Genomic DNA, 55,985 nt, shown 5'->3' on the forward strand with positions numbered 1-55,985 from the left:
AGGAGAACTCGTCCGGCACCGAGAACGCCTTCACCTACCCGCACGGGTTGTCGACACCGGCCGCGTTCGTCGCGATGATCGCGCAGCGCTACATGCACGACTTCGGCGCCACCAGTGAGGATTTCGGGCGGATCGCCGTCGTCGACCGCAAACACGCGGCGGTGAACCCGGACGCGTTCTTCTACGACAAGCCGATCACCCTGGAAGACCACCAGAACTCGCGGTACATCGCCGAGCCGTTGCACCTCCTCGACTGCTGCCAGGAATCCGACGGCGGTGTCGCGCTGGTGATCGTGTCCCCGGAACGCGCGAAAGACCTGCCGCACAAGCCCGCCGTGATCGCGGCCGCCGCGGCCGGCAGTGCTGCCGACCAGTACATCATGACCAGCTATTACCGGGACGAGCTCGCCGGTCTGCCGGAGATGGGGCTCGTCGGCCGGCAGTTGTGGGCGCAGTCGGGACTGCGCCCCGACGACATGGACATGGCGATCCTCTACGACCACTTCACCCCGTACACGCTCTTGCAACTGGAGGAGCTGGGGTTCTGTGGTCGGGGCGAGGCCAAGGACTTCGTCCGGGAACCGGGTGCCCTCGAGGTGGGTGGCCGGTTGCCGCTGAACACGCACGGCGGTCAGCTGGGCGAGGCCTACATCCACGGCATGAACGGGATCGCCGAGGGTGTCCGGCAGATCCGCGGGACCTCGGTCAACCAGGTCGAAGCGGCCGAGAAGGTCGTCGTGACCGCCGGAACCGGCGTTCCCACAAGCGGATTGGTGCTTACCGCATGACAGCTGACTATCCGATGCACTTTTTCTCCACCAATTCACTCCGTAGAACCAAGGAGCGCGCACGATGAAGTTCAACCTCGCCGATGTCTTCGAGACCGTCGCCGACTCGGTGCCCGAGCGGATCGCGCTCAGCTACCAGGGTCGCCAGATCAGCTACGCCGAACTCGACAACCTCTCCAATCAGGTGGCACATCTGTTCGCCGGCGCGGGGATCGGTGCGTTCGACAATGTCGCGCTGTTCCTGAAGAACAGCATCGAACACGTGACGAGTCTGCTGGGGCTGTTGAAGGTGCGCGCGGTCCCGGTCAACGTGAACTACCGCTACACCAACGCCGAACTGCAGTACATCTTCGACAACTCCGACTCCCGCGCGATCATCGTCGAACTGCCCGAGCACCAGCGCAGCGTCGCCGCGCTGCTCGCCGAGACCCCCACCGTGCGAACGGTGTTCGTCATCGGGGACATCGTCGAGGAACTCCGCGCGGCGGTCGCCGACCTGCCCGACGGGCGCGTCGTCGAGATCGTGTCGTTCGCCGACGCGGAGTCCAAGCCCGACGGCCGGGACTTCGAGCCGCGCACCGGCGAAGAGCTCTACCTGCTCTACACCGGCGGCACCACCGGGTACCCGAAGGGCGTCATGTGGCAGCACGACGACTTCTTCCGCAAGCCGCTGTCGGGGGGCAACCCGTACGGCGAGGCCCGCAAGGATCTCGCGGAGATCGGCACGGCGGTCAAGGACTTCCCGCCGATCGCGTTCCTGCTCGCGGCTCCGCTCATGCACGGCGCGGCGTCGTACTCGTTGTTCACGTTCTTCACCCTCGGTGGCCGGCTGGTCATCCAGCGCGACTTCGACCCCGAGGCGATCGTGACCGAGATCGAGAAGGAGAAGGTCAACATCGTCCTCATCGTCGGCGACGCCATGGGCATGCCGCTCGTCGAGGAGCTCGAGAAGCGCAAGGACTCCGTCGATCTGTCGTCGATGTTCTCGATCACCTCCGGCGGCGCGATCTGGTCCCAGCACGTGCGTGACCGGATGCTCGCGGTGAAGCCGGATCTGGTGCTGCGCGACAACTTCGGCGCCTCGGAGTCGGGTAACGACGGCGAGATCATGATGGACGAGAACGGGAACCTGAAGGTCCCGCCGACGGACCGGATGATGGTCGTCGACGAGCGGCACAACAAGATCGAGCCCGGCTCGGGCGAAGTCGGTTACATCGCGCGCATCGGCAACGTCCCGCTCGGCTACTACAAGGACAAGGAGAAGACGGCGAAGACCTTCCCGACGCTGGCCGACGGCACCCGGATCTCGATCCTGGGCGACATGGGCACCGTGGAGGCCGACGGTTCGATCGTGTTCCTCGGACGCGGTTCGCAGTGCATCAACACCGGCGGCGAGAAGGTCTACGCCGAGGAGGTCGAGGCGGTGCTGCACGCGCATCCGGCGATCGCCGACGCACTCGTCGTCCCGGTTCCCGACGAGAAGTACGGCCAGCGGGTCGCGGCGGTGGTCAACGTCGCCGACGGGGCCGACGAGCCGTCGCTGGAGGAGATCCAGGACCACTGCCGGGAGACCCTCGCCCGCTACAAGGTGCCCCGCACGGTCGTCTTCGTCGACGAGGTCAAGCGGACCCCGGCCGGCAAGGCCGACTACCGCTGGGCCAAGGCCGCGGCCGCGGCAAACGAGGCCGCCCCGGTCTGATCAGCCCTCGAGTGCCAGGCGCACTCCGAGCCCGATCAACGCGACTCCGCCGATCGCTTCGACGCGACGGCGGATTCGTGCGCTCTGCAGCCATCCGGCGATTCGGCCCGCGGCGCCCACCAGCACGGTGAAGTACGCGGCGGTCAGCGCGATGTAGATCGCCCCCAACCCGAGGGTCGTCCATCCCGTCGAGTAGCCGTCCGGCACGAAGCCGGGCAAGAGACTGATGAACAGGATGCCGATCTTCGGGTTGAGGATGTTGGTGAGCAGGCCGGCGGTGAAACCGGAGAACAGCACTCCCGCCTTCCGGCCCGCGGGCGGCTCGACCACGTCCTGCGATGCCGCGAGATCAGGTGCGGCGCGCAGCAGCGCGCGGACCGAGCTGATACCCATCCACACGAGGTAGCAGGCCCCGACGATTTTGAGCATCTCGTAACCGGTCTCGCTGGCCTGCAGCAATGCCGACAGGCCCAGGACGGCGGCGGTGACCCAGACCATCAGTCCGCACACGATGCCCGCGGCGGTCCGGAAGGCTTCGCCGCGTCCACCGCGGACCACTCCGCGCAGGACCACCAGGGTGTCCGGACCCGGCAGCAGCACGATCAGCGTCGCGGTGACGATGAAGGACAAGAGGGCGGCGAGCATGAAGGTCATGGTAGGAACCGGGGCGCGGGCGAGCGCGCCGGGGCCGGTGGCCCCCACTGCTGGCCGAGCAGCGTCGACCGAGCGTTGCGAGGACGCCGCGTCCGTCGAGGTCACCTGCGTCAAGCCACAGACGTCAGCCGCAGCACGCCCCACAGCGCGACCACCGCGACGACGAGCGTGGCGGGAACGGTGAGTGCGCCGAGGCGTAGGTACTCGCGGGAGGTCGGGGCGCCCCTGCCCCCGCCGGAGCCGTCGCGGTGCATGATGTCGCGCCACAGCAGATTGGCCAGCGACCCGAAGTAGGCGAGGTTGGGTCCGAGGTTGACGCCGAGGAGCATCGCCAGGACCAGGCCGGGTTCGTGGGCGACGAGCGGGATGAGCAGCAGGGTGGCGGGCAGGTTGTTCACCAGGTTGGCGAGGACCGCGGCCAGCGCGGCGACCGCGAGCAGCGCGAGGAGTGATGAGTCATCCGGGATCAGGTTGCCGATCCAGTCGCCGATCGGGCCGGTTCGCACCGGGAGGATGACGACACCGAGCACGGCGACGAATCCGAGGAACGGGATGTTCAGGGCTTGCACCGTCTCCCGCACAGTGGGCAGCGGTGCGTCGAGCAGCCGCGGCACCGTGAAGGCGACCGCGCCCACGCCGGCCACCGCGCCCAATGGGACGCCCAGCGGTTCGGTCACGACGAAGGCGAGCAGCAGCAGGCCGAGCATCACCAGCATGAGGGTGGGGCGGGGCGGCGCATCCACCGGAGCCGGATCGCCGGCGATCGAATCGGCTGCTGGGGCAGCGCGCGCGAGGGAGTCGGCGAAGTACATCCGGAAGATGAGGTATTCGACGACGATCGCGGCGATCCAGGGCGCCAGCATGACGCCGGTGAAGCCGAGGAAGGTCAGCCCGGACGCGGCGAACGCCAGGAGGTTGGTCAGGTTCGACACCGGCATGAGGGTCGACGCGGTGTTGGCCAGGTGGGCGTTCGCGAACGCCACCGGGGTCACCGGCGCGCCGATCCGCCTCGCGGTGGCGACGGCGACCGGCGTCAGCAGGACGATCGTGGTGTCGAGACTGAGGACCGCGGTCGTCGTCGCCGCGGCCAGGAAGACGATGCGCAACAACCGATGTGGCGAGGCCCGACTCCACCGGGCCAGGAGGGCGCCGATCCAGGTGAAGACCCCGGCGCGGGCACAGGCGTCGGCGATCACCAGCATCGCGGCCAGGAAGCCGATGGTCGGCGCCATCGTGGCGATCTCGTCGGCGGCCTGCTCGACGTCGGCCAGGCCGAGCGCGAGGAGCAGCGCGGCGACCGGTGCGGCCACCACAACGGCCGGAACACGCTGGGCGACAACGGTCGCGACGATCACCACGAGCAGGGCGGCGACTCCGACCAGAGTGCCGGCGATGCTGTCCGCGGTGAGTACCACCGGGACAGGCTACTCAGTCGCGGGCGTAGGTGTCGTCGCGGTCCTGGTCGGGGTCGGACTCGATGGTCGGCGGCACCTCGACGACGCGTCGCGGCGTGAGCCACAGCAGCGCGACCGAACTGACGAGCATGATCCCGCCCAGGACGAGGCAGGCGTACTCGAACGGCACGTAGAACGCCTCTTGACTGCCGTCGGCGATCTTCTCCGCGAGCGATGCGGCCTGACCGGACAACCGGTCCACGACGACCGTCGCCTCGGCGAGGGATCGCTCGATCAGCGTCCCGGCCTGGTCGGCCTGGGCGACCATGGCCTGGCCGCCGGCGGTGTCGCCGGCGGCGATGCGCTGCTCACCGGCGGCGGTCAGTTGATCGCGGGCCAGTTGTGCGGTCTCGCCGATGCGCGACTGGTATCCCGCGGCGACGATGCTGCCCGCGATCGCGATACCGATCGCCGCGCCGATCTCCCGGGCGGTGTCGTTCACGGCCGAGCCGACGCCCTGGTTGTCGAGCGGGGTGTTGGACATGATGGCCGTCGTGGCGGGCGCCGACGCCAGACCGATCCCGACCGCTATCAATGCGACCACGCCGGCGAGCGTCCAATACGTCTCGTACTTGAACGATCCGAGGAGGATCAGCCCGACGCCGGACAGCAGGGCGCCGGCGGCGATGACGAACTTGAGCGAATCCAGTCGTACGGCAAGCCAGTTCGCGATGAGCGTGGTGAGGCCGACGCCGGCCACGAACGGCATCAGCGCGACCGCCGACTGCAGCGGGGTGTAATCGAAGACCAGCTGCAGCAACTGCAGGAGCAGGTAGAACATGCCGAACGAGGCGAGGAACTGGACCGCGACCGACAGCGCCCCGGACCCGAAGGCGCGGTTGCCGAGCAACCGGACGTCGAACAGCGGCGACGTCGAACGCAGTTCCACGGCGACGAACCCGCCCGCGAGCAGGACGCCGCCCACGATGCAGATCAGGACAACGGGATCCGCCCAGCCCCGGTGAGGTGCCTCGAGCAGACCGAGGACGACGCCGGTGATGGCCAGGACCGAACAGACGGTCCCCGGGATGTCGAAGCGACCGGGGTCGCTGTCCTTGGAGGTGCCGATCGTCAGGCACAGCGCGGCCGCGACGGCTGACGCCGCGGCGAAGGTGATGAAGATCGAGTGCCAGGAGAAGAACTCCAGGAGGAGCCCGGTGACCAGGAAGCCGGCGATGGCGCCGCCGCCGGCGATCGCCGACCAAATGCTGATCCCGACCGCGCGTTGACCTTCCGGCATCCCGGACGTGATGAGCGACAGGGTGGTGGGCATGATCAGCGCCGCGGCGGCACCGGCGAAGCACCGGGCCAGGATCAGCTGGGTCGGGCCGTCCACCCAGATCGCCACCAGTGAGGCGATGCCGAAGAGGAGAAGGCCGGCGATCAGTACCTCACGGCGCCCCAGCCGATCGCCGATCGCGCCCGCCGGGAGCAGGAGCGCCGCGAGCGCCAGGGTGTAACCGTCGACGATCCAGGTCATCTGACCGGCGTCGGCGCCGGTGTCGATCGCGATGTCGGGCAGGGCCGTGTTGAGGGCGGCCATGGCGGCCACGACCATGCTGACCGACAGGCAGGCGACGAGGACAAGCCAGGCGGACCGGGCGTCGAGGCGGATGGCGGACGGTAATCTCATTCGGCGTCCTGCGCTTTCGGGGTCGGCATGCGGAACCGGTTCGGTCGGCACGTTCGCCGCCACCGCGGTGTTGCGGTTTCGTTATCGCGACACGCTATGTGAGCGCCGACGCTACTCGAGCAACTTGTGACACATTTATCACTGCAGTATCGATACCGGGCGAACGCGAGACCGCGCCGGTCCCCGTTGGCCCCGGACAACCGAAAGTGGTGACAGGTCATGGCCTCACCCCGAATCGCACGAACCCCCGCCGCTGCAACTCCCGCTGCCGCGACCGCGGCCGCATCGCCCGACGTCGCCCCGAACGGGACCGAGATCTCGCCCGCCCGCGTCCATGTGTGGCGTGTGCTGTCGATGCTCGCCGCACTCATCGGCGTCGTCGTGGCACTCGTGGCCATCGCGTCGTCAGCGGTCTGACCCGACCCTCTGGGGAGGTCGGTGCGACCGCCGACGACGCGCGCGCCGACTCCTAGGCGGCGTGCCGCTCGATGGCGGCACCCAGACGCGGCAGTGCCGCGATCACGTACTTCTTCCCCTTGCCGCGCAGCGAGTTGTACGCCTTCGCGAGTGCGGGCTTGGCGGTCTCGGCCTGCTGGTCGGTCACCGACAGCAGGGCCTCGGCCGCGGCATCTCCGTTTGCTGATAGGTGGTCGCCGAAGGCGACACCGGCGGGCTTGGAATCCCAGAAGGGCGCCAGCGCCTTCAGGAAGTCCTCGGCCATCTGATCGGTGGCGCTGCGCACGACACCGGGCTTCACCTTCTGCACCGCGGAGTAGGCGGTCTTCACAGCAGCGCCGCTCAGACCCGACTGGTCGGCCACCTCGGCGTCGATGACACCGACGAGGTCGGTCACCAATGCACTGCGGTTGTCGGCGAGTAGGGGCGTCAGCGAATCGCTCATGGGCGTCTCCTCGGGGATATGCGACGTGGAACCTGCGGGCCGCCTCGCGGTCCGCGTGTGTAGCGTACTGGCCCCACGCGACAGCGTCTCCGGGCTGCGGCCCCGCCGTCGCGACGGCGGTTCTACTGGCGACGTTCGCAGACCACATTGCCGAGGGCCTTCGCGCCGTCGCGTTCGACGACGGTCGCGGTGGCCAGCAACCGGGAGCCGTCCTCCCAGACCTCGACCGCGAGGGACTCGCCCGGGAACACCACGCCCGCGAACGACGCCGAGTAGTCGGCGACGGCGGTCACGTCGCCGCCGAGGACCTCGTCGACGATCACGCGGCAGACCGTGCCGTACGTGCACAGGCCGTGCAGGATCGGCCGGGGAAAGCCCGCGCGGGAAGCGAATCCGGGGTCGGAGTGCAGCGGGTTGCGGTCTCCGCACAAGCGGTAGAGCAATGCCTGCTGGGGGAGCGTCGCAACGGTGAGGCGATGATCCGGCGCACGGTCGGGATAGTCGACCTTGGCCGACGAACCGCGTTCGCCGCCGAATCCGCCCTCGCCCTTCGCGAAGATCGATGAGCGGGACGTCCAGAGGGTCTGCCCGCCGTCGTCGGTGGTCACCGACTCCTGCACGATCACCGCGGCCGAACCCTTGTCCTGGATCTCGGCGATCCGGGTGCGGGTGGTCGCCTTGCCGGCAGCAGGCAGCGGCCGGTAGGCGGTCACCTGCTGGCTGCCGTGGACGACCTTCGCGAGGTCGATGTCGATGCCGGGGAACGAGACCTTCGGGGGCTCGGTGGTGTGGAACCCGGCGGCCACGGTGGCGAAGGTGGGCAGCACCTTCGGCGTCGCGTCGTGGATGTACTCGAGCCCGGTGGTGTCCATCGGGTCTGCTGAGGCACCCACCGCGAGGTTGTAGAGGGCGGCGTCGGACGCCGACCATTCGAAGCTCACCTCGGGCAGTTCGGCACCGAGGGCGACGGAGAGGTCGATGGGCATCGGGTCAGGCTCCTGTGGATGTCGGGGTGGCGGCCTTGGCGGCGATGTCGGTGGCGGCCAGGTATCCGAAGACCATGGCCGGACCGATCGTCGCGCCCGGGCCGGCGTAGGTGTGCCCCATGACCGGCGCGCTGGTGTTGCCCGCCGCGTACAGGCCTTCGATGACCGAGCCGTCGGCCCGCAGGGCGCGGCCCGAGGCGTCGGCGTTGATCCCGCCCTTGGTGCCGAGATCGCCCGGGACCATCTTGACCGCGTAGAACGGGCCCTTGCTGACCTCGCCTAGGCTCGGGTTGGGCTTGTTGGTGATGTCGCCGTAGTAGTGGTCGTAACCGCTTGTGCCGCGGCCGAAGTCCTCGTCGACACCCTTGCGGGCGAACCCGTTGAACCGCTCGGTGGTCGCGGTGAGCGCGTCGGCCGGTACCCCGATCTTCTCGGCGAGTTCGCTGATGCTGTCGGCCTTCACGACGACGCCCGACTCGAACCACTTCTTGGGCAACGGCTGTCGCGCGTTGATCCCGGCGAAGAGGTAGCGGTTGCGACAGCGCTGGTCGAAGATCAGCCACGACGGCACGTTCTCGCCGGGGCCCTCGCCCTGGCCGAACTCGCCGCCGTACATCTGGTGCACCGCTTCCACATACGGCAGGGACTCGTTCATGTAGCGCTGTCCGCGCGTGTTCACCATGAAGGTGCCCGGTACCGCCCGCTCCGACAGCGCGAACCACGGACCGCGCGGCAGCGGGATGGTCGGCCCCCACCAGGCGTCGTCCATGAGCGACACCGCGGCGCCGATCTTGAGGCCGGCGTTGATGCCGTCGCCGGTGTTGCTGGGGGCACCGGTGGTCCACTCGGAGCCGATCGGGTCGCGCTGGTACTTCTTGCGCATCTCGTCGTTGTGCTCGAATCCGCCGCAGGCGAGGATCACGCCGTGGCGGGCCCGGATCTCGACCCGCTTGCCGTCGGATTCGGCGATCACGCCGACCACGCGGCCGTCTTCGGTGATGAGGTCGGCGAGTCCGGTGTTCAGCCGGACCGGGACGCCCGCCTCGCGGACGCCGAGAAGGAGCTCGGCCGCGAGTGCTGCGCCCATGGCGATCAGCTTCTTGCCGCGGCTGCGCGCCCAGAAGAACCGGCTGCCGACCTTCGCCATGCGCAGCGGACCGCGCCAGTGACGCAGGCCGGTGTTGAGCCAGCGGTAGTCCGACTGCAGGACGACCATGTTCAGCGGCGCCTTGGTGTACTGCGGGTGCAGGGTCTCCAGGTCATCCCCGAGGCGGCGTGCGTCGAACGGCCGCGGCTCGATCGACCGTCCGGCGAGCCGTCCGCCGGGTGCCTCCGGGTAGTAGTCCGAGTAGTTCTTGACCCACTCGAGGTCGAGGGGGGCGTGCGCCATCAGGAAGTCCAGCGCCTCGGGTCCGCGGTCGATGTAGGCGTCGATGCGGTCGGCGGGCGCGTGTTCGCCGATGATCGCGTGCACGTACTCGCGCGCCTTGTCCGGGGTGTCGGTCACGCCGTCGCGGCGGAGGACCGAGTTGTTCGGGATCCAGACCCCGCCCCCCGAGCGCGACGTCGAGCCGCCCCAGTACGGCGATTTCTCGATCAGGACCGTCGACAAGCCCTTCTGAGCTGCGGTGATCGCCGCGCTCAGGCCCGCAGCGCCGGCCCCGACGACGACGACGTCGAAGGTCTCGGGTCCAGGGGTCTCGGGTTGGGTACTGGTCTGTTCTGGTTCGGTCGAGCCGGCCATGGGGTCCCCTTCGTGCGCGCAGCTGGAACGTGTTCTACCTGAATTAGAACACGTTACAGAAATGCCACGCCAGGGGTGCTCCCGTTCCCGTCGGCTGTGCGCCCGAATCTGTCGACTGTGCGTCTGAACTCGTTCACTGTGCGGCTGTTCTCGTCGACTGTGCGACGGGATCGGACGCGCCGGTGATGACGTGCCAGGGGTCGAGGCCGTCGTCGAGGATGCGCGCCGCCAACTGCTCCGACCATTCGTGCTCGGTCCCGTACCGGTCGCGCCAGGTCCACAACGCCGTGGTGAACCGGCCGAGGGAATGTTCGGCGGTGAACCCGATAGCCCCGTGGATCTGATGGGCCGCGGCCGCGACGTCGTGCGCGGACCGCGACGTGACGATCTTCGCGGCGGCGATCGCGTCGCGGGCCGTAACGATATCTTCCGACGCCGCGTCGGTCGCTGCTCGTGCGGCGGTCTCCATCATCGTGCTCTGCGCGGCCATGTGCGCGAGCCTCTGTTGGATGGCCTGGAACTTCGTCAACGGCCGGCCGAACTGGACCCGCTCGGTGGCATACCGGACCGTGCGTTCGCGGACTGCCCGCGCTGCGGCTGCCAAGGCGACCGCGTAGACGAGCGCCCCACGCGTGCGGAGATCGTCGACCGTGACCGGCGACGAGGCGGAGAACGTGACCTCGGCGTCGTCGAAGACGATGTCGCTGTACTCCGACCCGATCAGGTCAGTGCCGGGCTCGATGCGTGCCCCCGGTCCGCGGCCGTCGACCACCGCGATCACCGCGTCGTCGACGGTCGCGGCCAGGATCACGATGATGTCGGCCGACGCCGCGTACGGGACTCCGATCGCGGTGCCGCTGAGTCGGATTCGCTCGTCATCTCCTCGGACGGTTGGCTCGTCGACGACCGCGACGGTCGCGCTCAGCCCGTCGAGTACGTGATCGACGCGTCCCGCGAGCCACGCAGCCAGCAATGCGTGTTCGACATACGGGGTGATCGCGCCGGCCTCGGTGAGGGTGTCGAGGACGGCGAGAGCGTCGGCGAGGTCGGCGCCCTGACCTCCTGCCCCCTCGGCGACGTCGAGCGCGGTGAACCCGGCGTCGACCAGGGCCTTCCACAGCGCGGGGTCGGGTTCGGTGGCCGGGGTCCGCAGGTCGACGGGAAACCGTGCGACCATGGCGGCCGTCGCGGCGGCGAGTTCTGCTGCCAGTTCGGTCATCGCATCCCCAGTCCGCGCGCGACGATGCCGCGCAGGATCTCATTGGTACCCCCACGCAGGGTGAAAGCCGGTGTGTGCAGAACTGATTGAGCCAGCAGGCGGTCGAAGTCCGACCCGCCGGTGCACCGCGGGATCGCGCCGGACGCATCCCGGATGGCGGTGACGAGGTCCCCTTCGAAGGTCGAACCGAGGTCCTTGACCATCGCCGCCAGTACGTCGGGTTTGCCGCCGGATTGAAGTTCGCGCGCCACTTGCATCGACATCTGGCGCAGCGCCCAGGCCTGTGCGGTCAGCTCGCCCAGCGTTTTTCGCTGCTGCGGCGTCGCACCGTGCTGTCGAAGCAGGTCGGCCCAGGCGCGGAGCAGTGGCAATGTGCTGAGGTAGCGCTCCGGCCCCGAGCGTTCGAAGGCCAACTCGCTCATCACCTGTCGCCATCCCTGTCCGCGCGCACCGAGCAGGGCCGAGGAGTCGACGACGGCGTCGTGGAAGATCACCTCGTTGAAGTGCGCGTCGCCGTCGATGCTCGCGAGTGGACGGATCTCGATGTCCGGGTGGGGGAGGTCGACGACGAACTGCGACAGTCCCTGCTGGCGGTCCTCGGTGGTGCCGTCGGTGCGTGCGAGGAGCACCATGGCGTGCGCGATGTGAGCACCGGTGGTCCAGACCTTGGTACCGCTGATCGTCCAGGAGTCCCCGTTGTCGGTGGCTCGGGTGCGCACGGCGGCCAGGTCCGAGCCGGCGTCGGGTTCGCTCATCCCGATCGCGAAGAACATCGTCCCCGCCGAGATCCGCGGGATGTAGTGCTGCCTTTGCGCCTGCGTCCCGTTGGCGAGGATTCCCGGAGCCATCTGCCGATCTGCGATCCAGTGCGCGGCGACCGGTGCGCCGTGCGCGAGGAGTTCCTCGGTGATCACGAAACGCTCGACCGGCGTACGACCCTGCCCTCCGTACTCGACGGGCATGGTCATACCCAGCCAGCCCCGATCGCCGAGTCGTCGACTGAAGTCGGGATCGAAGCCCGTCATCCAGCTGTCGACGTCGGGACGGAAAGCGCCCTCGGTGAGTTCGGTTCGCAGGAAGTCGCGCACCTCGGACCGCAGGGCGCGCAGGACGTCGTCCCGGCTCATCACCGGCCGGGACCGCGCGACGACCAGTTCTGCCCCTTGCGGGCCATCGACCACATCTGCACGCCACGCTCGATCTCGATCGCCGAATCCCAGGTCACCGCCGGCGGGCCCAGTTCGAGTCGGACACTGGCCATCACCCGGCGCGTCAGTTCGGGGTCGCGCGCGGCTGGTCCGGTCAGATCGGCGACGATCGCCGGGATGTCTGGAACCGGTGCGGCCGCGTACGCGAGGCCACGTTCGACCGCCTGCGCACCGGACAGCGACTGACCGCAGACGGCGAGCGCGATCGTGTCGGCCCGGCCTACCGCACGGTTCAGCAGGGTGAGGTGCCCGCCCCCGGGATGGATGCCGCGGGCGAGGAATCCGCTGTCGAGGACGGCGTCGGGTGTGGTGACGAGCAGGTCGACGGCGAGCGCGAGGTTGAGGCCCGCCCCTACGGCCCCGCCGACGACCACCCCGACCGTGGGGACCGGCAGGGACCCGACCCGGACGAACGCGCGGTAGACCGCGGACAGCTGCGCCACGGATTCCGGTGCCGCTGGATCGGCCGACGCGCCGGCCAGGATCCGCGTGTCGGCCCCGCTGCAGAAGTACGAACCGGCTGCGTCGACGACGACCGCGCCGATGTTGCCGTCCGCGGTCACCCGGTCGCAGAACTCCTCGATCGCCGCGGCCATCTCGAGGGTGATGGCGTTCTTCCGGCGTGGGTTGTTGAGCGTCAGCCGTCCTACGCCATCGTCGAAGGAGGTCAGAACGGCCTCGCCGGTGTCGTCGATGTCCGGCGAGACGGGATTCGGGGACTCGGAACTCATGACGAGAACCGTAGTCGCCCGGTGCTCGCGTCATCACCGATCTCGGCCACGCCTCGAAATGCACGACGATCGGACCGAGGACTGCCCGGAGACTGCAACGTGTTCTAAACTAGAACACGTTCACATGCGGAAGGTGAGGGCACGATGACGGTTGAGCAGGGGATTCGCGAGCAGATCGCAGCCGATCTGGCGCGGGCGGAGGCGTCGGCGGTCGCGATCGACCGGCCCACCGACGCCCACCCCGACCTCGATGTGGTGGACGCGTACGAGATCCAGCTGATCAACATCCGCAAGCGGCTCGATGCCGGGGCGAAGGTCGCCGGCCACAAGGTCGGCCTGGCCTCCGAGGCCATGCAGAAGATGATGGGCGTCGACGAACCGGATTACGGCCATCTGCTCGACGAGATGCAGTACTTCGAGCACACCCCGATCGATGCCGAGAAGCTCTGCTTCCCGCGCGTCGAGGTCGAGATCGGCTTCATCCTGGGCGAGGACCTGCCGGGCGAGGGCTGCACCAACGAGGATGTCATCGACGCGGTGGCCTGGGTGGTGCCCTCGATCGAGTTGATCGACTCCCGGATCAAGGACTGGAAGATCACGCTCTGCGACACGATCGCCGACAACGCGTCGTCGTGTGGCTGGATTCTCGGTCAGCAACGCGTCCCGATCTCTGAGATCGACACCGGTGACATCGAGGCGACGCTGACGCGCAACGGCGAGATCGTCGCGAAGGGCAACTCGTCTGCGGTACTGGGGCATCCGCTGAATGCCGTGAGTTGGCTCGCGCGCAAGGTCGAGGGCTTCGGCGTGCGCCTGCGCAAGGGCGACGTGATCCTGCCGGGCACCGCGACGCGGGCCATCGACATCTCGTCGGGCGATCACTTCGTGGCCGACTTCGCCGGACTGGGCAGCGTCACCCTCGACTTCACCTGACACGAAGAGTCCCTCGATTCACCGAGACAACAACAGCTTTCACCAAGCAAGAGGAGGAACCCGTGGCAGCCAAGCTGACCGCAGCGATCATCGGGTCGGGCAACATCGGCACCGACCTGATGTACAAGCTGGAGCGCTCCGAGGTGATCGAGCCGCGCTGGATGGTTGGCATCGATGCCGCCTCCGAGGGTATTAAGCGCGCGGCCGATCATGGCCTCATCACGATGAGTGGTGGTGCCGACGAACTGCTGGCGTCCTCGGAACGCCCGGATCTGATCTTCGAGGCGACCTCGGCCTATGTGCACCGCGAGTACGCGCCGAAGTACGAAGAGGCGGGCATCATCGCCGTCGATCTCACCCCGGCCGCCGTCGGCCCCGCGGTGGTGCCGCCGGCCAATCTCCGCGAGCATCTCGATGCGCCGAACACCAACATGATCACGTGCGGCGGTCAGGCGACCATCCCGATGGTGCATGCGGTGAGTTCGGTTGTGCCGGTGCCGTATGCCGAGATCGTCGCGTCGGTCGCCTCGGTGTCGGCCGGGCCTGGAACCCGCGCGAACATCGACGAGTTCACCGCGACGACGTCGGCAGGTGTGGAGACGATCGGCGGCGCGCAGCGCGGCAAGGCGATCATCATCCTGAATCCGGCCGACCCGCCGATGATCATGCGCGACACCATCTTCTGTGCCATCCCCGAGGATGCGGACACCGATGCGATCGCCGAGTCGATCCACCGCCGGGAGAAGGAGATCCAGGCCTATGTGCCGGGATACCGGTTGCTGCAGGATCCCCAGTTCGACCCGCCGAGCGTCCTGAACGGCGGGCACGCCCGGGTGTCGATCTTCGTCGAGGTCGAGGGTGCGGGGGACTTCCTCCCGCCGTACGCCGGGAACCTGGACATCATGACCGCTGCCGCCACGAAGGTCGGCGAAGAGATCGCGAAAACCAAGTTGGGAGTCCCCGCATGAGCACCAATGTGGTTCTGACACCGCGCGACCCGAAGCTGATGGCGAACGCGCGCAAGTACTCTGACACCCTCGACATCCGCATCACGGACTCGTCGCTGCGTGACGGCAGCCACCACAAACGTCACCAGTTCACCGAGGACGAGGTGCGTGCGATCGTCGGCGCGCTCGACGAGGCCGGTGTGCCGGTCATCGAGGTGACCCACGGTGACGGTCTGGGCGGGTCGTCGTTCAACTACGGTTTCTCCAAAACCCCTGAGCAGCAGCTGATCAAGGCCGCCGCGGAGACGGCGAAGCGAGCCAAGATCGCCTTCCTGATGCTGCCGGGGCTGGGCACCAAGGACGACATCCGCGCGGCGCAGGACAACGGCGGTCAGATCTGCCGCATCGCGACGCATTGCACCGAGGCCGATGTCTCGATCCAGCACTTCGGGCTCGCGCGCGATCTCGGTCTGGAGACCGTCGGGTTCCTGATGATGAGCCACAGCCAGCCGCCGGAGGTCATCGCCAAGCAGGCCCGCATCATGGCCGATGCCGGGTGTCAGTGTGTGTACGTCGTCGACTCCGCCGGTGCGCTCGTCCTCGAGGACGTGACCGTTCGGGTCCAGGCCCTGGTGGCCGAACTCGGCAACGACGCGCAGGTCGGGTTCCACGGGCACGAGAACCTCGACATCGCGGTTGCCAACTCGGTCAACGCGATTCGAGCGGGTGCCCAGCAGATCGACGGCTCGATCCGGCGTTTCGGCGCGGGGGCCGGCAACACGCCCACCGAGGCCTTCGTGGGTGTGTGCGACAAGCTCGGCATCACCACGGGCGTCGATTTCATGAAGATCGCCGACGCCGCACAGGATGTCGTCCGACCGGCGATGCCGTCGGAGTGCCTCGTCGACCGCTCGGCCATGATGATGGGCTACGCCGGCTGTTACAGCTCGTTCCTCAAGCACGCCGAGGGCCACGCCGAACGCTACGGCGTCTCGGCCGCGGAGATCCTCCTCGAGGCGGGTAGCCGCAAGCTGGTCGGCGGCCAGGAGGACCAGCTCATCGACATCGCCCTCGAGCTCAAGAAGAAGCAGGACGCGAACGCCGGGGTCTGAGCAGCGATCCGCTGGGCCGCTTGCCGGTTGCCGCTCAGCTTCGGCTGATATGCGCGAGGAAGTCGCGCGCGGCGCCGGCACTCGGTTGCGGGCCCGACAACCAGACCGCGCGTAGCGGCCGGGCGAGGTCGAGGTCGGCTATCGGGACGTGGGTGAGCCGGTGACCGAGGTCGTCGGCGACCGAGAGGTCACTGAGGACCGCCGGACCGGCTCCTGCGATGACCGCCGCCCGCACCGACGCCGTCGTGGACAGTTCCAGGACGGGTGGCGCGGCCTCGCGTCCGGGGCCGAGGGTCCTGGTCAGGGCGCGCTCGAGAAACTCCCGGGTGCCCGAGCCCTCCTCGCGCGTCACCAATGGAGTGCGGGCGAGATCGGCGGCCGTGACCGGCCGCCGCAGCCTCGTCCACGGATGACCCGGCGGTACGACGAGGATCAGCTCGTCGCGCGCGACGGTCCGGCTGCGCAGACCGGTCTGGACGCGGGACCCCTCCACGAAGCCGAGTTCGACGTCGCCGGCACGGACGAGGTCGTACACGTGATCGGAGTTGGTCGCGGTGAACGACACCTTGGGAGCGGGCTGATGCTGTGCGGCGAACGAGACGAGCCAGCGGGGGAGGAGGTGCTCGGCGACGGTCAGGCTGGCGGCCAGGCGCAGCTGATCACGTCGTTCGAGGCGTAGTGCGGCCAGTCCGGCGTCGAATTCGCCGGCCAACGTCAGCAGGCGGTCGGCCCATTCGGCGACGAGCCGCCCGGACTGCGTCGGCACCGAACCGCGCGGAGTGCGAGTCAGAAGAGCGACGCCGAGTTGCGTTTCCATCGCGCGGATGCGCGCGGACACCGCCTGCTGGGTGACGCCGAGCTGGGTCGCGGCGGCGTTGAGGCTGCCCGTACCGACCACCGCCTTCAGGGTCTCCAGTGACGCGAGGTCGGGCATCCGCGGACTCAGCACCATCGCTCGAGGGTACAAGCGGCGGTGGTACCCCGGATACAAACGGCGGTTGTGCCCTGCCAACGATTCGGGTCCTACCGGCGTCGTTGGATTCGCGGGAACGTGATGGACATGACCACGACCACTGCCTCCGCCGGACTCGCAGCACCGGACCTCGGGACCGCAACAGCCCGCGCGGTGGGGCGGCGTCGCGCCTCCTACGTGCCGCCCAACTGGTTCGCCGCGGTGATGGGCACGGGGATCATCGCGATCGCCGCGCACAGCCTGCCCTGGCAGCCCACGGGTCTAGCGGAGGTGGCAACCGTTTTCTGGCTGTTGGCCTGCGCGGTGTTCGGCGTCGTGCTGGTCGCCACGGTCCGGCACTGGGTCCGCGACCCGGAGGTCGCCCGCGGTCATCACGCCCACCCCGTCGTCGCCCACTTCTACGGTGCGGTGCCGATGGCGATCATGACGGTCGGGACCAGCACGATGGTCGTCGGAGCGACGGTGATCGGCCGGGATCTGGCGCTGGGGATCGACCTCGTGTGCTGGGTCGTCGGCACGATCGGCGGGGTCGTCACCGCGGTGGTCATCCCGTATCGGCATCTCATCGTCGGCCGCTCGTCGGTCGGCGACGCGTTCGGCGGCTGGCTGATGCCCGTCGTCCCCCCGATGGTCTCGGCGTCGGCGGCCGCGGTGCTCACCCCGCAGTTGTCCGCTGGTTGGGCGTCGCATGTGGTGATGGGGATCGGTTGCGCGATGTTCGTGCTGGCCGCACTCGCCTCGCTCCCCATTCTGTGGGTGCTGGCGTCGCGGCTGCGCACCGGCGACGTCGGCGCCGCGCACATGGTCCCCACCTGGTGGATCGTCCTCGGACCGCTCGGCCAATCGGTCACCGCGGCGTGCCTGCTGGCCCACGTCGCACCCCATGTCGTCGACGCGCCCATGGCTGAGACCTTGCATTCGTTTACGGTCGGTTATGGCCTCACCGTCTGGGTGGCGGCAACCCTGTGGATCGCCGTCGCAACACGGCTCACCGCGCGGACCCTGAGGTCGGGAATGCCGTTCGCGATGACCTGGTGGGCGTTCACCTTCCCCCTCGGCACCTACGTCACGGGTTCGAGTGCGCTGGCCCTCACCGTCGGTGGGACGGTCTTCGAGGTCGTGGCCGTCGCCGGGTTCACGGTCCTCGTCCTGGCATGGAGCGGCGTGGCGGTCCGCACGATTCGCGGGGTCGTCACCGGCGAATTCCTCCGGGCACCCGGGGTGCGGTGAGGAGCCGCATCCGCAAACCCACCCCTTTTCCGTAAACCCACCACGCTCGGACCGGGTGGGTTTACGGAAAACGGGTGGGTTTGTCGGAAGGGCGGGGCTACGAGATCCCGGCAGTAGCGGGTTGCGGAGTGTGCGCGGGCGGGTGTGCCGTCTCGCCAGGTGGGGACCTCGTCGAGGTAGCTCTGCACGGAGGCGGGAGGGACGGCCGAATCGTGTGCCGACATGCGAATCCTGTTCTACGCCGACGAGTTCCACGCGATATGACGGTGAATCGTGTCTGTGGAAGTCGGACGCTACAGGGTGCCGTCGGCCATCGCGTTGCGGCGGGATGAACGTTCGACGCCGCCGATGACGTGCGCGGTAGGACTCGGTGCGCACCGAGTCCTACCGCGGCCGCACCTCACATGCCGGCGGGCGGATGTCCCAGACAGATCAGGGCGCCCATCGGATCCTTGATCGCGGCCAGCGTCCCGTACGGGGTGTCCTCGCCGGCCATGAGGATCTCCGCGCCCAGCGACTCGGCCTGCTTCACCGTGGCAGCGACATCGTCGACGGTGATGTAGACCTGCCAGAACGACGGCACCCCGGCCGGGAAGAGCTTGACCGAGTCCATGATCCCCGCGTACGACGCCTCACCGTAGAAGATCTGGCCGTAGCTGTCGGGCCCGACGGCGTCCGGGTCGCCACCGGTGCCGACCTCCTCGATGCGCGCGCCGAGCACGGTCCGGTAGAACTCGACGGACTTGGGGTAGTCCATGCTCTGACACTCGAACCAGTAGGGCGTGCCGTGCTCGCCGAACTCGGTGTACCCCTTGTGATTCTTCGGTTGCCAGAACCCGATCGCCGCCCCCGCGGTGTCGAAGGCCATCAACATCGTGCCCTCCTCGCCGATGGCCATCGGCGGCACCATGATCGAGCCCCCGGCCGACTCGACGGCCTTCACCGTGGCGTCGGCATCCTCGGTGTGGAGGTACACCGTCCAGATGTCGGGCGGCCCGGCGCCTTCCATCACCGGACTAAGACCGGCCACCCGCTTGCCGTTCTTGTGGAAGTTGCGATAACCGCCCATCTCCTCGTCGGGGGCCTCGGCCTCCCAGCCGAAGATCGCGCCGTAGAACTCCTCGGCCTTCGCGGTGTCACTGCTCATCAGGTCGAACCAGATCGGTGCCCCGGAGGGGGCTGCATACTCGGCCATTGCTGGGTCCTCTTTCTTGCTCCGCGTGAACTGGTGGACGACTGCCCGTCGACACTTCTGACTGACAGGGTCGCGCAAACTCATCGGTCGCGGACGGCGTTGCGGATAGTCCGACTCATATCCACCGACGTCGGCTCATGGCACCCTGATCGGATGACCAAGCATGCAGGGACGGTCGAACGACTCCGCGGCCTCGCGTGGCCGACGATGCTGGCGGGTGGTCTGCTGCTTGTGTTCCTGGCACAGGTGCAGTGGGGCAGTACCGATGAGGGCGTGGAGCCGTCGATCACCGGGTTGGGACGCGTCACGATCCTGGGCGCCAGCGATGACGATGTCGCGTTCTTCTTCGAGGACAACACCGGCCGCCCGGGCCTGAGCGTGGTGGTGCTCGGTGCCGTGATCGCGGTGGTCGCCGCCCTCGGCTGGTGGCGCCCACGTCTGCGCCCGTCCGCCATCGGCCTGATCGGGCTGGCGTCGGTCATCGTGCTCGTCGTCGGCATCCGCACGCTGAGCGACCCCGCCGCGCATCTGTTCTCCGACCGCGTGTCCGAGGCGCTCGACGCCGACCTCCCCGACATGCAGGCGGGTTACGGACTGATCGGGACCGTCGTGGTCGCGATCCTGCTCCTGGTCGTCGTCGGATTCTGGGTGCTGAGCACCGTGTGGCCCCGTGCGGCTGCCGGTGCGGGTGCCGCCGACCGAGTCGAGATCAACCGAACCGACGAATCGTCTTGATGTAGCCCATGTCCTTCAGCTTCGTGAATCCGATGGGGACGCCGTTGGGGCCGTAGGCGTTGAACACCCGACCGGCGCCCGCGTAGATGCCGACGTGCCCGGCGTCGCGGCCGAAGATGATGATGTCCCCCGGTGCGAGTGCACGGAACGGGATCGCGTGTCCGACCTTCGCCTGTTGCTGGCTGGTCCGGGGGAGCTGGACGCCGGTCGTGTGGAACGCCCACCGCACCAGTCCGGAGCAGTCCCACGAATGCGGGCCGACGCCGGCCCACTTGTACGGCTTGCCGATCTGGGTGATCGCCGCCCCGAGCGCGTTGAGGCCGACGGTGGTCGGGATCGGCAGATAGATCGGGACCGACCCGGAGGAGTCCGACGATCCCGCGGCCGCGGCTCGACCGGTGTCGAGGAGCGGGGAGCCGGCAAGGGGAACACCGACCGACAGCGCGGCGGTGAGTGCGATGGTGCAGGTCACGCGCGTGGCACGCGTCATCGAAACGGACATGACGACAGCCTGGCCGAGGCGGGACGGCGTGTCGTCGGTCGTTCCCCAGGTGTGACGAACGTGTGACCGGTGTGATGCCTGGGACTTGTGTTATCTAATGGTGCTGAGGTTTCGGTTAACCGATCACCAATAGCCGTCGGGATCGGTGGCGGGCGACTCGGCCGGGATGATGCCCTCGCTGACCCCGTGGTCGATGCTCGCCGACAGCCGGGCGCACGTCGGCATCATCGCTCCGGGCAGCAGCGGGCCGTTCCCGTCGTCGCCGCCGGCGCGCATCTGCTCGAGGCCGAGGCAGCGGTCCCGGGCGTCGGCGTTCCACTGCACGCTGGTGTGGAACGAACTGGTCTTCTTCACCAGCACACAGGCGTGGCATGCCCGGCACTCGATCTCGCGCATCCCGCCCTGCAGGTAGTGCTCGCGGTCGCGGCGGGTGGCCTCGTGAACCCGGGCGAGCCGGTCCGGATCGTTCTGGAAGTCGGGCGCCTTCGCCCAACGGTCGGAACCCCCGGGAGCCCCTGCCATCCGAACCCCTGCCGCCCGGGTCACGTCAGACCTCGGCCTTCTCCGTGGATTCCGACGCCGTGGATTCCGCAGCCTTCTCGGCCTCCTGGCGGCGCAGGTTCTCCTGGATCTCCTCGTTCCAGCTCTCGAGGGCCTTGGAGGTGTCGATCTCGTACTCGAACCGGCCGGTCATCTCGTCGGTGACGTCGGCCTTGTCGACGTAGAACTGGTCGTACCAGCGGCGGAGCTGGTAGACCGGGCCGTCCTCCTCGACGAGGAGCGGGTTGTCGATCCGGGTCTTGTTCTTCCAGATCTCGACGTCCTGCAGGAAGCCCACCTCGACGCCGGCGCTGATCTTGGTGGCCATCTTCGACGCCTGTTCGGCGGTCAGGCCGTCCGGGACCTTGGCCATCACGCCGTACATCAGGACGAAGGAGTTCTCGTCGATCGGGTAGTGGCAGTTGGTGAGGATGGTCTCGACCGCGTAGCCGCCGTAGTACTGGATCATCGGGTTCAACATGTACGACGGGCCGTAATACGCCGCGATCGATTCGAGGCGGCTGTCGCCGTAATTGGTGCCGAGGGTGACGTCGGGCCGGCCGTGCGAATTCATGTACTGCGCGGCGATCTCACCCTCGAAGACGTTCTTGAAGTAATCCGGAAGAGCGAAATGCACGTAGTAGAAGTGCGCCATGTCGACGACGTTGTCGATGATCTCGCGACAGTTGGACCCCTCGATGACGATGCGGTTCCAGGTCCAGGGCGTCCACTCGTCGGACCCGAATTCCTCGAGTTCGGGGATGATGCACTCCTCCGGGGGCGGATTGCCCTCAGGATCGTTGTAGACGAAGATCTGGCCGTTGCGGACCATCGACGGCCACGAACGGGTCTTCGCGAGCTTCGGGTTGCGCTTGGCGTAGGGCACGCCGGCGCAGCGTCCGTTGCCCTTCCACAGCCAGCCGTGGAACGGGCACGCCACGTTGTCGCCCGAGAGCTTGCCCTGGGAGAGGTCGCCGCCCATGTGCCGGCAGAACGCGTCGAGGACGTTCACCTCGCCCTTGGTGTCGACCCAGACCACCAGCTTGGTGCCGAAGATCGTGACGGAGTGAGGCTTGCCGTCGTCGAACTCCTCGTGCAGGCCGAGGCAGTGCCAGCCGCGCGCGAACCGGGTGGGCGGTGCACCCGTGTCGATCTCCCGGATACCCACATCGGCCCCGTCGGAGGCGACGGCTGCGCTCGGCGTGCCGGGGCTGCTCGGGGTCATCGTCTCGGGTCCTGAAGACATGTGCCCTCTCCTGTCTGTGGCTGGTGTCGCGTCCAAGAACTGTACCCAATACTAGAACACGTTTCAGATTTGTCAGCCCGATCGTCGTCCCGAACGCCGATCGGGCCTGTACATGGGCATAAAGTCCCAGTCCTCGACAGAAATGAGAACGTGTTCTAATCTCGAACTCGATGGGTACAGCGGCCGGCTCGTCCGGCCGAGGAGAGACGAGTAGGAGCAGGCGAGATGCCAGCACAACGGAGCGAAGCCGCCGAGCAGGTCCTGGAGAAGATCAACGTCCTGCTCCCGGAACTCGAGCAGCGTGCGCAGTCGACCGAGGATCTGCGTCGAATCCCCGACGAGACCGTCTCGAGCCTCGAGACCGCCGGCTTCTTCCGGCTGTTGCAGCCCGAGCAGTGGGGTGGCTATCAGGTCGACCCGGTCACCTTCTACGAAGCGGTCCGCCGGATCGCGTCGGCCTGCGGGTCCACCGGCTGGGTGTCGGGCATCATCGGCGTCCACAACTGGCACCTCGCCCTCTTCGACCAGCAGGCGCAGGAAGACGTGTGGGGTTCGGACACCAATGTCCGGATCTCGTCGTCGTACGCGCCGATGGGCATGGGTGAGGTCGTCGACGGCGGCTACAAGGTCAACGGTTCGTGGGCGTGGTCGTCGGGCTGCGAGACTGCTGACTGGGTCTTTGTCGGGGGTCCGGTCATCAAGAACGGCAAGCCCGTCGACTTCGTCAGCTTCCTGATCCCGCGTGAGGACTACACGATCAAGGACGTGTGGAACGTCGTCGGTCTGCGCGGCACCGGGTCCAACACCATCGAGGTCAAGGACGTGTTCGTGCCCCGGCACCGCATGCTCAGCATGCGCACGATGTCGATGGGGCAGAGCCCAGGCCTGGAGCGCAACACCGCGCCGGTCTACAAGATGCCATGGGGCACCATTCATCCCAGCACCATCGCGACGCCGATCGTCGGCATGGCCTACGGCGCCTACCGCGCCCACGTCGAGCACCAGGGCAAGCGGGTCCGGGCCGCCTACGCGGGCGAGAAGGCCAAGGAGGATCCGTTCGCCAAGGTCCGGATCGCCGAGGCCGCCAGCGACATCGACGCCGCGTGGCGCCAGCTGTCGGGCAACCTGCAGGCCGAGTACGACCTCATCCTCGCCGGCGAGGAGGTCCCGATGGAACTGCGGCTGTCCGCTCGACGCGACCAGGTGCGTGCGACCGGACGTGCGATCGCCGCGATCGACCGGCTCTTCGAGAACTCGGGCGCCCACGCGCTCGAGAACGGGACACCGATCCAGCGCTTCTGGCGCGACGCCCACGCCGGCCGCGTGCACGCCGCGAACGACCCGGAGCGCGCCTACGTCGCATTCGGCAACGGCGAGTTCGGGATTCCCATCGGCGACACGATGGTGTGACCCTTCGTGACGCTCGCAAGCTCGCTCCTCAGGGAGCAAAGACAAAGTCTCGCAACGTGCCTCACCAGGCCCTTCGTGGCTCGTCGCTTGCGCTCCTCGCACCTCAGGGAGCAGGGAAGAGGCTCGCAAGCCCGGAGCTTGCGAAGGGCACGCCCCTCCGCTCCCTGAGGAGCCCGGAGCTTGCGAAGGGCACGCCCCTCCGCTCCCTGAGGAGCCCGGAGCTTGCGAAGGGCACGCCCGTCCGCTCCCTGAGGAGCCCGGAGCTTGCGGAGGGCGTCACGAAGGGTCCGGCCAGCACCGTCGGCAAGAGCACAAAGAGGAGTAGCAGATGAGTGACAGTCCGATTCGCTCGTTGGGGTACATGAGGATCGAGGCCACCGACATCGAGGCGTGGCGCACCTACGGCCTCAAGGTCCTCGGCATGATCGAGGGCTCTGGTCTCACCGACGGTGCCCTGTATCTCCGGATGGACGATTTCCCGGCCCGTCTGGTCATCGTGCCGTCCGAGCACGACCGGCTCGCCTGCGCGGGCTGGGAGGTCGCGAATGCCGCTGAGTTGCAGGATGTCCGGGATCGGCTGTCGCGTGCGGGTGTGGTCTTCCGCGAGGGCAAGGACGAGGAGGTCGCCGACCGTCGGGTCGCCGAGATGATCGTCTTCGACGACCCGGCGGACAACACCCTGGAGGTCTTCCACGGCGCCGCGCTGGAGCACCGGCGCGTCGTCAGCCCGTACGGGCATCGCTTCGTCACCGAGGAGCAGGGTCTGGGCCACGTGGTGCTCACCTGCTCCGACGACAAGGCAGCGCTCGAATTCTACCGGGACGTCCTGGGATTCAAGCTCCGTGACTCGATGCGCCTCCCGCCGCAGGTCGTCGGCCGCGAAGAGGGCGACGAGGTGCCGTGGCTGCGCTTCCTCGGTTGCAACCCCCGGCACCATTCGCTGGCCTTCCTGCCGATCCCGAACAGCACCGGCATCGTCCACCTGATGGTGGAGGTGGAGAACGCCGACGACGTCGGCCTGTGCCTCGACCGCGCGCTGCGCAAGAAGGTGCCGATGTCGGCGACCCTCGGCCGACACGTCAACGACCTCATGCTGTCCTTCTACATGAAGACACCCGGCGGCTTCGACATCGAATTCGGTTGTGAGGGGCGCACGGTGAAGGACGACGAGTGGATCGCCCGGGAGAGCACGGCAGTGAGTCTGTGGGGGCATGACTTCAGCGTCGGGTTCAAGGGCTGAGATGCCCTTGTCCGAGATGCCCTCCGGCGCCACGGCCCAGCAGTCCACGCGTTCGCCGTACGGGTCCGCCGACTTCGACTCCCGTCAGTTCCGAACGGCGATGGGCCAGTTCTGTACCGGGGTCACCGTCATCACGACCCTCGACGACGCGGGCAAGCCGGTCGGGTTCGCGTGCCAGTCGTTCGCCGCGTTGTCGCTCGATCCGCCGCTGGTCCTCTTCTGCCCGATGAAGACCTCCCGGAGCTGGAAGGTCATCGAGAAGACGGGCAAGTTCTGTGTGAACGTCCTGTCGAACCGCCAGCAGGACGTCAGCGCCGCCTTCGGCGCCCCCGGCGACGACAAGTTCGCGAACGTCACCTGGGACCCGTCACCGGCCGGCCTCCCCGTCATCCGGCACAGCCTGACCTGGGTCGAATGCGACGTGGAGACCGTCACCGACGGCGGCGACCATCACATCGTCATCGGCCGCGCACTGACTCTCGGAGAAGTGCTGCAGGACAAGCCGTTGCTGTTCTACCGTGGCGGCTACCTGTCGACCGAACACCCGCGGGTCACGCCCGCACAGGCAGAGTTGGAAAACTTCCTCACGTGGACGGGTGGGGACACCTGGCTATGACCGTCGACGACGCGACGAGCACCGAGACAGCGACGACCGAGACATCGTCAACCGAAACAACGAGTGACGCACCGCCGCTGGTCACTCAGCCCCTCCTGGATGCGATCGCGGAGGCCGAGACGCTGGTCGCATCGGCCGATTTCGCCGAGACCGACCAAGATCTCGCCGAAGGCTACGACTACCTCGCGGGGAGTATCGCCGCCATCGTCCAGCTGGTGCGCGCCCGGTCCATCTCCCACCCGAACTTCGTGACGTCCACCGGGCCGTCGACGAAGATGGGCCTGGACAATCCGGACACGCTCTACTATCACGCAGACGTCGAGCCCACCGGGACCTACCGGGTACGCGGGCGGCGCGGTACGACAACCGATCTCAGCTTCCAGGTCCTGCGCGGCGACTACACGGCCTCGTCGGTACCGGGCGGCGAGGATGCGTTCGACGACCGGCGGCTGACGATCGCCGACGACGGGTCGTTCGAGCTGACCTTCGGCCCACCCATCCCGGATGCGCCGGACGACTACTTCCCGCTCGGGGAAGGCGCGTCGATGCTCGCGGTGCGCGAGGTCTACTCCGACTGGTCCGAACGCAAGGGGTCGATCACCATCGAACGGGTCGACACCGTCGGGACCGCGCCGCCGGAGCCGGACCTGGCCCGGGTGTCCCGCCGGTACGCGACGGCCGGCAAGATGCTGACGGCTCGCATCAACACGTGGTTCAACTTCCCGAAGTGGTTCTACCTCGACGAGCCGGTCAACACGTTCACCGAACCGCGGCAGACCCCGGGCGGCCTCAGTACGCAGTTCTCCTCCGTCGGACACTTCCGGTTGGGGCCCGACGAGGCGATGGTGATCACCATTCCGCGGTCCGACGCCCCGTACCAGGGATTCCAGCTCGGCAGTATGTGGTACATCTCGCTGGACTACGTCAACCACCAGACCAGCCTGAACTCCGCTCAGGCGCAGGTGGATCCGGACGGCATGATCCGCATGGTGGTGTCCCACCGCGACCCGGGCGTCGCGAACTGGATCGAGACGACCGGCCGGTCGACGGGCATCCTGCAGTTCCGCTGGCAGCGCAGTGATTCGCCGATCGGCCCGGACCTGGGCCCGACCGCACAGGTCGTCGCGTTCGACGCGGTCGCCGACCATCTGCCGCACCTCGAGCACAACAGGATCGACGCCGACGGCTGGGCGGAGCGGATCGCGGCACGTCAGCGCGGGTTCGCCGAGAGGATGCTGGGATGAGCGCACAGGGGGGGCTGCTCGCCGACAAGGTCGTCGTGGTCTCGGGTGTCGGTCCGGGACTCGGGCGGTCGATCTGTCTGCGCGCCGCTGCGGAGGGGGCGCGGGTCGTCCTCGCCGCCCGCACGGAATCGCGTCTGAAAGAGGTCGCCGCCGAGATCGACGCCGCCGGCGGGACGAGTCTCGTCGTGCCGGCCGACATCACCGATGACGCCGCCGTCGACAGCCTGGTCGCCACCACCGTCGCCGAGTTCGGCCGGGCCGATGTACTGGTCAACAACGCCTTCGCCCTCCCGTCGATGAAACCGTTGTCCCGCACCGACTTCGATCAGATCGCGAGCAGCATCGACGTCACCGTGCTGGGCACGTTGCGGGTCATCCGAGCGTTCACCGACGCGCTGGCCGAGGCCGGCGGCTCGATCGTGAACATCAACTCGATGGTCATCCGTCATTCCGAACCCCGTTACGGCAGTTACAAGATCGCGAAGTCGGCGCTGCTGGCGATGTCGCAGTCGCTGGCCTCCGAACTCGGCGACAAGGGGATTCGCATCAACTCGGTCGCACCGGGTTACATCTGGGACGACCAGCTGAAGTGGTACTTCGGCGAGGTCGCCAAGAAATACGGGATCTCGCCCGACGACGTCTACGAGCAGACGGCGTCGAAGTCCGACCTCAAGCGATTGCCGGAGCCGGACGAGATCGCCGACGCCGTCGTGTTCCTCGCCTCGCCGATGGCGCGCGCCATCACCGGGCACACCCTGGACGTGAATTGCGGTGAATACCATGACTAGTGCGGCACGCACCGACGTCGGCACGATAGAGGACCTGCATTCCTCGGCCACTCGCGCCACCGGCCTCGACGACTTCGGGGACACCGACTACCTGGAGCCCCTGGGCATCCTGCTCGAGTCGTACCGGTCCGAGGCGGGACTGACCGAGATGGGCAGCAAGATGTTCCGCTTCTTCCTCAAGGGCGCGTTGGTCGCCCGGTTGCTCAGCGAGGCGTCGTGGAAGGCGAACCCGGGGTACGCCGACGTCGAGGTGACGCGGCCGATCTTCGTGACCGGCCTGCCGCGCACGGGAACGACTGCGCTGCACCGACTCCTGGCCGCCGATCCGGCGCACCAGGGCGTCGAGATGTGGCTCGCCGAGTTCCCGCAGCCCCGGCCGCCGCGCGACACCTGGTCCGACAACCCCGTCTACCAGCAGATCCAGGCCGGGTTCGAGCAACATCACGTCGAGAATCCCGAGTTCATGGGGTTGCACTACATGGACGCCGGCGAGGTCGAGGAGTGCTGGCAGCTGCTCCGCCAGAGCGTCATGTCGATCTCGTACGAATCCCTCGCGCACATCCCGACCTACTCGAGGTGGCTCGCCCAACAGGACTGGACGCCGGCGTATCTCCGACACCGCAAGAACCTGCAGCTGATCGGGCTCAACGATCCCGGCAAGCGGTGGGTGCTCAAGAACCCCAGCCATCTGTTCGCGCTCGACGCGCTCATGGCGGCGTACCCGGATGCCCTGGTGATCCAGACGCACCGGCCGCCCAGCACTCTCATCGCGTCGATGTGCAGCTTGGCCGAACACGCCACCCCGGGATGGTCGACGACGTTCACCGGCGAGCAGGTGGGCCAGGACCAGCTCGAGCTGTGGTCGCGCGGACTCCGTGAGTTCTCCACCGCACGGAAGCGGTACGACCCGGCCCAGTTCCTCGACATCGACTTCACCGATCTGCGCAACGACCCGATGGGCACCGTCGAGCGGGTGTACGCGGCGCTGGACACCCCGATGTCGGAGGATGCGCGCGCGGCGGTGACCGCGCTCGACGAGGAGAGCCGGTCGGGTGCGCGCAAACCGCAGCACCGATACCAGCTCGCCGATTACGGACTCGACGAGGCAACGGTCGAGGCGGCCTTCGCCGTCTGACCCACCGGCCGCCCGTCGGTCGTTCTACAGTGCATCGCATGGCAGAACCGGAGAACCGACAGTCGGCAGAGGGACTGAGCCGGCTCATCGCATTCGCCGACGCGGTGGTCGCGATCGCGCTGACCCTGCTGGTGCTCCCGCTCGTCGACATCGCCAACGACCTGCGCGAGGATTCGTCGGTCGCGGACGTGGTGTCCGACAACTCGATCGAACTGGTCAGCTTCATCATCAGTTTCGGCGTCATCTGGATCCTGTGGCGCCAGCACCAGCAGACGATGGAGTACTTCCGCGCCTACGACCGCACGCTGATCAACCTCCACTTCATCTGGTTACTCACGATCGTGGCGCTGCCCTTCGCGACGGCCCTCATCGACGGCGCCCACATCGAGCAGGCCAACATCCTCTACATCGGTGTGCTGGCCGTCTCGGTGGGCTCGCTCATCGCGATCGCCGAATGGGGTCGTCGGCACCGAGAACTGCTCGCCGACGACGACGCGACCGACCGATGGGTTGCCTCATCGAGCGGAGTCGCCACGTTCATCATCCTCGCGGTCGCACTGGGCGTCGCGATCGTGTTCCCGCGCAGCGGAAATCTGCCGCTGTTCCTACTGCTGCTGACCGACCCGGTCGAGCGGCTGCTCGCCCGGTAGCGGCCGCGGCGACACTGAGGTCGGTCAGCGCAGTGCGCGGGCCGCTTCGGTAACCGCGGTGTGCGGGGCACCGAACATCTGCGACGTGGCCTGTGCGCGTTTGAAATAGAGCTGGATGTCGTGCTCCCAGGTGATGCCGATGCCGCCGTGCAGCTGGATGGCCTCGCCCGCGACACGACGATTGGCATCGGAGCAGTACACGTGGGCGGCCAGCGCCAGGTCGGCGGTGTCCGGGTCGTCGGCGGCGAGGGCGGCCACGGCGGCGCGGGAGATCGACCGCGCCGTCTCGACCAGCACGTACATGTCGGCCATCCGATGCTTGAGGGCCTGGAACGAGCCGATGGTGCGCCCGAACTGCTTGCGGGACTTGGTGTACTCGACCGTGAGGTCGAGCGCTCGCTGCGCGCCCCCGACCTGCTCGGCGGACAGCAGGGCCCACGCGAGCGCGCGGAGCCGGGACGCGAGATCGTCCGGCGCCGGGATCGCCGCGGACGCGACCTCGTCGAAGCGCACCGAGGACAGCGCCCGGGTCGGGTCGAGGACGGGCATCGGCGACACCGAGACGCCGTCCGCATCGGCGGCCACCTCGTGCAGGGTCAGGTGCGTCCCGGGTCCGGCTGCGAGCACGAGGAGCACGTCGGCCGATTCGCCGTCGACGACGAAGTGGGCTGTCCCGGTGAGGAGTCCGGCATCGGCGCGCACACCGGGTGCCTGCCAGCCGCGTTCACCGGCCCAGCACACCGCCGCGGTCCGCTCGCCTGCGGCCAGGGCGGGCAGAAGTCGCGACGACGCGTCGTCGTCACCCGCGAGCAGGATCGTGCCGGTGGCGAGTGCGGAGCCGAGCGCGGGGACGGGACTCAGTGCGGCGCCCAGTTCTTCGAGCACCGCGGCCGACTCCATCCATGACGCCCCGGCACCGCCGAATCGCTCGGGGACAGCCAGCGCGGCGACGCCGATCTCGGTGCACAGCGTCTGCCACAGGTTCGAGTCGATGCGCCCCGTGGCGGACATGGCCGTGCGGACCGTCGTCGAATCGCCCCGGCGACGCAGGAGATCCCGCACCGCCTCGACGAGTGCCTCCCGTTCCTCGGCGCCGATGGCCGGGCTTTCGATGCCGGTACTGACGGTCACAGCGTCTCCAGGATGCGTTGGCGGTGTACGGCAGGGGAGCCCCAGGCGTTGAGCAGCGCCCGGGTCTTGGTGATGTACAGCGAGATGTCGTGCTCGGCGGTGTACCCGATCGCCCCCATCACCTGCAGCGAGCGGCGGGCCGACAGGTCGGCGGCCTCGGCGGCCGAGACCTTCGCCGCCGAGATGTCGCGCGAGACGTCGGTGCCCTCCGGCACTTGGCCGTCGACGCCGAGGGCGGCCGCGTGAACGAGGGGGCGGGCCATCTCGATGGCGATCGCCACGTCGGCCAGATGATGTTTGACGGCCTGGAACGACCCGATCGGTCGGCCGAACTGCTTGCGCGACTGCGCGTAGTCCGAGGCGATGGACAGCATCGCCTGACCCAGGCCGAGCAGCTGAGCAGCCGTGGCCAGTGCGCCCGCGTCCGCGGCGTCGGACGCATCGACCCCGGTGGCCAGGACGTCGCCGGCGGTGACCCGCGACAACGTCCGGGTGCTGTCGACCGAGGGCTCGGTGCTCTGCACGGTGGCCCGCGAGAGCACTCCGTCCTCGACGAGGTAGACATCGGCGGAGGCGGTGTCGGCGGCCAACGGTTGGAGCGGTCCGATCGCGCAGGTCGCCAGCCGCCCCTCGGCGAGGTCGCTGAGCGGGCCCGACACGTCGGCGTCGTGCAGCAGGATCGGCAACACGGCGACGCTCTCGACGATCGGGCCCGGGGCACAGTGGCGTCCGAGTTGCTCGACGGCGACGACCATCTCGACGGCCCCGGCGCTGCTGCCGCCGTGTGACTCGTCGATCAGGAGTCCGCTGATGCCCGCGTCGGCCAGCTGTGAGTAGACCTTGGCGACGGCCGCGCGGTCACCGGCCGCCCAGGCGCGCGTGGCGGTCGGCATGTCGGCCTTGCCCAGCATGGCGTCCACCGTCGAGGCGAGGTCGGTGTGGATGTCGGAGAGTCGGAAGTCCATGATGATCACCGATCTCCACGGGGAAGGCCGAGCAGGCGCTCGGCGATGACATTGCGCTGGATCTCGTTGGTACCCGCGTAGATCGGCCCGGACAACGAGAAGAGGTAGCCGTCGGTCCACCGGTCGTCGAGCTCGGCGGCCGGGCCCTGCAGGTCGAGGGCGGTCTCGTGAGCGGCGATGTCCCACTGCGACCAGAACACCTTGTTGATCGACGACTCCATGCCGAGCGAACCACCGGCCGCGAGACGACTTACCGTCTGATACGTGGACAGCTCGTAGGCTCGTGACCCGATCCACGCATCCGCCACGCGCGCATCGGTGTTCGCCGTCGACGGGACGTCGTCCCGGTTCGACCGCCACAGTTCGACGAGGCGGTCGGTGGTGGCCAGGAACCGGCCGGGTGCGCGCAGCGACAGCCCGCGTTCGTTGGCGGCGGTGCTCATCGCGACCCGCCACCCGTTGTCCACCTCGCCGATGACACCTGACTCGCCCGGATTCGACGGATCGTCGGGGACGAAGACGTTCTCCAAGAACAGCTCTGCGAACCCGGCCTCGCCGTCGAGCTGTGCGATCGGCCGGACGGTCACGCCCTCGCTGCGCAGGTCGAACATGAAGTAGGTGAGACCTTTGTGGCGCTGCGCCTGTTTGTCGGTGCGGAACAGGCCGAAGGCGCGGTCGGCGAAGCTCGACCGCGAACTCCAGGTCTTCTGACCGTTGAGCAGCCAGCCGCCGTCGGTACGGACGGCGGTCGACCGCAGCGAGGCGAGGTCGCTCCCGGCCTCGGGTTCGCTCCACGCCTGACCCCAGATGTCGTCGGCGTTGGCCATCCGCGGCAGGATGCGTTCCAGCTGAGCAGGACTCGCGTGCTCGAACAGGGTGGGTGCGAGCAGGAAGATGCCGTTCTGGCTCACGCGTCCGGGAGCACCCGAACGGTAATACTCCTCCTCGAAGATGACCCAGTGCAGCAGCGGGGCATCGCGGCCGCCGTATTCCTCCGGCCAGCTGACGACCGACATCCGGTCGGCGGCCATCGTCCGCTCCCACTCGCGGTGCGCCTCGAATCCCTCGGCGGTGTCCATCGACGGAAGCGGTTCGCGCGGAACGTGTTCGGCCAGCCAGGCGCGGACCTCGGCGCGGAAGGCGTCGGCGGCGTCGTCGAAGAGCAGGTCCATGTCAGCTCCCCGATCCCACGACGGTGCCGGTCGACGCCGACGCCTTCATCGACTTCGCGTCCATCCCGCCGAGGGAGTCGCCGCCCGCCTCGGAGTTGGCCGCGTGCGCGAAGTGGTGCCAGCCGAACACTGAGTCCATCGAGTTGCGCAGTCCCATCTGGTCTTCGCAGATGTTGACGGCCTTCTTGCTCAGGAAGAGCCCCTGCATCGGCATGGCGACGGCCTTTTCGGCGATCTCGTTCACCTTGGTCTCGAGGGCGTCCCGGGGGACGACGTGGTTGACCATGCCCCAGTCGGCCGCCTGCGTCGCGGTGAAACGTTCACCGGTGAAGAGGATCTCCTTCGCCCGGCGCGGGCCGAGCACGAAGGCGTGGGCGAAGTACTCGACGCCGGGGATGCCCATGCGGGCGACCGGGTCCGAGAAGAACGCGTCGTCGGAGGCGACGATGAAGTCGCAGATCCAGGCGAGCATGAGACCGCCGGCGATGCACGCGCCATGGACCTGGGCGATGAGGGGTTTGGGGATGTCGCGCCAGCGGCGGCACATCCCCATGTACACCTCCATCTCGCGGGCGAGACGCTGGTCGGCACCGGTCTTGTCGGTGTGGTCCCAGTGCAGGACGGCCGCGTTCTCGTAGTAGGTGTCGAAGTCGCGTTCGGGGGTGCCGATGTCGTGTCCGGCCGAGAAGTGCTTGCCGTTCGCCCGCAGCACGATCACCTTCACCGAAGCGTCGTCGACGGCCTTGCGGAACGCGGCGTCGAGCGAATAGGTCATCACCGAGTTTTGCGCGTTGCGGTACTCCGGGCGGTTCAGCGTCACATAGGCCACCGCGCCGTCGGGGCCGCCGGTCTCGTAGGCGACCGGTGAGGTGTCCGGGCCCAGATCGTCGGGTCCGAGCGGAGGTGGGATGACGGCGTCACTCATGCCCCCGAGACTAACCTAGCAAGTGCTTGGTTGGTAGTCGGTGTCGGTGATCGCCGGGGTCAGAAGTGCGGTGTGGAGCGATAGGTGAACTCCCGGATCCGGCCGTTTAGGAGGCGGCTGTCGTCGGCATCATCTCGGCGAACTCGCGAAACATGTTGGCGACGAACACCATTCGATGTTTCCTCTGCTGTTTAGCCCTAAAGAACACCATAACCCCTGCTCCCTGAGGTGTGAGGAGCGCAAGCGACGAGCCACGAAGGGCGGGCGAGCATCGAACATGGCCCTTCGTGGCTCGCTTCACTCGCACCTCAGGGAGCATGAACAGAACGCTCTCGAGCGTTGTCTGCCGGTCACATGTCGGGGCAGCGCAAGTTCCGTCGAAGTGGCGCCGTTGTGTCGGGCCGGCAGCGTTGCAGGTCTTGCGTGGACTACGAAAGAACACTCTTAAGCGTCCACATCTCTGCTCCCTGAGGTGCGAGCGAAGCGAGCCACGAAGGGCTCCGCAACCTGTCTCACCAGGCCCTTCGTGGCTCGTCGCTATCGCTCCTCACACCTCAGGGAGCAATGGGGTCGCTTCTTTCGGATTAGGGGGCGGTTGGGTGCCCCCGGAAGTCATCGGTGGCGGTCCGGCTCAGGGGATGACGATGCTCCCGCTGCAGCTCGTGGACGGCACGCTCCAGAGCGCGTTCCGGTTGACCGCGCTGAAGGTCACGTTCACCCGGCCCTTGCCGATCTGGTTGACGGGGATCACGAAGTAGTGGACGCCCTGGTACGGCGGGTTCACGCGGACGTTGCTGACCTTCGAGCCGCGCTTGCCGGTGGCCAGGTTGTGCCAGTCCAGGCGGGCCGAGGACTGGTAGCCGCCGGGAAAGTAGCTGGTGAAGTCGGCGGCGATGTAGGCGTTGCCGGCATACGTGCTCACGATCGTGCGTCGCGCCAGGAACGGGACGTCGACGACGTTCGGGCTCAGGCCCACGCAGGTCGACAGCGGATACTCGCGGGACACCGCGTTCGCGTCGCCGGTGGCCGCGACGCCGAGCCCGGCAGCCGAGGTCAGAGCGATGGCGGCGGCCAACCGGGTGATCGTCTTGGTGCTGGGCATATCTCGACTCCCTTGCTGGTGGCGACGGTGACGTGTCGTGATCACCGGCCAGTTTTCCGCAGGAAGTCCGTTTCGTGGGTATTTCCGGGCGCAGTGTTCATTCGTTCGGTCGACCCGCCCCTCAGCTGAGATGACTCGAGATCCCGTCGGCGGCAGCACGCGTGGCCTCGCCGAGTCGGCGCACTTCGTCCACGTCGAGGGTGGTGTTCGGGCAGACGACGATGGCCGCGACCACCCGACGGGCGGAGTCGAAGACGGGGGCGCCGATGGTGACCACGGGTACCCCCGTGCCGTCGGCCGCGCAGGCGTCGATCTCCTCGGGCAGGTAATCGATGACCGACAGCTCGGTGAGCAGGTCGCCGACCCGCGCGCGCAGGGTGTCCGACATGGTGTCGAGGGAGCTCAGGGCTTCGATCATCGCCACGTGGTCGTCGGTCATGCGCTCGATCGAGTAGCCGCGTTCGGCGACGACGTCGAGCACCATGCCCAGCCGGGTGCGGGTGGACTCGGCGGCCTGGCCGATCCAGTTCGACCGGGCGTCGTCCGGGTCGAAGGCGATGAACTCCCGACAGATCGGCGGGCGGAGCCGGATGCGGCTGCCGTTGCGCAACCAGGGATGCTGCGCGGTCTCCGGTGCCAGGTGGGGCGGAAAGGCGTGCGACGCCAGGGTCACCGCGTCGGCCGAGGTCCGTCGGGCGACGAAACAGGGGACGTCGAACCGTTCGCACAGGTCGCGCGCCGCCGACGCCGCCCACCGTACGAGGTGGTCCGCGCCGTCGGCGTTCCGGACGAGGCCGACGAAGGCTGGTCCGACGCCGAAGGTGCCGGCCGACGGGTCCCGGATCAGCCATCCGCAGTCGACGAGTTCGGAGACTACGGCGTGCGCGGTGGCGCGCGACATCGAGGTCTGACGCACGATCTCGGCCAGCGTCAGCGCCGGTTGTTCGGCGTCGGCGAGGAGTTCGACGATGCGGACGACCCGGGCGGTCGGTGGCGACGCCGCACGTGCCGGTTGACGCGCGTCGGAGAAGTCACCTACGGTTTGTGTCACATTGTCAACACATAGTGTCGAATATTCGACATGTCAAGGGGGTTGCTCCGGTGGCCATCACCATCGACGCCGACGACGGACGTCGTCCCGACGACACCGAGGACCGGCGTCGTCGTCACCACGGTTATGAGCTCTCGCATCTCGCGGCGCTCGAGGCCGAATCGGTGCACATCTTCCGCGAGGTCGCCGCGACCTTCGAACGTCCGGTTCTGCTGTTCTCCGGCGGCAAGGACTCCGTGGTGATGTTCCATCTGGCGCGGAAGGCGTTCTGGCCGGCGCCGATCCCGTTCCCGCTCATGCACGTCGACACCGGGCACAACTTCGACGAGGTGATCGAGTACCGCGATCGCGTGGTCGCCGAGACCGGGGTTCGCCTTCTCGTCAGCTCGGTGCAGGACGACATCGATGCCGGGCGGGTCGTCGAGCAGACCGGCCCGGGTGCCAGCCGCAACCGGCTGCAGACCGCGGCGCTGTTGCGCGGGATCACCGAGAACCGTTTCGACGCCGTGTTCGGCGGGGCCCGGCGCGACGAGGAGAAGGCGCGGGCGAAGGAGCGCGTGTTCAGCTTCCGTGACGAGTTCGGCGCGTGGAATCCGCGCGAGCAGCGACCCGAGCTGTGGCGCCTCTACAACGGGCGTCACGCCAAGGGGGAGCACATCCGGGTGTTCCCGCTGTCGAACTGGACCGAGCTCGACATCTGGCAGTACATCGCCGCCGAGGACATCGATCTGCCGGAGATCTACTACGCGCACCAGCGCGAGGTGATCCCGCGCGACGGCATGCTGCTCGCGAAAACCCGCTTCCTGCAGGAGCTCCCGGGTGAGGAGGTGCGGACCGAGACCGTGCGGTTCCGGACCGTCGGCGACGCCACGTGCACCGGTTGTGTGCTGTCCGGCGCGGACGACGTGATGAAGGTGATCGAGGAGATCGAGGTCACCCGGTTGACCGAGCGGGGAGCCACGCGCGCCGACGACCGGATCTCCGAGTCGGGGATGGAAGACCGCAAGAAGGAAGGCTACTTCTGATGGGCGACCTCAACGCCGTCGGCGGCGCGACGGAGATGCTGCGTCTGGCGACCGCGGGCTCGGTGGACGACGGCAAGTCGACACTCATCGGCCGGCTGCTCTACGACTCGAAGGCGATCTTCACCGACCAGCTCGAATCGATCGAGCGCACCAGCGCCGAGCGCGGTGACGAGTACGCGAACCTCGCCCTGCTGACCGACGGGCTGCGTGCCGAACGCGAGCAGGGCATCACCATCGACGTCGCCTATCGGTACTTCGCCACGCCCAGGCGGAAGTTCATCATCGCCGACACCCCCGGCCATGTGCAGTACACGCGCAACATGGTGACCGGTGCCTCGACTGCCGATCTCGCGATGATCCTGATCGACGCGCGCAAGGGCGTGCTCGAGCAGACGCGGCGGCACGCGTTCCTGTCGTCGTTGCTCGGCATCCCGCACCTGACGGTCTGCGTGAACAAGATGGACCTCGTCGGCTGGTCGCAGGAGCGGTTCGACGGGATCTGCGCGGACTTCGTCGATTTCGCGACCAAGCTCAACGTCGTCGACCTGACGTTCATCCCGATGTCGGCGCTGCGGGGCGACAACGTCGTCGAACAGTCCGCGGCGATGCCGTGGTACGAGGGGCGTCCGCTGCTGAATCACCTCGAGCACGTCTACATCGCCTCCGACCGCAACCTGATCGACACCCGTCTGCCCGTCCAGTACGTGATCCGGCCGCAGCGCAGCGACGGCGCCGACCACCGCGCCTACGCGGGCACCGTTGCCGGCGGTGTACTCGCCAAGGGCGACGAGATCGTCGTCCTGCCCAGCGGTTTCAGCACGACCATCACCGAGATCTGGGCGCCCGGCGGCCAGCCGGTCGACGAGGCCTTCGCGTCGATGGCCGTGTCCGTCGAACTCGCCGACGAGATCGACATCGTGCGCGGCGACATGCTGGCCCGCCCCAACAACCGGCCGTACGTGGGACGCGACCTGGACGCGATGGTGTGCTGGTTCGCCGACGACGCCGAACTGCGACCGGGCAACCGGTATCAGCTGCTCTGCGGAACACGGTTGACCCGCGCGCAGGTCAACGGGCTCAACTATCGCCTTGACGTCAACTCGCTGCACCGCGACGAGCAGGCGGAGGGATTGTCGCTCAACGAGATCGGGCGCGTCACCCTGCATACCCAGGAGCCGGTGACCTTCGACTCGTACCGGCGCAACCGCGACACGGGCAGCTTCATCCTGATCGACGAGGCCACGAATCGGACGGTCGCTGCGGGGATGATCACGGCGCCGGTGAGTCACGACAGTCATGTCGTCTGGCAGGCGACGAAGGTCGGCCGTGAGCACCGTGCGCACCGCGGTGCGACGATCTGGCTGACCGGTCTGTCCGGCTCCGGGAAGTCGTCGCTGGCGGTCGAACTCGAAAGGCGCTTCGTCGCCGAGGGGCGTCCGGCGTACCTGATGGACGGGGACAACCTGCGGCACGGCCTGAACTCGGATCTGGGCTTCTCCGACGACGACCGCCGGGAGAACATCCGCCGGACCAGCGAGGTGGCGGCGCTGTTCGCCGACTCGGGTTCGGTGGCGATCGTCTCGCTCATCAGCCCGTTCGCCGAGGAACGGCAGCGGGCCCGGGAGATCCACGCCGAGCGTGGGCTGCCGTTCTACGAGATCTTCGTCGACACCCCGCTCGCCGAATGCGAACGACGCGACCCGAAGGGGCTGTACGACCGCGCGCGGCGGGGGGAGATCAGTCAGTTCACCGGCATCGACTCGCCCTACGAGCGTCCGTCCGACCCGGATCTGCACATCACCCCCGACGACGGCCCGCCGTCCGAGGTCGCCGACCTGGTGCTGCGTAACCTGGGTCTGTGAGCGCAGCCTCATAGCCGTCCGGCGCGAAGCGCCGCGTCCTGCCACCGGTATCCCGACCGAGAGGAAACCCCGTGACCGACGATCGTGCCCTGGCCGGTGAACTGGCCACCGCCGCAGGTGAACTCCTGCTCGACATCCGACGCTCCAGCGGATTGACGGGCAAAGAGCTCGGTCAGGAGGGCGACCGCCGGTCCGACGAGTTCATCCTCGGGCGCCTCGCACAGGAGCGGCCGGACGATGCCGTGCTGTCGGAGGAATCGGCCGACGACAAGTCGCGACTGTCGGCGTCGCGCGTGTGGATCATCGATCCGGTCGACGGCACGCGCGAGTACGGCACCTACGAACCCGGCGGCGGTCGCAGCGACTGGGCCGTGCACGTCGCGCTGTGGTCGGCAGACGACGGGCTGATCGCCGGTGCGGTCGCCTTGCCGGCCCTCGGGGTGACCTACCTCGACGACGGTTCCACCGTCGAGCCCGTGGAAGGCCTGGCGTCCCGGCCCCGGACCGGGGTCCCGCGCGTCGTCGTGAGCAGTTCGCGCCCACCGGCGTTCGCCGACGAGGTGGCCGCGGCGATGGCCGGCGAGGTGCTGCCGATGGGGTCCGCCGGGGCCAAGGCGATGGCGGTGGTGCGCGGCGAGGCCGACGCCTACGTCCATGCGGGCGGCCAATACGAGTGGGATTCGGCCGCGCCGGTCGCCGTCGCGAAGGCGAAGGGTCTGTGGTGCGGGCGGATCGACGGTTCGCCCCTCGTCTACAACAACGAGGACACCTACCTGCCCGACCTCGTCATCTGCCGGCCGGAATTCACCGAGGCGATCCTCACGGTCACCACCGAGGGTGCCGGCGGCTGACGTCCGAGCGCCTCAGTGCGTGACCACGACCTTGATCGCGACGATCACGGTCGCCACCAGCGTGACCGCTCCGGAGCTGAACAGCGTTGCCCGGCTGGGCCGTTCGTTGTTGAGCCGGTCGATGACGAAGACCGTGCCGCCGATGCGCAGAAGGATCACGATCTCTGCGATCAACTGGGCGGTACGGGGCTCGATCCAGCCGATCAGGCCGAGCAACAGGATCGCGCAAGGTAGAAGCGCCGAGGTCAGGATCGGCACCGAGTCGCGGAGATGACCGAGTACCTCTGATCGCGTCGGCTCGACCTTGCCGTCCGACACGCGCCGGGCGACGCCCTCGGCGAAGACGTGCGCGATGAAGGTCGACGCGGCGGTGCCCGCGAGGATCGCGATACCGACGAAGTCGTCCTCGACGTGCAACGGGATGAGCACGGCCAAGATCAGGATGTTGCCGTAGATGTAGGCACTGATGCGCGGCGCGGCGTGCTTGCGGTCGAGCGGGCTGTCCCGAGTGAACAGTGGCCCGTGCAGCAGGGCCCACGGACTGTTGCTCATAGCTGGTGAAACTATCAGCGCGGGAGGAGTTCGGCGACGACAGCGGCGATGGTGTCGTCGGGCCGCGTCAGGCAGACCGTCGCCGCCACCGTGGCCACCTGCTGGACATTGTCGGTCACGTCCAGATCGGTCAGGACCGCCGCCCGCCGGGCGTCGTCGAGTTCGCGGAACTCCGTGCACGTCATGGTCGACGCGGAGCCGGACCCGGTGTCGGAACCGGACTCGGAGACGCTCGACGGTGACGCACTGGCCCGGCTGCTGTCCGCAGATGTGGCTGGGCTGCTCGTCTCGGTGGCGCTCGTGGTCGGGACCGCGCTGTCGGATGAAGGTGCGGGCGCGGCGTCGTCGGACGAACACGCACCGATCGCCAGCATCATCATCGCGGCCATCGACAGGCCCGCGGCCAGCTCGGCGGGGCGGGATCGGCGGGCGGGAACAGACATCACGGAACTCCTCGGGAAGCGGTCCGGGTGGTGACCCGGTGGTGCGGGATGGGATGGGGCGCGGTCAGCGCATGAGGCCGGAGAGCACGCCTGAGATGGCGGCCCGGACATCCGTGGTCTCGATGCGCATCAGGTCGTCCTGGCTGAGTGAGTCGAAGTCGCCGGCGGTGCTGAGCCGGAACTCGCGCTCCTCCTCGGCCGCCTCGATGATGTTGCGGATGAAGCGGCCGTTGCCGGCGAGATCGGTGGCGCGCCGCGCGGTGCCCTGATGCTCGCGGACGTCGTGGTACAGCGGAGCGCACGCCTGTTCGATCTCGACCATCGCCTCCCGGGTCAAGGACGAATCGCGTTTGCGCGCAATGAAATCGGCGATGCGGGCGAGCTCGTCGGGGGTGTAGGAGTCGAAGCGCACCCGGCGTGCGAAGCGCGACGCCAGTCCGTCGTTGGAGGCGAGGAACCGATCGATCTCGGCGTCGTAGCCGGCGATGATCACGACCAGCCGGTCACGGTCGTCCTCCATCCGGGCCAACAGGGTGTCGACGGCTTCGCGACCGAACGCGTCGCCGCCGGACAGCCCCTGCTGGATGAGCGTGTACGCCTCGTCGATGAACAGGACGCCGTCCATCGCGGAGTCGATGAGCGCCGCGGTCTTGATGGCGGTGCTGCCGAGGTGTTCACCGACCATGTCGCGGCGGGTGGCCTCGACGACCTTGTCGGACTTGATGAAGCCGAGGCCGCAGTAGATCTTGGCGACGATGCGGGCCACGGTCGTCTTGCCGGTGCCGGGCGGTCCGGTGAAAGCCAGGTGCAGGCTGCGGGCCGACGTCGACAGCCCGCGGTCGGCGCGGACCTTCGCCAGGGTCGCGGTGGACTGCAGTTTGGCCACCTGCTGCTTGACCGACTCGAGCCCGATCTGTTCGGCCAGTTCCCGTTGCGCCTCGGTCACCAGCGAATTCTGTTCGGCGGGGTCCCCGGAGGCCGACACCAGGGACTCGGCGCCATCGGGCACCGACTTCGGGTCCCACCGGTCGGTGCGCTCGGCGATCTGCTCGGGCGTCGTGGGGGGCATCCGGTAAGAGGGCGACCGGATGGCGTCGGCCGCGCCGGTCAGCGACGGGTCACGGGCGTAGGCCTGCTCGAACATCGACTTCGCCTTCTCCTCGTGGCCCTGCTCGCGCAGCGCGAGGCCGTAGACGAAGATCGCCTGCGTCGAACAGGACGGGATCGGGCCGTCGACCGCGTTCTGCAGGCGCCGCATGCCCTCGCCGTACATGCCGAGATGCACGCACGACGTCCCGGCCATGAAGTCGGCGACGGCCTGCATGTACGGGTCGTTCCACCGGTCGGACCTGGTCAGCGAGGTCAGGACGTCGGGCCAGCGCTGGGTGGCGAAGTGCAGGAACGCGCGGACGAAATCCACGATCGGCACGCGGTGCGCCGCGGGTACCTCGTCGAGGACCTCTTCCGCACCGGCGAAGTCCGCGCCGCGGACCAGACTGGCCGCGTAGGCCGCGGTCGCCTCGACGGCATTCGACGCCGGGAAGTCGATCAGCATCCCGGTGTACCAGCGCCCCGCGATCGTGCCGGGCGGGAGCCCGAGCCGGCGCTGCTCCGCGCCGATCGACCCGCGGGCACGATAGAGGCCCAGGAGGACCTCATTGCTGCTGTCGCCGCAGGCCAGCCGGCCGATCCAGGCGTCGCCCAGGGCCGGGTCCCATTCGGTCGCTCGAGTGAAGGCCTTGGCGGCCTGAGCGGGATTGTCGACCGGTTCCTGACCTTCGACCGGGATGTTCAGGGACAGGACGCCGAGTTCGAAGAGTGCCCTCGCCTTGCGGACATCGGCCATCGTTTCCCCCTGTGTCGTCCCATCGGCGCACACCGACCCCGAACCGTTCTCCCCGGGTACCACGACGACACACCCCGGGGGCGGTCGCCGGAGACAGAGTATCGCTAGACCGGCGTGACATCCGTCGCAGATCTCCCAGGGTGCGCACCCGAGGCGCCCCGGCGGCCGCAACCGCCCGCGCACGCCTAGACTTGTCCGGGTGAGTGCCCAGGTGGATACCGTCTCAGCCGCTGCCCAGACCCCGGACCATCCGCAACCCTTCCGCGAACTCGGTCTCAAGGACGACGAGTACGCGCGCATCCGCGAGATCCTGGGTCGCCGGCCCACCGACGCGGAGCTCGCCATGTACTCGGTCATGTGGTCCGAGCACTGCAGCTACAAGTCGTCGAAGGTGCACCTGCGCTACTTCGGTGAGACCACCACCGACGAGATGCGCGCGAGCATGCTGGCCGGCATCGGCGAGAACGCCGGCGTCGTCGACATCGGCGACGGATGGGCGGTGACCTTCAAGGTCGAATCGCACAACCACCCGAGCTACGTCGAGCCGTACCAGGGCGCCGCCACCGGAGTCGGTGGCATCGTGCGCGACATCATGGCCATGGGCGCACGCCCGATCGCGGTCATGGATCAGCTGCGCTTCGGCCCGGCCGACGCCCCGGACACCCGGCGCGTCGTCGACGGTGTGGTGCGCGGCGTGGGTGGCTACGGCAACTCCCTCGGCCTGCCCAATGTCGGCGGTGAGACCGTCTTCGACGCCAGCTACGCGGGCAACCCGCTCGTCAACGCGCTGTGCGCGGGCGTGCTGCGCACCGAGGACCTGCACCTGGCCTTCGCCTCGGGCGCGGGCAACAAGATCATCCTGTTCGGTGCACGCACCGGGCTCGACGGCATCGGCGGTGTCTCGGTCCTGGCGTCGGAGACCTTCGACGATTCCGAGGGCTCGGGTCCGAACCGCAAGAAGCTGCCCAGCGTCCAGGTCGGCGACCCGTTCACCGAGAAGGTGCTCATCGAGTGCTGCCTCGAGCTCTACCACGCCGGACTCGTCGTGGGCATCCAGGATCTCGGCGGTGCCGGGTTGTCCTGCGCCACGAGCGAACTCGCCGCAGCCGGTGACGGCGGCATGCACATCGACCTGGAGAAGGTGCCGATGCGCGCCGAGGGCATGACCCCGGCGGAGGTGCTCTCCAGCGAGTCGCAGGAACGCATGTGTGCCGTCGTGACCCCGGACAACGTCGAAAAGTTCCTCGAGGTCTGCCGCAAGTGGGATGTGCTCGCGACCGTCATCGGCGAGGTCACCGACGGCGATCAGCTGGTCATCACCTGGCACGGCGAGACCGTCGTCGACGTGCCGCCGCGCACCGTCGCCCACGACGGTCCGGTCTACGAGCGTCCCGTCGCCCGGCCCGACTGGCAGGACACCGTCATCGCGTCGACGACCGAACCGCTGCAGCGCCCGAGCACATCCGACCAGCTGCGCGAGACGCTGCTGGCCATGCTGGCCTCGCCCGCGCTGTGCAGCCGCAAGTTCATCACCGACCAGTACGACCGCTACGTGCGCGGCAACACCGTCCTGGCCGAGCACGCCGACTCGGGGATGATCCGCATCGACGAGGAGTCCGGGCGCGGCATCGCACTGGCGACCGATGCGTCGGGCCGCTACACCTTCCTCGATCCCTACCGCGGCGCGCAGCTCGCGCTTGCCGAGGCCTACCGCAACGTCGCGGTGTCCGGGGCGACGCCGAAGGCCGTGACCAACTGCCTCAACTTCGGTTCCCCGGAGGACCCGGCGGTGATGTGGCAGTTCCAGCAGGCGGTCCGGGGGCTCGCCGACGGCTGCGCCCAGCTCGGCATCCCGGTCACCGGCGGCAACGTGAGCTTCTACAACCAGACGGGTGCGACGGCCATCCTGCCGACCCCGGTCGTGGGCGTCCTCGGCGTCATCGACGATGTGCACCGCCGCATCCCGACCGGCATCGGCACCGAACCCGGTGAGACACTCATCCTGCTCGGTGAGACCCGCGACGAATTCGACGGCTCGATCTGGGCCCAGGTCAGTCACGACCACCTCGGTGGCGTCCCGCCGCAGGTCGACCTCGAACGCGAACGTCTGCTCGCCGAGATCCTGTCCGCATCGTCCCGCGACGGATTGATCTCCGCGGCACACGATCTCAGCGAGGGTGGCCTCATCCAGACCGTCGTCGAGGCGGCCCTGGCCGGCGAGACCGGGTGCCGCGTCCTGCTGCCCGAGGACGCCGACCCGTTCGTCTGGCTGTTCTCCGAGTCTGCCGGGCGCGTGCTCGTGGCGGTCCCGCGCACCGAGGAATCGCGGTTCACCGCCATGCTCGACGCGCGTTCGATGCCGTGGACACGCATCGGTGTGGTCGACCAGGGCAGCGACGCCGTCGAGGTCCAGGACTACTTCTCGGTGCCCCTCGCCGAACTCCGTGAGGCGCACGAGGGCACCCTCCCGAGGTTGTTCGGCGACACGGTCTAGGACACGCCGTAGTTGCATCACGCAACGGTCCGGCCTGCGAGGATTCCGTTGTATGTCAATGGAATCAATATCGTTTCCAGGCATGTCGCGCCCGGTGATGAACGGTTACGCTCCTGGAGTTCTCTGACCGAGTCGAAAGGGCGCAGATGAGCTACCCCAATGATCCGAACCAGCCGCCGAACTACGGCGCGGGTGGCTACGGACAGCAGCCGTACGGCGGGTTCCCGGGCGGGAATCCGGCCGGCCCGGAACCGGACAACAACCTCGTGTGGGCGATCCTGTCCACGGTGCTCTGCTGTCTGCCGCTCGGGATCGTGTCGATCGTGAAGTCGACCTCCGTCAGCAAGCTGTGGGCCGCCGGCGACTACGCCGGTGCGCAGAAGGCGGCCGACGAGGCCAAGAAGTGGGCGATGTGGAGTGCGATCTCGTCGGTCATCATCTGGGTCCTGATCATCATCGTCTATGTCGTCCTTTTCGTCATCCTCCTCGGCGCCTCCGCGTCCACGTCCACGTACTGAGCGTTTCGAGAGGGCCGTCCTCGGACGGGTGTCGGCCCTTTCGAAGCATCGGTACCTCGGTCCGGCGACGGTCGTCGCCGGAACCGGGATGGTCTGTGCGGCAGTGTGGTTCGGCGATCCGACGACGCCTGGTGGCACCCTGCCGGTCTGTCCGACCAAGCTGATCTTCGGGGTGACGTGTCCGGGCTGTGGGTCGCTACGGGCGATCTACTCGCTGCTGCACGGCGATGTCCCGGCGGCGATGCACTACAACGCCGTCGGGGTGCTCGCAATGGGATTGCTGCTCTTCGCCTTCGGCGCCTATTGCCTGCGACTGTGGACCGGCCGCCGGGTTCGCAGCTGGCAGCACCTCCGCTACTCCGGGGTCGTCGTGTTGGTGGTCGTGCTGGCCTGGTTCGTCGTCCGCAACATCCCTGTCGAACCGTTCTGGTCACTGCACGTCTGAGCGTCGGCTGCTGCCGCGGATCCAGCGCACCAGCCGCGAACCGGAATCACGTGCGGGGGCATCGAGGTCGAGCGTCGCCAGGGCCTCGGGATCATCGGTCGTGATCTGGTCGACCCGTAACTCCAGCAGTCGCCTGATGTCCGGGATGACGCGCGGTCCGACCCGCGTCACCGTGTACCCGTCGACGAGCCGACCGCGCTCGTGGAACGCGCCGATCAGGTCGTGGCCGCGGTGGTCGGCCGCCAGTATCAGCCGGTTCTCCAGGTACACCATCTCGGCCTCCGGCGATGCCGCCACCGCGCGGTCGACGAAGCCGTCGAAGTCCCCGGAGCGGATCGCCGCGTCGGCGGCACCGTGATGGCAAGGGTCGTAACCGATCCGGATGCCCGGTGCGGCCGAGGTCAACGTGTCGACCGCCGCGGCGTCGCCGCACGACAAGATGTAGTGGCGGGCGTGGGGTGCGACACTGCGGGCGAACACCGCCACGGCCTCGGGATCGAGCGCGGCGTCGTCCTCCTTGAAGTCGAGCTGGAGGGACGCGGTGGGCGCGATGTCGACGCCGTCGAAGAGTTCGGTCAGGTCCTCGAGCAGGAGGACGTGCTCGTCGACGGGCCGGCCGCGGTTGTCCCGCAGGGACAGTTCCCGCAGATACGACGCCGGGAGCGCCGACACCACGCCGGTGCCGGTGGTGGCGTGGTCGACCGTGCGGTCGTGCAGGACGGCGAAACCGCGCTCGGCGTGGATCACCAGATCGATCTCGATACTCGCGCCGAGCCGCATGCCCTCGACGATCCGGGTCGCGGTGAACGCCGTGTCGTCGGCGCGCCGCCGGCCGCGGTGCCACTTGAGCATCGTCCGATGGCCGTCGTGGTCGATGTGGATCGGGGCGGCGGGGTCCGGGGGCGACGTCGCGGTCACAGCTCCCGACTCTAGCGAGGCGCATCTCGCCGAATCGGCACGGCGAAGTGGAACGTGTTCTAGTTTGGATCGCATGACATTGCGCGTGGTCGAGTGGTCGACCGGAACCGTCGGACGACATGCCATCGCCGGGATCGACGCCCGGCCCGACCTCGAACTCGTGGGTGTGTGGGTGTCCGACCCCGCCAAGGTCGGCAAGGACGCCGGCGAACTCGCGGGTCTCGACCGTGAGCTGGGTGTCGCGGCGACCGGCGACCGCGACGCGCTGATCGCCCTGAAACCCGACTGCATCGTGCACACCGCGATGACCGACGACCGCGTCATGGAGTCGATCGAGGATCTGATCTTCTTCGTGGAGAACGGGATCAACGTGGTGTCGAGCGGGCCGGTGGTCCTGCAGTTCCCCCATGGCATCCTGCCCGACTCGCTGCTGGATCGGATCGCCGCCGCGGGTGCGGCGGGTGGCGCGAGCCTCCACGTCAACGGCATCGACCCGGGTTTCGCGAATGACGCACTGCCGCTGGCGATGACGAGTCTCTCCCAGCGCATCGACGAGATCCGCTGCCAGGAGATCGCCGACTACTCGACCTACTATCAGCCCGTCGTCATGCGTGACCTGTTCGGCTTCGGGCAGCCCCTGGACGCCACGCCGCTGCTGTTCGCACCGGGCATCCTGTCGATGGGGTGGGGGAGTGTCGTGCGACAGATCGCCGCCGGACTCGACCTCGTGCTCGACGAGCCGCTCGTGGAACGCGTCGAGCGGGTCGAGGCGGACCGCGACTACTCGACGGTGTCCGTCGAGATCCCGAAGGGCACGATGGCCGCGGTCCGGTTCGAGGTCGCCGGTCAGGTCGACGGCGTGGATCGCATTGTGCTGGAGCACTACACGCGCACCCACCCCGACCAGTGCCCGGACTGGCCGACCCCGAACGAGGGCGACGGCTGCTACCGCATCGCCATCTCCGGCGAACCGGAGATGACGGTCGAGTTCGGGCACCACGGTGAGAACGGCGACCACAACGTGTCCGGGATGATCGTCACCGCCATGCGTCTGGTCAATTCCGTTGCGGCGGTGGTCGATGCGAAACCCGGACTGGTCACCGCGCTCGACCTGCCGCTCATCTCCGGGCGGGGGCTCTTCGTGCAGAAGTAGCCGCACTCGACGACGGCGGGCGATGTGATCCGACAGGCGAGAGTCATCGACTGGCGAGTAACTCCATGAGGTGTGCTTCGACGAGGGACGGCCGGGGTGTGCGTGGTCCGGGTCGGGGTGGTCGGACGTCGATGACGTGGCTGGTTTTCAACCATGATCGGCGCGCGTGATGTGGGCGTGGCTCATCGCCGGACGTGGTGCGTCCGTGGATCTCTCGCCGAACCTGTTCCAGGTGGGCCTGCAACCGCTTGGGTATGTCGGGTCGGCGGTTGATGTGTTCGGGGTTGGGTGGCGCGCCGGGTTCGGCGTTGAGTCGCCAGGCGCAGCGGCCTTCGTCCGGTCCGTCGCGTACTACCCGGGTGGTGTATCGGCCGGGTTGGTCACCGACCATGCGGTTGTGTCGCGGGCAGGCGGGTGCGAGGTCGTCGATGTCGGTGAGACCGCCTTTTGCCCAGTCCTTCTGGGCGTGGTGGAGTTCGACGTGGGTGGCGGGTTGGTCGCAGCCGGGTGCCGAGCACACTTCCCCGTCGGGGCGGGCGAAGGAGACGAGGCGTTGTTCGCGGGTCGCGAGGCGTTTGCCGCGCCCGAAATGTAGGGGGACGGTGGTGGCGTCTTTGAAGATCGCCAACCACGGCTGGACCTCACCGGCCATCGCGATCAGGTCCCGGATGGGCAGCAGGGTTCCGGTGGCGGTGGTGGCGAGTCCGGCTTCGCGGATGAGGTCGTTGAGGTCGGTCTTGATGATCAGTTGCACGGGCAGGCCTCGGTGCGACGTGCCGAGTGTTCCGTCGGCGAAGCCTGCGGCGAGTGCGGCGTCGAGCGCATCATGATTCGTCTGGGCGAGAGTGCGACCGTCGCGGTCGACTGCCGCGGCCAGGGCGTCAGGGTCGGCGGTGCCGGCCGGTCCGCTGGGCGAGTCGGGGTCGTCGGGGTTGTTGAGTCCGGGTTTGCCCCACACGGCGAACATCATCGACAACCGGGCGTGGAGTTCGGGAGTCAGCGTGCCCGAGATCTTCGCGGTGCCATCGGCGCGTTGCCGACCGATCCACAGGCCGCGGCGCCTCTTGCGTTCCGAATCGTCGGCCAGAGTGCCGTCAGGATCGAGATGAGCTAGCAACCGCGCACCGAGTTGAGTGATGTCAGCCGGGGTGTGGTCGGCGGCGATCTCGGCCATCTGCCGCTCAGCCGCGACCTTCACATCGTGGTCAGTTCCATGAGGGATCTGGTCGAGGACATCGAGGACGGCCTGCACATGCGCAGAGCCGACAGAACCTTGTGCGAAAGCCTCAGCGAGGCACGGATGTTCAGGTGGTAGGACCTCGCCGCCGAGGCTGGTGCGGTGGGCGGTGGCGTCCATCTGCTTGCGACGCCGCATCGGGTTCGAGACTCGTAGCCGGTGTGTCATGAATTGCATGAGGGTTCGGCACCCCGTCTTGCGGGGCAGGTCGCGGGCCTCGACCTGATCGATCTGCCGGTCTCCGGCGACGGTCAGACGCGCGATGGCGCGTTCGGTCTCCGCGGCCACCTCGGCCAGTTCGGCATCGGTACACGGCGACAAATCCACCGACTGCAGTTTGTCCAGGGTGCGATGCAGATCAGCCACCAACTCGACCACCCGGGGAGCCGGCACGGACGCGTCGTCGGTGTGTGTGATGCCGGACATGACGGTGACCTCCCCCCGAGAACCGTTGCAGCGAATGTACGTTCGAGTGTACACGAGTCCGGCGGGTCTAGCCACGAAAACAATTGCCCGGCAATATGAATCAGAGTCATTGCGTTGCGGGAACTTGTCGGTGGGCGCCGGTAGGATCTCGCGGGACGACGACCACGTTGTCTGGGTCGGGCGGCATCATCGCCACGACGGCAGGCCGCGCCTCGAGTTGAGCGCGCAGTTCCTGCCGTCTGTGTGACTACTCGACGCCGCCCGTCGACGCGGGGACCCTGATGCTGCAGTCGCAGCACGAATGTCGTTTCCAGCGGAGTTGCTCGGCCGCGACGATAGCATTCTGGGCGGCGAGTGCTCGACGATCAGCCCTGGCGCGCCTTGAATCTGGGGTTGCCCTTGTTGATCACGTAGATGCGCCCCTTGCGCTTGACCACTTGTGAACCGGGTTGGTTCTTCAACGACCGGATGGATGCACGGACCTTCAACGGAGCCTCCTTAATGGAAATTGTTTCCATTAAAGCAGGTCCGTCGACGAGCGCCGAGGCGGGTGTCAGACCTCCCAGGTGTGCACCGGCTCGCCCTCGTGCATCTGGGTGACGTAGTCGCGGAGCATCCCGTGCAGCGCCTGTGTCCGGCTCTCGCCCGCGCGTTCGCGGGCCGCGACCGCCTGGCGTTGCCAGACCGATCCCGTCTGGCGGGAGATGCAGCGGCCCTCGATGACCGACAGGTAGCGCTTGCGGGCCTTGTCGGAGACGCCGAACCGCTGCAAACCGTCCTCGGCGAGCACGAGCAGCCGGCGCAGGACGAGTTCGTCGGGTCGCACCCAGCCGACGTCGGGCCAGTAGAGCTGCGACTCCATGCCGGTGCGGGCGCCGGACTGCAGGTTCTCGGCGGCGGCGTTGAACGACATCCGCGACCACAGCGGCCGGTCGGATTCGACGAGGCCCCGGACGACGCCGTAGTAGAACGCGGCGTTGGCCATCGTGTCGACGACCGTGGGACCGGCGGGCAGCACGCGGTTCTCGACGCGCAGGTGGGCCTGTCCCTCGTGGATGTCGTAGACCGGACGGTTCCAGCGGTAGACGGTCCCGTTGTGCAGACGCAGTTCGTCGAGGGTGGGGATGCGTCCGTCGTCGAGCTCGGCGAGCGGGTCGGTGTCGGTGCAGACGGGGAGGAGCGCGGGGAAATAGCGCGTGTTCTCCTCGAAGAGGTCGAAGATCGTGTTGATCCACCGCTCTCCGAACCACACTCGCGGCCGGACACCCTGGTTCTTCAGCTCCAGCGGCCGGGTGTCGGTGGCCTGTTCGAAGACCGGGATGCGGCTCTCGTGCCACAACGCGGTCTCGGCGAGGAAGGGCGAGTTCCCGGCCAGGGCGACCTGCACCCCGGCGATGGCCTGTGCCGCATTCCAGTGCGAGGCGAAGTCTTCCGGCGCCACCCGCAGGTGCAGCTGTAGTGAGGTGCAGGCCGCCTCGGGCAGGATCGAATCGGTCGAGGTGCGCAGGTGCTCGGTGTGGTGTCCATCGGTCAGCGGGACGCCGGTGATGTCGATCTCGAGATCCTCGCCGCGGGCGGCGAAGATCTGCTCGTTCAGCAGGTCGTAGCGCGGGTTCGCCGAGATCCAGTGATGCGCGAAGTGTTCGGACTTCAGTGTCGGCAACATGCCGATCATGACCAGGTGGCTCGACGTCTGTGCGGCCCGCTGCTCGGCCCGGTTGAGCGACGTCCGCAACGCCTGCTCGAGCGAGATCGTATCGTCGGTCGTGAACGGTCGCGGCGAGACGTTGATCTCGATGTTGAACTGGCCGAGTTCGGTCTGATAGTCCGGATCGGCGATCGCCTCGAGGACGGCGGCGTTCGCCATCGCGGGCTGCATGTCCTCGTCGACGAGGTTCAGTTCGACCTCCATGCCGAGCAACGGCTTCGGCGGACGGCCCTGATCGGTGAACAGCCCGTCGGCGAGCATCCGCGCGATCGCTTCCGTGCCGCGACCCACCTGACGCCGGAAACGAACCCGGTCCTCGCCGGTGAACTGCTGTTTGGACACCTCGGCTCCCATGCGGTCAATACTGCCCGATCCGCATCGGCGCGAACCCTCTTGCGAAGATGGCGGAGTGCCACCACGCAGGAGAGTGGACCCCGCCGAGGTCCGGGCCGCGGTGCTGGCCGTCTCGGACTGGCTCGTCGACCCGACCGTGCCGACCCCGGGACGCGCCGCCCTCGCCGACGCCGTCCGTCGATCGGCCCGGTCACTCGAGCAGCTCGCCCCCGGGAACTCGGTCGAGGTCCGGGTGCCTCCGTTCGTCGCGGTCCAGTGCATCGAAGGTCCCCGTCACACCCGCGGAACGCCGCCGAACGTCGTCGAGATGGCGCCGCGGACCTGGCTGCTCCTCGTCGCCGGTGTCCTCACCTACGACGACGCCCTCGCCGCGGGCCTGGTGGATGCGTCCGGGCATCGCGCGGCACTCATCGCCGACCTGCTGCCGCTCATCCCGATCGGCCCGCCGGGCGACCGGGAGTAGGAGTGTGATGCATCACTCGACCGGGGCGTCGGGAATGACCCGCCGGTCGACACCGCTGGAAGATTCGCATCGGGAGCCGACCGACCCGTAAACTCACGCATGTCTCCCAGCCCACTCGACGGACCGATTCGCAGCCCCAGGGAGCTAGTCGATGCCTGATCATTCGATCGCCCACATGAACCTGCTCGCTGCCACGACGCCGGCGGGCGGATGCTCCGCACGTGGCTCGGGTGCGATCAATCCGGCCCCGCTGGACGATCTCGAGAACGAACCGCGTGAGGAATGCGGTGTCTTCGGTGTCTGGGCGCCCGGCGAGGACGTCGCCAAGCTGAGTTACTACGGCCTCTACGCCCTGCAGCACCGCGGCCAGGAAGCCGCGGGCATCGCCGTCGGCGACGGCAGCCAGGTGGTCGTGTTCAAGGACCTCGGACTCGTCAGCCAGGTCTTCGACGAGCAGACCCTGGGTGCGATGAGCGGGCATGTGGCGATCGGCCACTGCCGGTACTCCACCACCGGCTCGACGACCTGGGAGAACTCGCAGCCGATCTTCCGCACCACCGACGCCGGGACCGGCGTGGCCCTGGGCCACAACGGCAACCTGGTCAACACCGCGGACCTCGCGGCGCGTGCGCGCGAGCAGGGGATCAAGAGTTCGGCAGCGACATCGGACTCCGATGTCGTCGGTGCGCTCCTCGCGCACGGCGCCGCGGACAGCTCGATCGAGCAGGCCGCGATGGAACTGCTGCCCACCCTCAAGGGCGCGTTCTGCCTGACCTTCATGGATGAGCACACGCTCTACGCCGCGCGCGATCCGCATGGGGTGCGCCCGCTGTCACTCGGCCGCCTCGACCGCGGCTGGGTCGTCGCCTCGGAGACCGCCGCCCTCGACATCGTGGGTGCGTCGTTCGTCCGCGACATCGAGCCGGGCGAGCTGCTGGCCATCGACGCCGACGGCGTGCGCAGCACGCGCTTCGCCGAGCCGACCCCCAGCGGGTGCGTCTTCGAATACGTCTATCTCGCCCGTCCCGACTCGGTGATCCACGGTCGTTCGGTGCATTCGACCCGCGTCGAAATCGGTCGCCGACTCGCCAAGGAACACCCCGCCGAGGGTGACCTGGTCATCCCGGTACCGGAGTCGGGCGTGCCGGCGGCCGTCGGGTTCGCCCAGGAATCCGGGATTCCGTACGGCCAGGGACTGATGAAGAACGCCTACGTCGGTCGTACCTTCATCCAGCCGTCGCAGACGATCCGCCAGCTCGGTATCCGCCTGAAGCTCAATCCGTTGCGCGAGGTGATCCGAGGCAAACGGCTCGTCGTCGTCGACGACTCGATCGTGCGCGGCAACACCCAGCGCGCGCTCATCCGGATGCTGCGCGAGGCCGGTGCCGCCGAGGTGCACGTCCGCATCGCGTCGAGCCCGGTCCGGTGGCCGTGCTTCTACGGGATCGACTTCGCGTCCCCGGCGGAACTGATCGCCAACGGCATGGAGTCCGAGGCCGGGATGGTCGAGGGGGTCCGGCAGGCCATCGGTGCCGATTCGCTGGGCTACATCAGCATCGACGAGATGATCAACTCCACCGGCCAGGCCGCGTCGACCCTCTGCGCTGCGTGCTTCGACGGCAAGTACCCGATCGAGCTGCCCAAGGAGACCTCGATGGGCAAGGCGGTCCTCGAACAGATGCTGGCGAGCGCGGCCGGCGACCGCTCGGTGGACCCGCTGACCCAGCCGAACGACAACGTCAGCGCGGTCATGCGGCCCTGATTTCGTGCCGTAGGCCCTCCGGTACCGTATGACCCGTCGGCGAACACGCCGGAAACAACGTTCGACCGAGATTTTCTGGAACGGGAGTGCTGCGGTGATGACGGAGCGGGATGCTGCTGCCGACGAGACGGCCGGGAGCTCGACACCGGCGTCGTATGCGGCGGCCGGGGTCGACATCGACGCCGGTGAGCGGGCTGTGGAACTCATCGCGCCCCATGCCAAGCGTGCGTCTCGTCCGGAGGTTCTCGGCGGGATCGGCGGTTTCTCCGGTCTGTTCGCACTCAAGGGCAACTATCGGGAGCCGGTCCTGGCCGCTGCCAGCGACGGCGTCGGCACCAAGCTCGCCGTTGCGCAGGCCATCGACAAGCACGACACCGTCGGCCGCGATCTCGTCGCAATGTGTGTCGACGACCTGGTCGTCTGCGGCGCCGAGCCGCTGTTCCTGCAGGACTACATCGCGGTCGGCAAGGTGGTCCCCGAAACGGTGGCCCAGATCGTCGCCGGCATCGCCGACGGTTGTGTCGAAGCCGGTTGCGCCCTGCTCGGCGGCGAGACCGCCGAACACCCCGGCCTGATGCAGGACAACCACTACGACATGTCCGCCACCGCGGTCGGTGTCGTCGAGGCCGACAACGTGCTCACCCCGGACCGCGTCCGCGCCGGCGACGTCGTCATCGGCATGGGGTCGTCGGGATTGCACTCCAACGGGTATTCGCTCGCCCGCAAGGTGCTGCTCGAGTGGGGTCACATGGACCTGTTCGGTCATGTCGAGGAGTTCGGTCGCACCCTGGGCGAGGAGCTGCTCGAGCCGACCCGGATCTATGCCCGCGACTGCCTGGCCCTGATCGCCGAGGCTGACGTGCGTACATTCGCGCACATCACCGGCGGCGGCCTCGCCGAGAACCTCGCGCGCGTGATCCCGAACGGGCTCGTGGCCGAGCTCGAGCGCAACACGTGGACGCCGGCCCCGATCTTCGCGCTCATCGGTCAGCGCGGCCGTGTCGAACAGCTCGAGATGGAACGCACCTTCAACATGGGCGTCGGCATGGTGGCGGTCGTCGCGCCGGAGGACACCGACCGCGCGCAGGCCGTGCTGACGGCACGGCACGTCGACAACTGGGTCCTCGGCACCGTCAAGCGCGCGAGTGACCGCTCGGACAACGACTCTCGCGTCACCCTGCTCGGGGAGCACCCGCGCTTCTAGCGCGATCGGTGAATCCGCAACTCTCGCAGAGACATTGGAGCGGGGGTGCAGCCGCACACACAACACCGACGCCCGCCGGAGGGGATTCCCTCGGCGGGCGTCGGTGTCTGTTCATGACGGGATCACCACGGAACGTGCGCATGAGCACGCACCACCCATCAGAAACGGGTGGTGCGTGCGAAAACATGGTCCCGCGTCGCCGCGGGTCCGCTCATGCGGAGAAAAATGTGGGGTGATCCCGGGCGTCGAGAGATCAACGCCCGAAGAGTGTGCGCGTCAAGCGCGTCGCCACTCCTCTTCGTCCACCCAGTCGTCCACCGGATCCGGTCGTTCTACAACCGGATCGCCCTGTCCGGAGAGCTCACGCTGCAAGCTTTCCAGGTCGGTGTTCGGAGTGGAGTACTTCAGCTGACGTGCAACCTTCGTCTGCTTTGCCTTTGCCCGGCCGCGGCCCATATGGGACCCCCTCGCACAATGACGGGGCGGCCAAACAATTGGCGGCCCCGTTCTCTTGAAGTAATTCTGTCGTGGGGACCAGTCTAGCGCGCCTCTAGGATTTGTGTTGTCCACCCTGTGTTGCCGCGCCGACGCGTCTTTCCGACTTGTTCACCATCTTGGTCGCCTCGCGACGGACCTTGGCGGGTAGATCGTCCTGCGCGAGCAACGACCGGATCGCCTCGACGTCACCGCCGGCGAGCAGATCACGCGACCGCACGCCATGATCGGGGCGGTAAACGACGGTGATCCGATCGCCCTGCGCCACCGTGCCGTTGCGGACAACGCGCAGGTAGGTGCCGAAATCTGCCTGCGCCAGGAACCGCTTCATCCACCGTGGCTCGCCCGCCCACACCGCGAAGGTCTTGCA

At 68.1% G+C, this 55,985-nt stretch carries 54 protein-coding genes (2 of these 54 only partly in view); 25 read left to right on the forward strand and 29 right to left on the reverse strand.

The features are described from left to right. Positions 1-788, forward strand: the 3' portion of a protein-coding gene (locus GR168_RS04140) for a lipid-transfer protein (protein ID WP_159370100.1). Its footprint begins 385 nt before the window's first position; the window shows 788 of its 1,173 coding nt (coding positions 386-1,173); the start codon falls outside the window, past its left edge; the stop codon is at positions 786-788. Positions 789-852: 64 nt separating this feature from the next. Then, positions 853-2,487: an acyl-CoA synthetase gene (locus GR168_RS04145; protein ID WP_159370101.1), complete on the forward strand. Its 1,635-nt coding sequence runs from the start codon at positions 853-855 to the stop codon at positions 2,485-2,487. Here the strand turns inward: GR168_RS04145 and GR168_RS04150 are convergent, their stop codons facing one another. From GR168_RS04150 to GR168_RS04160, 3 genes are all read right to left on the reverse strand, one after another. Next, on the reverse strand, positions 2,488-3,132 hold the full coding sequence (locus GR168_RS04150; protein ID WP_203235893.1) for a LysE family translocator: 645 nt from the start codon (positions 3,130-3,132) through the stop codon (positions 2,488-2,490). Between the two features lie 119 nt (positions 3,133-3,251). Next, entirely contained in the window at positions 3,252-4,556 is a 1,305-nt protein-coding gene (locus tag GR168_RS04155) for an SLC13 family permease (protein ID WP_159370103.1), read from the reverse strand. A gap of 13 nt (positions 4,557-4,569) precedes the next feature. Then, positions 4,570-6,228, reverse strand: a complete 1,659-nt coding sequence (locus tag GR168_RS04160) for an MFS transporter (protein ID WP_159370104.1) — start codon at positions 6,226-6,228, stop codon at positions 4,570-4,572. A gap of 219 nt (positions 6,229-6,447) precedes the next feature. Between GR168_RS04160 and GR168_RS04165 the strand changes: the two genes are divergently transcribed. Beyond that, positions 6,448-6,645 (forward strand): hypothetical protein, encoded by a 198-nt coding sequence (locus GR168_RS04165; RefSeq protein ID WP_065629132.1) that lies wholly within the window; start codon positions 6,448-6,450, stop codon positions 6,643-6,645. Positions 6,646-6,697: 52 nt separating this feature from the next. On the opposite strand, the gene GR168_RS04170 is transcribed toward GR168_RS04165, so the two are convergent. The 6 genes from GR168_RS04170 to GR168_RS04195 all read right to left on the reverse strand — a co-directional run bounded on the left by GR168_RS04170 (position 6,698) and on the right by GR168_RS04195 (position 13,017). Then, positions 6,698-7,129, reverse strand: a complete 432-nt coding sequence (locus GR168_RS04170) for a hypothetical protein (protein WP_058251180.1) — start codon at positions 7,127-7,129, stop codon at positions 6,698-6,700. 122 nt (positions 7,130-7,251) lie between these two features. After that, positions 7,252-8,115: a MaoC/PaaZ C-terminal domain-containing protein gene (locus GR168_RS04175; protein ID WP_159370105.1), complete on the reverse strand. Its 864-nt coding sequence runs from the start codon at positions 8,113-8,115 to the stop codon at positions 7,252-7,254. 4 nt (positions 8,116-8,119) lie between these two features. Continuing rightward, positions 8,120-9,859: a 3-oxosteroid 1-dehydrogenase gene (gene kstD / locus GR168_RS04180; protein ID WP_159370106.1), complete on the reverse strand. Its 1,740-nt coding sequence runs from the start codon at positions 9,857-9,859 to the stop codon at positions 8,120-8,122. Between the two features lie 133 nt (positions 9,860-9,992). After that, positions 9,993-11,078, reverse strand: a complete 1,086-nt coding sequence (locus tag GR168_RS04185; protein ID WP_159370107.1) for an acyl-CoA dehydrogenase family protein — start codon at positions 11,076-11,078, stop codon at positions 9,993-9,995. Then, positions 11,075-12,205: an acyl-CoA dehydrogenase family protein gene (locus tag GR168_RS04190; protein WP_159370108.1), complete on the reverse strand. Its 1,131-nt coding sequence runs from the start codon at positions 12,203-12,205 to the stop codon at positions 11,075-11,077. The genes GR168_RS04185 and GR168_RS04190 overlap by 4 nt, the downstream gene beginning before the upstream one ends. Further along, on the reverse strand, positions 12,205-13,017 hold the full coding sequence (locus GR168_RS04195; RefSeq protein ID WP_159370109.1) for an enoyl-CoA hydratase/isomerase family protein: 813 nt from the start codon (positions 13,015-13,017) through the stop codon (positions 12,205-12,207). The genes GR168_RS04190 and GR168_RS04195 overlap by 1 nt, the downstream gene beginning before the upstream one ends. A gap of 144 nt (positions 13,018-13,161) precedes the next feature. Here GR168_RS04195 and GR168_RS04200 point away from each other — a divergent pair, with 144 nt between their 5' ends. From GR168_RS04200 to dmpG, 3 genes are all read left to right on the forward strand, one after another. Next, the gene (locus GR168_RS04200) at positions 13,162-13,950 is read left to right on the forward strand and encodes a 2-keto-4-pentenoate hydratase (protein WP_159370110.1); all 789 of its coding nucleotides are present in this window, start codon (positions 13,162-13,164) and stop codon (positions 13,948-13,950) included. 62 nt (positions 13,951-14,012) lie between these two features. Continuing rightward, positions 14,013-14,918, forward strand: coding sequence for an acetaldehyde dehydrogenase (acetylating) (locus tag GR168_RS04205; protein ID WP_159370111.1), 906 nt, complete (start codon positions 14,013-14,015; stop codon positions 14,916-14,918). Continuing rightward, a complete protein-coding gene (gene dmpG / locus GR168_RS04210) occupies positions 14,915-16,009 on the forward strand; it encodes a 4-hydroxy-2-oxovalerate aldolase (RefSeq protein ID WP_159370112.1) in 1,095 nt (364 codons plus the stop codon). The genes GR168_RS04205 and dmpG overlap by 4 nt, the downstream gene beginning before the upstream one ends. 34 nt (positions 16,010-16,043) lie before the next feature. Here dmpG and GR168_RS04215 read toward each other — a convergent pair whose 3' ends face one another. Next, the gene (locus GR168_RS04215) at positions 16,044-16,961 is read right to left on the reverse strand and encodes a LysR family transcriptional regulator (RefSeq protein ID WP_159370113.1); all 918 of its coding nucleotides are present in this window, start codon (positions 16,959-16,961) and stop codon (positions 16,044-16,046) included. 102 nt (positions 16,962-17,063) lie between these two features. Here GR168_RS04215 and GR168_RS04220 point away from each other — a divergent pair, with 102 nt between their 5' ends. Then, on the forward strand, positions 17,064-18,212 hold the full coding sequence (locus GR168_RS04220; RefSeq protein WP_159370114.1) for a TDT family transporter: 1,149 nt from the start codon (positions 17,064-17,066) through the stop codon (positions 18,210-18,212). A 400-nt stretch (positions 18,213-18,612) separates the two neighbouring features. Here GR168_RS04220 and GR168_RS04225 read toward each other — a convergent pair whose 3' ends face one another. Further along, positions 18,613-19,407, reverse strand: a complete 795-nt coding sequence (locus GR168_RS04225; protein WP_159370115.1) for a VOC family protein — start codon at positions 19,405-19,407, stop codon at positions 18,613-18,615. Between the two features lie 153 nt (positions 19,408-19,560). On the opposite strand from GR168_RS04225, the gene GR168_RS04230 reads away from it, so the two are divergent. Further along, positions 19,561-20,142 (forward strand): hypothetical protein, encoded by a 582-nt coding sequence (locus tag GR168_RS04230; RefSeq protein WP_159370116.1) that lies wholly within the window; start codon positions 19,561-19,563, stop codon positions 20,140-20,142. Here the strand turns inward: GR168_RS04230 and GR168_RS04235 are convergent. From GR168_RS04235 to GR168_RS04245, 3 genes are all read right to left on the reverse strand, one after another. Next, positions 20,117-20,644, reverse strand: a complete 528-nt coding sequence (locus GR168_RS04235; protein ID WP_165630565.1) for an NlpC/P60 family protein — start codon at positions 20,642-20,644, stop codon at positions 20,117-20,119. The genes GR168_RS04230 and GR168_RS04235 overlap by 26 nt on opposite strands. A gap of 123 nt (positions 20,645-20,767) precedes the next feature. Continuing rightward, positions 20,768-21,166, reverse strand: coding sequence for a hypothetical protein (locus GR168_RS04240; protein WP_058251170.1), 399 nt, complete (start codon positions 21,164-21,166; stop codon positions 20,768-20,770). Between the two features lie 25 nt (positions 21,167-21,191). Beyond that, on the reverse strand, positions 21,192-22,430 hold the full coding sequence (locus GR168_RS04245; RefSeq protein WP_159370117.1) for a Rieske 2Fe-2S domain-containing protein: 1,239 nt from the start codon (positions 22,428-22,430) through the stop codon (positions 21,192-21,194). Between the two features lie 225 nt (positions 22,431-22,655). Here GR168_RS04245 and hsaA point away from each other — a divergent pair, with 225 nt between their 5' ends. The 7 genes from hsaA to GR168_RS04280 all read left to right on the forward strand — a co-directional run bounded on the left by hsaA (position 22,656) and on the right by GR168_RS04280 (position 29,513). Further along, positions 22,656-23,840, forward strand: a complete 1,185-nt coding sequence (hsaA, locus tag GR168_RS04250) for a 3-hydroxy-9,10-secoandrosta-1,3,5(10)-triene-9,17-dione monooxygenase oxygenase subunit (protein WP_065629140.1) — start codon at positions 22,656-22,658, stop codon at positions 23,838-23,840. Positions 23,841-24,168: 328 nt separating this feature from the next. Beyond that, a complete protein-coding gene (gene hsaC / locus GR168_RS04255) occupies positions 24,169-25,080 on the forward strand; it encodes an iron-dependent extradiol dioxygenase HsaC (RefSeq protein ID WP_058251167.1) in 912 nt (303 codons plus the stop codon). Positions 25,081-25,096: 16 nt separating this feature from the next. After that, a complete protein-coding gene (hsaB, locus tag GR168_RS04260; protein ID WP_159371818.1) occupies positions 25,097-25,696 on the forward strand; it encodes a 3-hydroxy-9,10-secoandrosta-1,3,5(10)-triene-9,17-dione monooxygenase reductase subunit in 600 nt (199 codons plus the stop codon). Beyond that, on the forward strand, positions 25,693-26,940 hold the full coding sequence (locus GR168_RS04265) for a hypothetical protein (RefSeq protein ID WP_159370118.1): 1,248 nt from the start codon (positions 25,693-25,695) through the stop codon (positions 26,938-26,940). The genes hsaB and GR168_RS04265 overlap by 4 nt, the downstream gene beginning before the upstream one ends. Beyond that, positions 26,937-27,728: an SDR family oxidoreductase gene (locus GR168_RS04270; protein ID WP_159370119.1), complete on the forward strand. Its 792-nt coding sequence runs from the start codon at positions 26,937-26,939 to the stop codon at positions 27,726-27,728. The genes GR168_RS04265 and GR168_RS04270 overlap by 4 nt, the downstream gene beginning before the upstream one ends. Beyond that, positions 27,721-28,863, forward strand: coding sequence for a sulfotransferase (locus GR168_RS04275; protein ID WP_159370120.1), 1,143 nt, complete (start codon positions 27,721-27,723; stop codon positions 28,861-28,863). The genes GR168_RS04270 and GR168_RS04275 overlap by 8 nt, the downstream gene beginning before the upstream one ends. Before the next feature lie 38 nt (positions 28,864-28,901). Then, positions 28,902-29,513 carry a TMEM175 family protein gene (locus GR168_RS04280; RefSeq protein ID WP_159370121.1) on the forward strand — a complete coding sequence of 204 codons (612 nt, stop codon included), beginning with the start codon at positions 28,902-28,904 and terminating at the stop codon, positions 29,511-29,513. A gap of 24 nt (positions 29,514-29,537) precedes the next feature. Here GR168_RS04280 and GR168_RS04285 read toward each other — a convergent pair whose 3' ends face one another. The 6 genes from GR168_RS04285 to GR168_RS04310 form a co-directional block, all read right to left on the reverse strand. Beyond that, positions 29,538-30,644, reverse strand: coding sequence for an acyl-CoA dehydrogenase family protein (locus GR168_RS04285; RefSeq protein ID WP_203235894.1), 1,107 nt, complete (start codon positions 30,642-30,644; stop codon positions 29,538-29,540). Further along, positions 30,641-31,609: an acyl-CoA dehydrogenase family protein gene (locus GR168_RS04290; protein WP_159371820.1), complete on the reverse strand. Its 969-nt coding sequence runs from the start codon at positions 31,607-31,609 to the stop codon at positions 30,641-30,643. The genes GR168_RS04285 and GR168_RS04290 overlap by 4 nt, the downstream gene beginning before the upstream one ends. A 5-nt stretch (positions 31,610-31,614) precedes the next feature. Next, positions 31,615-32,781 carry an acyl-CoA dehydrogenase family protein gene (locus GR168_RS04295; RefSeq protein WP_159370122.1) on the reverse strand — a complete coding sequence of 389 codons (1,167 nt, stop codon included), beginning with the start codon at positions 32,779-32,781 and terminating at the stop codon, positions 31,615-31,617. A gap of 1 nt (position 32,782) precedes the next feature. After that, on the reverse strand, positions 32,783-33,706 hold the full coding sequence (locus tag GR168_RS04300) for an enoyl-CoA hydratase (protein WP_159370123.1): 924 nt from the start codon (positions 33,704-33,706) through the stop codon (positions 32,783-32,785). A 631-nt stretch (positions 33,707-34,337) separates the two neighbouring features. Continuing rightward, complete coding sequence (locus GR168_RS04305) at positions 34,338-34,808, reverse strand: hypothetical protein (RefSeq protein ID WP_159370124.1); 471 nt, start codon at positions 34,806-34,808, stop codon at positions 34,338-34,340. Positions 34,809-34,929: 121 nt separating this feature from the next. Further along, on the reverse strand, positions 34,930-35,859 hold the full coding sequence (locus tag GR168_RS04310) for a helix-turn-helix domain-containing protein (RefSeq protein ID WP_065629147.1): 930 nt from the start codon (positions 35,857-35,859) through the stop codon (positions 34,930-34,932). Positions 35,860-35,921: 62 nt separating this feature from the next. On the opposite strand from GR168_RS04310, the gene cysD reads away from it, so the two are divergent. The 3 genes from cysD (at position 35,922) to GR168_RS04325 (ending at position 39,597) form a co-directional block, all read left to right on the forward strand. After that, entirely contained in the window at positions 35,922-36,884 is a 963-nt protein-coding gene (cysD, locus tag GR168_RS04315) for a sulfate adenylyltransferase subunit CysD (RefSeq protein WP_171011707.1), read from the forward strand. Further along, positions 36,884-38,746, forward strand: coding sequence for an adenylyl-sulfate kinase (gene cysC, locus GR168_RS04320; RefSeq protein ID WP_159370125.1), 1,863 nt, complete (start codon positions 36,884-36,886; stop codon positions 38,744-38,746). The genes cysD and cysC overlap by 1 nt, the downstream gene beginning before the upstream one ends. A gap of 71 nt (positions 38,747-38,817) precedes the next feature. Next, a complete protein-coding gene (locus GR168_RS04325; RefSeq protein WP_058252581.1) occupies positions 38,818-39,597 on the forward strand; it encodes a 3'(2'),5'-bisphosphate nucleotidase CysQ in 780 nt (259 codons plus the stop codon). A gap of 12 nt (positions 39,598-39,609) precedes the next feature. Here the strand turns inward: GR168_RS04325 and GR168_RS04330 are convergent, their stop codons facing one another. The 3 genes from GR168_RS04330 to eccA form a co-directional block, all read right to left on the reverse strand. Next, entirely contained in the window at positions 39,610-40,149 is a 540-nt protein-coding gene (locus GR168_RS04330) for a hypothetical protein (protein WP_159370126.1), read from the reverse strand. Between the two features lie 14 nt (positions 40,150-40,163). After that, positions 40,164-40,592 (reverse strand): hypothetical protein, encoded by a 429-nt coding sequence (locus GR168_RS04335; protein ID WP_159370127.1) that lies wholly within the window; start codon positions 40,590-40,592, stop codon positions 40,164-40,166. 64 nt (positions 40,593-40,656) lie between these two features. Beyond that, entirely contained in the window at positions 40,657-42,438 is a 1,782-nt protein-coding gene (gene eccA / locus GR168_RS04340; protein WP_159370128.1) for a type VII secretion AAA-ATPase EccA, read from the reverse strand. A 199-nt stretch (positions 42,439-42,637) separates the two neighbouring features. Between eccA and purL the strand changes: the two genes are divergently transcribed. The 3 genes from purL to GR168_RS04355 all read left to right on the forward strand — a co-directional run bounded on the left by purL (position 42,638) and on the right by GR168_RS04355 (position 45,895). After that, positions 42,638-44,932 carry a phosphoribosylformylglycinamidine synthase subunit PurL gene (gene purL / locus GR168_RS04345; RefSeq protein WP_176455858.1) on the forward strand — a complete coding sequence of 765 codons (2,295 nt, stop codon included), beginning with the start codon at positions 42,638-42,640 and terminating at the stop codon, positions 44,930-44,932. Between the two features lie 146 nt (positions 44,933-45,078). Beyond that, positions 45,079-45,450 carry a CD225/dispanin family protein gene (locus tag GR168_RS04350; RefSeq protein WP_058252586.1) on the forward strand — a complete coding sequence of 124 codons (372 nt, stop codon included), beginning with the start codon at positions 45,079-45,081 and terminating at the stop codon, positions 45,448-45,450. A gap of 88 nt (positions 45,451-45,538) precedes the next feature. Further along, positions 45,539-45,895, forward strand: coding sequence for a DUF2752 domain-containing protein (locus tag GR168_RS04355; RefSeq protein WP_159371821.1), 357 nt, complete (start codon positions 45,539-45,541; stop codon positions 45,893-45,895). Here GR168_RS04355 and GR168_RS04360 read toward each other — a convergent pair. After that, positions 45,881-46,747: a glycerophosphodiester phosphodiesterase family protein gene (locus GR168_RS04360; RefSeq protein ID WP_205334159.1), complete on the reverse strand. Its 867-nt coding sequence runs from the start codon at positions 46,745-46,747 to the stop codon at positions 45,881-45,883. The genes GR168_RS04355 and GR168_RS04360 overlap by 15 nt on opposite strands. A 139-nt stretch (positions 46,748-46,886) precedes the next feature. On the opposite strand from GR168_RS04360, the gene GR168_RS04365 reads away from it, so the two are divergent. Then, a complete protein-coding gene (locus GR168_RS04365) occupies positions 46,887-47,966 on the forward strand; it encodes a diacylglycerol kinase (protein ID WP_159370130.1) in 1,080 nt (359 codons plus the stop codon). A gap of 43 nt (positions 47,967-48,009) precedes the next feature. On the opposite strand, the gene GR168_RS04370 is transcribed toward GR168_RS04365, so the two are convergent. The 3 genes from GR168_RS04370 to GR168_RS04380 all read right to left on the reverse strand — a co-directional run bounded on the left by GR168_RS04370 (position 48,010) and on the right by GR168_RS04380 (position 51,691). Next, complete coding sequence (locus GR168_RS04370; protein WP_159370131.1) at positions 48,010-49,629, reverse strand: HNH endonuclease signature motif containing protein; 1,620 nt, start codon at positions 49,627-49,629, stop codon at positions 48,010-48,012. Between the two features lie 365 nt (positions 49,630-49,994). Next, complete coding sequence (gene ykgO / locus GR168_RS04375) at positions 49,995-50,117, reverse strand: type B 50S ribosomal protein L36 (RefSeq protein WP_033205406.1); 123 nt, start codon at positions 50,115-50,117, stop codon at positions 49,995-49,997. A 65-nt stretch (positions 50,118-50,182) separates the two neighbouring features. Next, a complete protein-coding gene (locus GR168_RS04380; RefSeq protein ID WP_068972217.1) occupies positions 50,183-51,691 on the reverse strand; it encodes a glutamate--cysteine ligase in 1,509 nt (502 codons plus the stop codon). A 55-nt stretch (positions 51,692-51,746) separates the two neighbouring features. Between GR168_RS04380 and GR168_RS04385 the strand changes: the two genes are divergently transcribed. The 3 genes from GR168_RS04385 to purM all read left to right on the forward strand — a co-directional run bounded on the left by GR168_RS04385 (position 51,747) and on the right by purM (position 55,120). Then, positions 51,747-52,154, forward strand: coding sequence for a sterol carrier family protein (locus tag GR168_RS04385; protein ID WP_159370132.1), 408 nt, complete (start codon positions 51,747-51,749; stop codon positions 52,152-52,154). 151 nt (positions 52,155-52,305) lie between these two features. Next, positions 52,306-53,916 (forward strand): amidophosphoribosyltransferase, encoded by a 1,611-nt coding sequence (gene purF, locus GR168_RS04390; protein WP_159370133.1) that lies wholly within the window; start codon positions 52,306-52,308, stop codon positions 53,914-53,916. Between the two features lie 97 nt (positions 53,917-54,013). Further along, the gene (purM, locus tag GR168_RS04395; protein ID WP_065629158.1) at positions 54,014-55,120 is read left to right on the forward strand and encodes a phosphoribosylformylglycinamidine cyclo-ligase; all 1,107 of its coding nucleotides are present in this window, start codon (positions 54,014-54,016) and stop codon (positions 55,118-55,120) included. Positions 55,121-55,396: 276 nt separating this feature from the next. Here the strand turns inward: purM and GR168_RS04400 are convergent, their stop codons facing one another. Continuing rightward, positions 55,397-55,576, reverse strand: coding sequence for a DUF3073 domain-containing protein (locus GR168_RS04400; RefSeq protein WP_010842099.1), 180 nt, complete (start codon positions 55,574-55,576; stop codon positions 55,397-55,399). Between the two features lie 94 nt (positions 55,577-55,670). Next, on the reverse strand, positions 55,671-55,985 hold the final stretch of the coding sequence (locus tag GR168_RS04405; protein ID WP_231742502.1) for an MOSC domain-containing protein. 363 nt of this gene lie beyond the right edge of the window; the window shows 315 of its 678 coding nt (coding positions 364-678); its start codon lies beyond the right edge, outside the window; its stop codon occupies positions 55,671-55,673.

The organism is Gordonia sp. JH63, from assembly GCF_009856645.1.
Lineage (GTDB): Bacteria > Actinomycetota > Actinomycetes > Mycobacteriales > Mycobacteriaceae > Gordonia > Gordonia hongkongensis.

Excerpts from the sequence above, each read along its gene's own strand:
- GR168_RS04335 (WP_159370127.1), bottom strand. The coding sequence starts at position 40,592 with ATGTCTGTTCCCGCCCGCCGATCCCGCCCCGCCGAGCTGGCCGCGGGC.
- GR168_RS04245 (WP_159370117.1), bottom strand. The coding sequence starts at position 22,430 with ATGTCTTCAGGACCCGAGACGATGACCCCGAGCAGCCCCGGCACGCCG.
- eccA (WP_159370128.1), bottom strand. The coding sequence starts at position 42,438 with ATGGCCGATGTCCGCAAGGCGAGGGCACTCTTCGAACTCGGCGTCCTG.
- GR168_RS04215 (WP_159370113.1), bottom strand. The coding sequence starts at position 16,961 with ATGGTGCTGAGTCCGCGGATGCCCGACCTCGCGTCACTGGAGACCCTG.
- GR168_RS04160 (WP_159370104.1), bottom strand. The coding sequence starts at position 6,228 with ATGAGATTACCGTCCGCCATCCGCCTCGACGCCCGGTCCGCCTGGCTT.
- GR168_RS04175 (WP_159370105.1), bottom strand. The coding sequence starts at position 8,115 with ATGCCCATCGACCTCTCCGTCGCCCTCGGTGCCGAACTGCCCGAGGTG.
- GR168_RS04220 (WP_159370114.1), top strand. The coding sequence starts at position 17,064 with ATGGACATGACCACGACCACTGCCTCCGCCGGACTCGCAGCACCGGAC.
- kstD (WP_159370106.1), bottom strand. The coding sequence starts at position 9,859 with ATGGCCGGCTCGACCGAACCAGAACAGACCAGTACCCAACCCGAGACC.
- GR168_RS04195 (WP_159370109.1), bottom strand. The coding sequence starts at position 13,017 with ATGAGTTCCGAGTCCCCGAATCCCGTCTCGCCGGACATCGACGACACC.
- GR168_RS04230 (WP_159370116.1), top strand. The coding sequence starts at position 19,561 with ATGACCAAGCATGCAGGGACGGTCGAACGACTCCGCGGCCTCGCGTGG.
- GR168_RS04305 (WP_159370124.1), bottom strand. The coding sequence starts at position 34,808 with ATGCCCAGCACCAAGACGATCACCCGGTTGGCCGCCGCCATCGCTCTG.
- GR168_RS04275 (WP_159370120.1), top strand. The coding sequence starts at position 27,721 with ATGACTAGTGCGGCACGCACCGACGTCGGCACGATAGAGGACCTGCAT.
- GR168_RS04400 (WP_010842099.1), bottom strand. The coding sequence starts at position 55,576 with ATGGGCCGCGGCCGGGCAAAGGCAAAGCAGACGAAGGTTGCACGTCAG.
- purF (WP_159370133.1), top strand. The coding sequence starts at position 52,306 with ATGCCTGATCATTCGATCGCCCACATGAACCTGCTCGCTGCCACGACG.
- GR168_RS04350 (WP_058252586.1), top strand. The coding sequence starts at position 45,079 with ATGAGCTACCCCAATGATCCGAACCAGCCGCCGAACTACGGCGCGGGT.
- GR168_RS04235 (WP_165630565.1), bottom strand. The coding sequence starts at position 20,644 with ATGTCCGTTTCGATGACGCGTGCCACGCGCGTGACCTGCACCATCGCA.
- purM (WP_065629158.1), top strand. The coding sequence starts at position 54,014 with ATGACGGAGCGGGATGCTGCTGCCGACGAGACGGCCGGGAGCTCGACA.
- hsaC (WP_058251167.1), top strand. The coding sequence starts at position 24,169 with ATGAGTGACAGTCCGATTCGCTCGTTGGGGTACATGAGGATCGAGGCC.
- GR168_RS04290 (WP_159371820.1), bottom strand. The coding sequence starts at position 31,609 with ATGGACTTCCGACTCTCCGACATCCACACCGACCTCGCCTCGACGGTG.
- GR168_RS04265 (WP_159370118.1), top strand. The coding sequence starts at position 25,693 with ATGACCGTCGACGACGCGACGAGCACCGAGACAGCGACGACCGAGACA.
- cysC (WP_159370125.1), top strand. The coding sequence starts at position 36,884 with ATGGGCGACCTCAACGCCGTCGGCGGCGCGACGGAGATGCTGCGTCTG.
- GR168_RS04355 (WP_159371821.1), top strand. The coding sequence starts at position 45,539 with ATGGTCTGTGCGGCAGTGTGGTTCGGCGATCCGACGACGCCTGGTGGC.
- dmpG (WP_159370112.1), top strand. The coding sequence starts at position 14,915 with ATGAGCACCAATGTGGTTCTGACACCGCGCGACCCGAAGCTGATGGCG.
- GR168_RS04225 (WP_159370115.1), bottom strand. The coding sequence starts at position 19,407 with ATGGCCGAGTATGCAGCCCCCTCCGGGGCACCGATCTGGTTCGACCTG.
- GR168_RS04295 (WP_159370122.1), bottom strand. The coding sequence starts at position 32,781 with ATGGACCTGCTCTTCGACGACGCCGCCGACGCCTTCCGCGCCGAGGTC.
- GR168_RS04200 (WP_159370110.1), top strand. The coding sequence starts at position 13,162 with ATGACGGTTGAGCAGGGGATTCGCGAGCAGATCGCAGCCGATCTGGCG.
- GR168_RS04360 (WP_205334159.1), bottom strand. The coding sequence starts at position 46,747 with ATGCTCAAGTGGCACCGCGGCCGGCGGCGCGCCGACGACACGGCGTTC.
- GR168_RS04145 (WP_159370101.1), top strand. The coding sequence starts at position 853 with ATGAAGTTCAACCTCGCCGATGTCTTCGAGACCGTCGCCGACTCGGTG.
- GR168_RS04330 (WP_159370126.1), bottom strand. The coding sequence starts at position 40,149 with ATGAGCAACAGTCCGTGGGCCCTGCTGCACGGGCCACTGTTCACTCGG.
- hsaB (WP_159371818.1), top strand. The coding sequence starts at position 25,097 with ATGCCCTCCGGCGCCACGGCCCAGCAGTCCACGCGTTCGCCGTACGGG.
- GR168_RS04270 (WP_159370119.1), top strand. The coding sequence starts at position 26,937 with ATGAGCGCACAGGGGGGGCTGCTCGCCGACAAGGTCGTCGTGGTCTCG.
- GR168_RS04165 (WP_065629132.1), top strand. The coding sequence starts at position 6,448 with ATGGCCTCACCCCGAATCGCACGAACCCCCGCCGCTGCAACTCCCGCT.
- GR168_RS04300 (WP_159370123.1), bottom strand. The coding sequence starts at position 33,706 with ATGAGTGACGCCGTCATCCCACCTCCGCTCGGACCCGACGATCTGGGC.
- GR168_RS04190 (WP_159370108.1), bottom strand. The coding sequence starts at position 12,205 with ATGAGCCGGGACGACGTCCTGCGCGCCCTGCGGTCCGAGGTGCGCGAC.
- GR168_RS04150 (WP_203235893.1), bottom strand. The coding sequence starts at position 3,132 with ATGCTCGCCGCCCTCTTGTCCTTCATCGTCACCGCGACGCTGATCGTG.
- hsaA (WP_065629140.1), top strand. The coding sequence starts at position 22,656 with ATGCCAGCACAACGGAGCGAAGCCGCCGAGCAGGTCCTGGAGAAGATC.
- GR168_RS04280 (WP_159370121.1), top strand. The coding sequence starts at position 28,902 with ATGGCAGAACCGGAGAACCGACAGTCGGCAGAGGGACTGAGCCGGCTC.
- GR168_RS04170 (WP_058251180.1), bottom strand. The coding sequence starts at position 7,129 with ATGAGCGATTCGCTGACGCCCCTACTCGCCGACAACCGCAGTGCATTG.
- GR168_RS04240 (WP_058251170.1), bottom strand. The coding sequence starts at position 21,166 with ATGGCAGGGGCTCCCGGGGGTTCCGACCGTTGGGCGAAGGCGCCCGAC.
- GR168_RS04370 (WP_159370131.1), bottom strand. The coding sequence starts at position 49,629 with ATGTCCGGCATCACACACACCGACGACGCGTCCGTGCCGGCTCCCCGG.
- GR168_RS04185 (WP_159370107.1), bottom strand. The coding sequence starts at position 11,078 with ATGACCGAACTGGCAGCAGAACTCGCCGCCGCGACGGCCGCCATGGTC.
- GR168_RS04365 (WP_159370130.1), top strand. The coding sequence starts at position 46,887 with ATGACATTGCGCGTGGTCGAGTGGTCGACCGGAACCGTCGGACGACAT.
- GR168_RS04380 (WP_068972217.1), bottom strand. The coding sequence starts at position 51,691 with ATGGGAGCCGAGGTGTCCAAACAGCAGTTCACCGGCGAGGACCGGGTT.